59 protein-coding genes and 1 tRNA gene (2 of these 60 running past the window's edge) are annotated in these 57,347 nt (G+C 51.1%); 18 read left to right on the top strand and 42 right to left on the bottom strand.

What is annotated here, in order from left to right:
• From gyrA to leuC, 19 genes are all read right to left on the bottom strand, one after another.
• A protein-coding gene (gene gyrA, locus AACH41_RS06890; RefSeq protein WP_194746829.1) for a DNA gyrase subunit A crosses the window boundary here: on the bottom strand, positions 1-2,223 show its 5' portion. Its footprint begins 351 nt before the window's first position; only the first 2,223 of its 2,574 coding nucleotides appear in the window; it begins with the start codon at positions 2,221-2,223; the stop codon falls past the left edge of the window.
• A gap of 210 nt (positions 2,224-2,433) precedes the next feature.
• Positions 2,434-3,621, bottom strand: a complete 1,188-nt coding sequence (locus tag AACH41_RS06885; protein WP_338657553.1) for an O-succinylhomoserine sulfhydrylase — start codon at positions 3,619-3,621, stop codon at positions 2,434-2,436.
• Positions 3,622-3,814: 193 nt separating this feature from the next.
• Positions 3,815-5,350, bottom strand: a complete 1,536-nt coding sequence (gene purF, locus AACH41_RS06880) for an amidophosphoribosyltransferase (protein ID WP_338657552.1) — start codon at positions 5,348-5,350, stop codon at positions 3,815-3,817.
• A gap of 33 nt (positions 5,351-5,383) precedes the next feature.
• The gene (locus AACH41_RS06875; protein WP_338657551.1) at positions 5,384-5,902 is read right to left on the bottom strand and encodes a CvpA family protein; all 519 of its coding nucleotides are present in this window, start codon (positions 5,900-5,902) and stop codon (positions 5,384-5,386) included.
• A 6-nt stretch (positions 5,903-5,908) separates the two neighbouring features.
• A complete protein-coding gene (locus AACH41_RS06870; RefSeq protein WP_338657550.1) occupies positions 5,909-6,736 on the bottom strand; it encodes an SPOR domain-containing protein in 828 nt (275 codons plus the stop codon).
• A 47-nt stretch (positions 6,737-6,783) separates the two neighbouring features.
• Positions 6,784-8,079, bottom strand: a complete 1,296-nt coding sequence (gene folC, locus AACH41_RS06865) for a bifunctional tetrahydrofolate synthase/dihydrofolate synthase (protein WP_338657549.1) — start codon at positions 8,077-8,079, stop codon at positions 6,784-6,786.
• Positions 8,079-8,945, bottom strand: a complete 867-nt coding sequence (gene accD, locus AACH41_RS06860) for an acetyl-CoA carboxylase, carboxyltransferase subunit beta (protein ID WP_194746835.1) — start codon at positions 8,943-8,945, stop codon at positions 8,079-8,081. Before accD ends, folC begins: the two co-directional genes overlap by 1 nt.
• Positions 8,946-8,995: 50 nt before the next feature.
• Entirely contained in the window at positions 8,996-9,796 is an 801-nt protein-coding gene (trpA, locus tag AACH41_RS06855) for a tryptophan synthase subunit alpha (RefSeq protein WP_313989032.1), read from the bottom strand.
• Positions 9,797-9,875: 79 nt separating this feature from the next.
• Positions 9,876-11,078 (bottom strand): tryptophan synthase subunit beta, encoded by a 1,203-nt coding sequence (gene trpB / locus AACH41_RS06850; RefSeq protein WP_338657548.1) that lies wholly within the window; start codon positions 11,076-11,078, stop codon positions 9,876-9,878.
• Between the two features lie 22 nt (positions 11,079-11,100).
• Entirely contained in the window at positions 11,101-11,748 is a 648-nt protein-coding gene (locus AACH41_RS06845; protein WP_275355062.1) for a phosphoribosylanthranilate isomerase, read from the bottom strand.
• Positions 11,749-11,764: 16 nt separating this feature from the next.
• The gene (truA, locus tag AACH41_RS06840) at positions 11,765-12,553 is read right to left on the bottom strand and encodes a tRNA pseudouridine(38-40) synthase TruA (RefSeq protein ID WP_338657547.1); all 789 of its coding nucleotides are present in this window, start codon (positions 12,551-12,553) and stop codon (positions 11,765-11,767) included.
• Positions 12,554-12,630: 77 nt separating this feature from the next.
• Positions 12,631-15,603: a FimV/HubP family polar landmark protein gene (locus AACH41_RS06835; RefSeq protein ID WP_338657546.1), complete on the bottom strand. Its 2,973-nt coding sequence runs from the start codon at positions 15,601-15,603 to the stop codon at positions 12,631-12,633.
• Between the two features lie 209 nt (positions 15,604-15,812).
• The gene (gene asd, locus AACH41_RS06830; protein ID WP_338657545.1) at positions 15,813-16,925 is read right to left on the bottom strand and encodes an aspartate-semialdehyde dehydrogenase; all 1,113 of its coding nucleotides are present in this window, start codon (positions 16,923-16,925) and stop codon (positions 15,813-15,815) included.
• Positions 16,926-16,988: 63 nt separating this feature from the next.
• Positions 16,989-17,111 carry an entericidin A/B family lipoprotein gene (locus AACH41_RS06825; protein ID WP_313989020.1) on the bottom strand — a complete coding sequence of 41 codons (123 nt, stop codon included), beginning with the start codon at positions 17,109-17,111 and terminating at the stop codon, positions 16,989-16,991.
• A gap of 34 nt (positions 17,112-17,145) precedes the next feature.
• Positions 17,146-17,640, bottom strand: a complete 495-nt coding sequence (locus tag AACH41_RS06820; RefSeq protein WP_194746843.1) for a YajQ family cyclic di-GMP-binding protein — start codon at positions 17,638-17,640, stop codon at positions 17,146-17,148.
• A gap of 102 nt (positions 17,641-17,742) precedes the next feature.
• Complete coding sequence (locus AACH41_RS06815) at positions 17,743-18,054, bottom strand: pyrimidine/purine nucleoside phosphorylase (RefSeq protein WP_194746844.1); 312 nt, start codon at positions 18,052-18,054, stop codon at positions 17,743-17,745.
• Positions 18,055-18,161: 107 nt separating this feature from the next.
• On the bottom strand, positions 18,162-19,226 hold the full coding sequence (leuB, locus tag AACH41_RS06810; RefSeq protein WP_275356369.1) for a 3-isopropylmalate dehydrogenase: 1,065 nt from the start codon (positions 19,224-19,226) through the stop codon (positions 18,162-18,164).
• Between the two features lie 177 nt (positions 19,227-19,403).
• Positions 19,404-20,042 carry a 3-isopropylmalate dehydratase small subunit gene (gene leuD, locus AACH41_RS06805; protein WP_194746846.1) on the bottom strand — a complete coding sequence of 213 codons (639 nt, stop codon included), beginning with the start codon at positions 20,040-20,042 and terminating at the stop codon, positions 19,404-19,406.
• Between the two features lie 12 nt (positions 20,043-20,054).
• The gene (gene leuC, locus AACH41_RS06800; RefSeq protein WP_275355054.1) at positions 20,055-21,461 is read right to left on the bottom strand and encodes a 3-isopropylmalate dehydratase large subunit; all 1,407 of its coding nucleotides are present in this window, start codon (positions 21,459-21,461) and stop codon (positions 20,055-20,057) included.
• Between the two features lie 150 nt (positions 21,462-21,611).
• On the opposite strand from leuC, the gene AACH41_RS06795 reads away from it, so the two are divergent.
• Positions 21,612-22,400, top strand: coding sequence for a helix-turn-helix transcriptional regulator (locus tag AACH41_RS06795; RefSeq protein WP_338657544.1), 789 nt, complete (start codon positions 21,612-21,614; stop codon positions 22,398-22,400).
• Positions 22,401-22,422: 22 nt separating this feature from the next.
• Here the strand turns inward: AACH41_RS06795 and cimA are convergent, their stop codons facing one another.
• The 5 genes from cimA to AACH41_RS06770 all read right to left on the bottom strand — a co-directional run bounded on the left by cimA (position 22,423) and on the right by AACH41_RS06770 (position 28,178).
• On the bottom strand, positions 22,423-24,003 hold the full coding sequence (gene cimA, locus AACH41_RS06790) for a citramalate synthase (RefSeq protein WP_338657543.1): 1,581 nt from the start codon (positions 24,001-24,003) through the stop codon (positions 22,423-22,425).
• Positions 24,004-24,008: 5 nt separating this feature from the next.
• A complete protein-coding gene (locus tag AACH41_RS06785; protein WP_275355048.1) occupies positions 24,009-25,232 on the bottom strand; it encodes an argininosuccinate synthase in 1,224 nt (407 codons plus the stop codon).
• A 265-nt stretch (positions 25,233-25,497) separates the two neighbouring features.
• The gene (gene argF / locus AACH41_RS06780) at positions 25,498-26,412 is read right to left on the bottom strand and encodes an ornithine carbamoyltransferase (RefSeq protein ID WP_275355046.1); all 915 of its coding nucleotides are present in this window, start codon (positions 26,410-26,412) and stop codon (positions 25,498-25,500) included.
• Positions 26,413-26,433: 21 nt separating this feature from the next.
• Positions 26,434-27,624 (bottom strand): aspartate aminotransferase family protein, encoded by a 1,191-nt coding sequence (locus AACH41_RS06775; protein ID WP_338657542.1) that lies wholly within the window; start codon positions 27,622-27,624, stop codon positions 26,434-26,436.
• 62 nt (positions 27,625-27,686) lie between these two features.
• A complete protein-coding gene (locus AACH41_RS06770) occupies positions 27,687-28,178 on the bottom strand; it encodes a urate hydroxylase PuuD (RefSeq protein ID WP_275355042.1) in 492 nt (163 codons plus the stop codon).
• A gap of 535 nt (positions 28,179-28,713) precedes the next feature.
• Between AACH41_RS06770 and mqo the strand changes: the two genes are divergently transcribed.
• Positions 28,714-30,201, top strand: coding sequence for a malate dehydrogenase (quinone) (gene mqo, locus AACH41_RS06765; RefSeq protein ID WP_338657541.1), 1,488 nt, complete (start codon positions 28,714-28,716; stop codon positions 30,199-30,201).
• 99 nt (positions 30,202-30,300) lie between these two features.
• Positions 30,301-32,091: an adenylyl cyclase gene (locus AACH41_RS06760; protein ID WP_338657540.1), complete on the top strand. Its 1,791-nt coding sequence runs from the start codon at positions 30,301-30,303 to the stop codon at positions 32,089-32,091.
• Positions 32,092-32,138: 47 nt separating this feature from the next.
• Here AACH41_RS06760 and AACH41_RS06755 read toward each other — a convergent pair whose 3' ends face one another.
• From AACH41_RS06755 to rnr, 3 genes are all read right to left on the bottom strand, one after another.
• Positions 32,139-33,917, bottom strand: a complete 1,779-nt coding sequence (locus AACH41_RS06755; protein ID WP_338657539.1) for an ABC transporter ATP-binding protein — start codon at positions 33,915-33,917, stop codon at positions 32,139-32,141.
• 18 nt (positions 33,918-33,935) lie between these two features.
• Positions 33,936-34,688 carry a 23S rRNA (guanosine(2251)-2'-O)-methyltransferase RlmB gene (gene rlmB, locus AACH41_RS06750; protein ID WP_194746855.1) on the bottom strand — a complete coding sequence of 251 codons (753 nt, stop codon included), beginning with the start codon at positions 34,686-34,688 and terminating at the stop codon, positions 33,936-33,938.
• Between the two features lie 188 nt (positions 34,689-34,876).
• The gene (rnr, locus tag AACH41_RS06745) at positions 34,877-37,354 is read right to left on the bottom strand and encodes a ribonuclease R (protein WP_338657538.1); all 2,478 of its coding nucleotides are present in this window, start codon (positions 37,352-37,354) and stop codon (positions 34,877-34,879) included.
• Positions 37,355-37,389: 35 nt separating this feature from the next.
• Between rnr and AACH41_RS06740 the strand changes: the two genes are divergently transcribed.
• Positions 37,390-37,474 (top strand) — tRNA-Leu (locus AACH41_RS06740).
• A 128-nt stretch (positions 37,475-37,602) separates the two neighbouring features.
• On the opposite strand, the gene AACH41_RS06735 is transcribed toward AACH41_RS06740, so the two are convergent.
• On the bottom strand, positions 37,603-38,526 hold the full coding sequence (locus AACH41_RS06735) for a hypothetical protein (protein WP_338657537.1): 924 nt from the start codon (positions 38,524-38,526) through the stop codon (positions 37,603-37,605).
• Between the two features lie 180 nt (positions 38,527-38,706).
• Between AACH41_RS06735 and AACH41_RS06730 the strand changes: the two genes are divergently transcribed.
• A complete protein-coding gene (locus tag AACH41_RS06730; protein ID WP_338657536.1) occupies positions 38,707-39,336 on the top strand; it encodes a hypothetical protein in 630 nt (209 codons plus the stop codon).
• A 200-nt stretch (positions 39,337-39,536) separates the two neighbouring features.
• Here AACH41_RS06730 and AACH41_RS06725 read toward each other — a convergent pair whose 3' ends face one another.
• Positions 39,537-40,052 (bottom strand): phage virion morphogenesis protein, encoded by a 516-nt coding sequence (locus tag AACH41_RS06725; RefSeq protein ID WP_338657535.1) that lies wholly within the window; start codon positions 40,050-40,052, stop codon positions 39,537-39,539.
• A gap of 82 nt (positions 40,053-40,134) precedes the next feature.
• Positions 40,135-41,406 (bottom strand): PBECR2 nuclease fold domain-containing protein, encoded by a 1,272-nt coding sequence (locus tag AACH41_RS06720; protein ID WP_338657534.1) that lies wholly within the window; start codon positions 41,404-41,406, stop codon positions 40,135-40,137.
• Here AACH41_RS06720 and AACH41_RS06715 point away from each other — a divergent pair.
• Entirely contained in the window at positions 41,405-41,728 is a 324-nt protein-coding gene (locus AACH41_RS06715; RefSeq protein WP_338655739.1) for a hypothetical protein, read from the top strand. The genes AACH41_RS06720 and AACH41_RS06715 overlap by 2 nt on opposite strands.
• Positions 41,729-41,739: 11 nt before the next feature.
• Here AACH41_RS06715 and AACH41_RS06710 read toward each other — a convergent pair whose 3' ends face one another.
• The 12 genes from AACH41_RS06710 to AACH41_RS06655 form a co-directional block, all read right to left on the bottom strand.
• Positions 41,740-42,009: a DUF6527 family protein gene (locus tag AACH41_RS06710; RefSeq protein ID WP_338655738.1), complete on the bottom strand. Its 270-nt coding sequence runs from the start codon at positions 42,007-42,009 to the stop codon at positions 41,740-41,742.
• A complete protein-coding gene (locus AACH41_RS06705; RefSeq protein ID WP_338655737.1) occupies positions 42,006-42,509 on the bottom strand; it encodes an SAM-dependent methyltransferase in 504 nt (167 codons plus the stop codon). Before AACH41_RS06705 ends, AACH41_RS06710 begins: the two co-directional genes overlap by 4 nt.
• Positions 42,499-44,100, bottom strand: a complete 1,602-nt coding sequence (locus AACH41_RS06700) for a DUF935 family protein (RefSeq protein WP_338655735.1) — start codon at positions 44,098-44,100, stop codon at positions 42,499-42,501. The genes AACH41_RS06705 and AACH41_RS06700 overlap by 11 nt, the downstream gene beginning before the upstream one ends.
• A 2-nt stretch (positions 44,101-44,102) precedes the next feature.
• Positions 44,103-45,830 (bottom strand): phage terminase large subunit, encoded by a 1,728-nt coding sequence (gene terL / locus AACH41_RS06695; RefSeq protein ID WP_338655733.1) that lies wholly within the window; start codon positions 45,828-45,830, stop codon positions 44,103-44,105.
• Between the two features lie 3 nt (positions 45,831-45,833).
• A complete protein-coding gene (locus AACH41_RS06690) occupies positions 45,834-46,151 on the bottom strand; it encodes a Gp49 family protein (RefSeq protein ID WP_338655731.1) in 318 nt (105 codons plus the stop codon).
• A gap of 23 nt (positions 46,152-46,174) precedes the next feature.
• Positions 46,175-46,675 carry a DUF1804 family protein gene (locus AACH41_RS06685; RefSeq protein WP_338655730.1) on the bottom strand — a complete coding sequence of 167 codons (501 nt, stop codon included), beginning with the start codon at positions 46,673-46,675 and terminating at the stop codon, positions 46,175-46,177.
• Positions 46,675-47,007 (bottom strand): hypothetical protein, encoded by a 333-nt coding sequence (locus tag AACH41_RS06680; protein ID WP_338655729.1) that lies wholly within the window; start codon positions 47,005-47,007, stop codon positions 46,675-46,677. Before AACH41_RS06680 ends, AACH41_RS06685 begins: the two co-directional genes overlap by 1 nt.
• Before the next feature lie 2 nt (positions 47,008-47,009).
• Entirely contained in the window at positions 47,010-47,549 is a 540-nt protein-coding gene (locus tag AACH41_RS06675; protein ID WP_338657533.1) for a hypothetical protein, read from the bottom strand.
• Entirely contained in the window at positions 47,546-48,241 is a 696-nt protein-coding gene (locus tag AACH41_RS06670) for a lytic transglycosylase domain-containing protein (RefSeq protein WP_338657532.1), read from the bottom strand. The genes AACH41_RS06675 and AACH41_RS06670 overlap by 4 nt, the downstream gene beginning before the upstream one ends.
• Position 48,242: 1 nt before the next feature.
• Positions 48,243-48,545, bottom strand: coding sequence for a putative holin (locus AACH41_RS06665; protein WP_338657531.1), 303 nt, complete (start codon positions 48,543-48,545; stop codon positions 48,243-48,245).
• Between the two features lie 472 nt (positions 48,546-49,017).
• On the bottom strand, positions 49,018-49,365 hold the full coding sequence (locus AACH41_RS06660) for a hypothetical protein (RefSeq protein ID WP_338657530.1): 348 nt from the start codon (positions 49,363-49,365) through the stop codon (positions 49,018-49,020).
• On the bottom strand, positions 49,343-49,756 hold the full coding sequence (locus AACH41_RS06655; RefSeq protein ID WP_338657529.1) for a hypothetical protein: 414 nt from the start codon (positions 49,754-49,756) through the stop codon (positions 49,343-49,345). Before AACH41_RS06655 ends, AACH41_RS06660 begins: the two co-directional genes overlap by 23 nt.
• A 110-nt stretch (positions 49,757-49,866) precedes the next feature.
• Here AACH41_RS06655 and AACH41_RS06650 point away from each other — a divergent pair, with 110 nt between their 5' ends.
• The 12 genes from AACH41_RS06650 to AACH41_RS06595 form a co-directional block, all read left to right on the top strand.
• Positions 49,867-50,061 carry a hypothetical protein gene (locus AACH41_RS06650; RefSeq protein WP_338657528.1) on the top strand — a complete coding sequence of 65 codons (195 nt, stop codon included), beginning with the start codon at positions 49,867-49,869 and terminating at the stop codon, positions 50,059-50,061.
• Between the two features lie 3 nt (positions 50,062-50,064).
• Positions 50,065-51,237: a hypothetical protein gene (locus tag AACH41_RS06645; protein ID WP_338657527.1), complete on the top strand. Its 1,173-nt coding sequence runs from the start codon at positions 50,065-50,067 to the stop codon at positions 51,235-51,237.
• 2 nt (positions 51,238-51,239) lie between these two features.
• The gene (locus tag AACH41_RS06640) at positions 51,240-52,763 is read left to right on the top strand and encodes a transposase domain-containing protein (protein ID WP_338657526.1); all 1,524 of its coding nucleotides are present in this window, start codon (positions 51,240-51,242) and stop codon (positions 52,761-52,763) included.
• A 72-nt stretch (positions 52,764-52,835) separates the two neighbouring features.
• On the top strand, positions 52,836-53,816 hold the full coding sequence (locus AACH41_RS06635; RefSeq protein ID WP_338655712.1) for an AAA family ATPase: 981 nt from the start codon (positions 52,836-52,838) through the stop codon (positions 53,814-53,816).
• Positions 53,817-53,827: 11 nt separating this feature from the next.
• On the top strand, positions 53,828-53,998 hold the full coding sequence (locus tag AACH41_RS06630) for a hypothetical protein (RefSeq protein ID WP_338657525.1): 171 nt from the start codon (positions 53,828-53,830) through the stop codon (positions 53,996-53,998).
• Entirely contained in the window at positions 53,995-54,282 is a 288-nt protein-coding gene (locus AACH41_RS06625; RefSeq protein WP_338657524.1) for a hypothetical protein, read from the top strand. Before AACH41_RS06630 ends, AACH41_RS06625 begins: the two co-directional genes overlap by 4 nt.
• A gap of 2 nt (positions 54,283-54,284) precedes the next feature.
• Positions 54,285-54,593 carry a hypothetical protein gene (locus tag AACH41_RS06620; protein ID WP_338657523.1) on the top strand — a complete coding sequence of 103 codons (309 nt, stop codon included), beginning with the start codon at positions 54,285-54,287 and terminating at the stop codon, positions 54,591-54,593.
• Complete coding sequence (locus tag AACH41_RS06615) at positions 54,577-55,188, top strand: DUF3164 family protein (protein ID WP_338657522.1); 612 nt, start codon at positions 54,577-54,579, stop codon at positions 55,186-55,188. Before AACH41_RS06620 ends, AACH41_RS06615 begins: the two co-directional genes overlap by 17 nt.
• Before the next feature lie 193 nt (positions 55,189-55,381).
• Positions 55,382-55,915, top strand: coding sequence for a metal-dependent phosphohydrolase (locus AACH41_RS06610; RefSeq protein ID WP_338657521.1), 534 nt, complete (start codon positions 55,382-55,384; stop codon positions 55,913-55,915).
• Positions 55,916-56,069: 154 nt separating this feature from the next.
• Entirely contained in the window at positions 56,070-56,390 is a 321-nt protein-coding gene (locus AACH41_RS06605; protein ID WP_338657520.1) for a hypothetical protein, read from the top strand.
• Between the two features lie 176 nt (positions 56,391-56,566).
• Complete coding sequence (locus tag AACH41_RS06600) at positions 56,567-56,842, top strand: HU family DNA-binding protein (RefSeq protein WP_338657519.1); 276 nt, start codon at positions 56,567-56,569, stop codon at positions 56,840-56,842.
• Positions 56,843-56,912: 70 nt separating this feature from the next.
• Positions 56,913-57,347, top strand: the 5' portion of a protein-coding gene (locus tag AACH41_RS06595) for a hypothetical protein (protein ID WP_338657518.1). 153 nt of this gene lie beyond the right edge of the window; only the first 435 of its 588 coding nucleotides appear in the window; its start codon is at positions 56,913-56,915; its stop codon lies beyond the right edge, outside the window.

The following is a 57,347-nucleotide window of genomic DNA, read 5'->3' as shown; positions in this document are numbered from 1 at the left end:
AATCAGCAAGGACAGAACCTGTTGTTTCGCAGCCAACTTCATGCCGCGTACACCGCGCGTCGCGCGTCCCATCGGACGCACATCATCTTCGGTAAACCAGACCGCTTTACCACCATTGGAGACCAACACAATATCGTTCTGGCCGTTGGTTACTTCAGCACCAATCAGGTAGTCACCATCATCCAGATTAATGGCAATAATGCCGGACTTACGTGGATTTGCAAACTCGGTCAGCGCTGTTTTCTTCACGGTCCCCATTGCGGTCGCCATAAAGACGAAGTGATTTTCGTCAAACTCTTTCACCGGCAGGATCGCATTGATCTTCTCGCCTTCCTCCAGCGGGAACAGGTTCACAATCGGCTTGCCACGGCTGACACGGCTACCTTGCGGTACTTCATACACTTTTAACCAGTAAACACGACCACGGCTACTGAAGCACAGGATGTAGTCGTGCGTGTTGGCGACAAACATCTTGTCGATAAAGTCATCTTCTTTGGTAGCGGCCGCCTGCTTGCCACGACCACCGCGTTTTTGGGCACGGTATTCGTCTAGCGGCTGCGATTTGACATAGCCAGTATGTGATAAGGTCACCACAACATCCTGCGGTGTAATCAGATCTTCCAGCGATAAATCTTGCGTATTCTGCTCGATCTCTGAACGGCGCTTGTCACCAAACTGCTTCTGGATTTCATTCAACTCGTCCACGATAATGGCCGTGACACGTTCAGGTTTGGCCAAAATATCCAGCAAGTCAGCAATGATATCCATCACTTCTTTGTATTCGCTGACAATCTTGTCTTGTTCCAGACCAGTCAACCGTTGCAAACGCATTTGCAGAATTTCTTGCGCCTGTACATCTGACAGTTTGTAACCTTGCGGTGTCAGACCAAAATCGACCGACAGTCCTTCTGGACGCGAGGCCTCCATGGCGGCGCGCTTGAGCATTTCCTCGACCACTGGTGAATGCCAGCTGCGGGCCATCAACTCTTTTTTCGCTTCAGGCGGGGTTGGCGCGGCCTTGATGATGGCAATCATCTCGTCCACGTTGGCCAACGCCACTGCCAAGCCTTCCAGTACATGCCCACGGTCACGCGCTTTACGTAACTCAAACACAGTCCGGCGTGTCACCACTTCACGGCGATGACGCAGGAACGCTTCCAACATCTGTTTGAGGTTGAGCAGCCGTGGCTGACCATCCATCAGGGCCACCATGTTCATGCCGAACGTGTCTTGCAGTTGTGTCTGCTTGTAGAGGTTATTTAAAATCACCTCTGGCACTTCGCCACGCTTGAGCTCAATCACCACGCGCATGCCGGACTTATCGGACTCGTCGCGCAGGTCAGAAATACCTTCTATTTTCTTCTCGTTGACCAGCTCGGCAATTTTTTCAATCAGGGTTTTTTTATTCACCTGATATGGCAGCTCATCAATGATGATGGACTGACGACCGCCTTTGTCCAGGTCTTCAAAGTGGGTGCGACCACGCATTACCACACGGCCACGGCCAGTGCGGTAGCCCTCTTTCACGCCTGCCGTGCCATAAATAATCCCGGCTGTCGGGAAATCAGGGGCTGGGATCAATTCAATCAGCTCATCCACACTGATTTCTGGCTGCTTGAGCAGGGCAAAACACGCATTCAATACTTCGTTGAGGTTGTGAGGCGGGATATTGGTTGCCATGCCCACGGCAATGCCTGAGCTACCGTTAATCAGCAGGTTAGGAATACGGGTCGGCATAATGAGCGGCTCTTGCTCGCTGCCGTCGTAGTTAGGGCCAAAATCTACGGTTTCTTTCTCGATATCCGCCAATAGCTCATGTGCGATCTTGGACATGCGGATTTCGGTATACCGCATCGCGGCAGCATTGTCGCCATCGACCGAACCGAAGTTACCCTGTCCGTCTACCAGCATGTAGCGCAATGAAAAGTCCTGCGCCATACGGACGATGGTGTCGTACACAGCCGTATCACCATGCGGGTGATACTTACCGATCACATCGCCGACGATACGCGCAGATTTTTTGTAGGGTTTGTTGTAATCGTTAGACAGCTCGTGCATCGCGTACAATACACGTCTGTGCACAGGCTTGAGACCATCACGAACATCCGGGAGCGCCCGTCCTACAATCACGCTCATGGCGTAATCGAGATAGCTGCGGCGCATCTCGTCTTCTAAACTGATAGGCAGGGTTTCTTTAGCAAATTGATCTGGAGACTGACTCATTCTTGACCCAATTTATAGTTAAAAGTTATCACGCGATTTTAGCATAAATAGCGCACTTCCGCTTGCTAAATCACCACCGATAGACCCCGGGCCTTACGTACCTCAACGTAAGCAGGGACAACCTATGTAAAATGCAAAAGGGAGCCTAAATGCTCCCTTTGCAGACCATGCTACTCGCAGTCAAATCGACTCACGGACCATGCACACAAATTAATAGGTTGTCAGCAATTGCAAATCAGCTTTCAAGTCCTCAACATGCTCAAGCCCAACAGCGATTCTAACCAGGTTATCCTTGAGACCCGCCTCAGCCCGCGCCTCAGCACTCACCCGGCTATGCGTGGTCGTGGCTGGATGGGTGATGGTGGATTTGGCATCCCCCAGGTTCGCGGTAATCGAAATCAAGCGTGTGGCATCAATCAATGCCCAGGCGGCTTCCTGACCGGTTTGACCGGCGCGTGGTTTCACTTCAAAGCTGACGATGCCGCCGCCCAGTCGCTGTTGCTGCTGCGCCAGAGCATATTGCGGGTGGGAGCTTAACCCAGGATAAAATACACGTTCAACGCCAGGCTGTTGCTCCAGCCATTGCGCCAAAGCCGATGCACGCGCCGCATGGGCCTCCATGCGCACTTGCAATGTTTCCAGCCCCTTCACAAACACCCAGGCATTGAATGCACTCATGGTCACCCCGGCCGTACGCAAGAAGCCATACACAGGCTCCATCAAGGCCTTACTACCCAACACCGCCCCGCCCAGCACCCTACCCTGTCCATCAATATATTTGGTGGCGGAATGAATCACAATATCCGCACCCAATTTAAGCGGTTGCTGCAAGGCTGGTGTACAAAAACAATTGTCTACCGCCAGATAAGCACCTGCGGCATGCGCAATCGCTGCCAGTTTGGCAATATCCCCAATCTCGGTTAGCGGGTTAGATGGCGTTTCAGCAAAAAACAGTTTGGTATTCGGCTTGATGGCCGCTTGCCAGGCATCAAGATCCGTTAAGGAAACCAGCGTCACCTCCAAGCCCCAGCGCTTGAGGATATTTGAGAACAACTGCACGCTAGTGCCAAAAATACTGCGTGACGCCACCACATGATCACCTGCACTGCACATCCCCATGATGCAAGCCAGAATGGCAGACATGCCACTGGCAGTCGCCACGCATTGTTCGGCGCCTTCAAGTGCGGCCAGTTTATCCTGAAACATGGTGACGGTCGGGTTTGTAAAACGGGAATAAATATTACCTGGCTCGGTGCCGCCAAAACGTGCTGCCGCTTGCGCTGCATTTTTAAAGCGAAAACTCGAGTTTAAAAACAGCGCCTCTGAGTTTTCGCCAAACTCGGTGGTTAAGGTGCCAGCACGCACCGCCAGCGTTTCCAAATGGTATTGATCGTTCATACTTCCTCAAACTTCTGTCCGCAAACGGACGGCAATAAAAAACCCGTTTCAGCATTGCGCTAAAACGGGTCTTTGGGCTCTCGCTTTAGCAGTATTTATAATGCGCCCGCAAGCTGAGTTTGGCTTCGTTTAAAGTTCGCCACTCAAATCAGCGCAATTTCATTAAACGCCTTTTAAAGTAGGCTGTCAAGTCTTACTCGACACCCACCAAATCCGTTGATAACAAGTTCAGATCCAGCTGGGTGGTAGAGTTTGGCGGCAACTGTTTTTTACTCATGTCACTGCGGGCAGACTCAATACGATTCAAATAAGCGGCGTCAATGTCGCCGGTCACGTATTTGCCATCAAAGCAACTGCAATCAAATTCAGTCATGTGCGGATTGGATTTGGTAATGCTTTCACGCAAGGCGTCCAGATCCTGGTAAATCAAGGCATCTGCACCGATTTCAGCGCAAATCTCTTCATCGGTACGGTTGGTTGCCAGCAATTCATGGCGGCTGGGCATATCAATGCCATACACGTTAGGATAACGCACCGGTGGCGCAGCTGAGGCAAAGTAAACCTTGTTTGCGCCCGCATCGCGCGCCATTTGCACGATTTGCTTTGAGGTGGTGCCACGTACAATCGAGTCGTCTACCAGCAAGACGTTTTTGCCTTTGAATTCAATCCCGATTGGATTCAACTTCTGGCGCACGGATTTCTTGCGCAAGGCCTGACCTGGCATGATGAAGGTACGGCCAATATAGCGGTTTTTAATAAAGCCCTCGCGATAATCCAGACCCAAGGCAATACCTAGTTGCAACGCACTTGGACGACTGGTATCAGGAATCGGAATCACGACATCAATCTGTTTATCGGCCCATTCGCGTTTAATTTTTTCTGCCAGCAAGGTCCCCATGTCCAGACGGGTCTGGTAGACAGACACGCCATCAATCACAGAGTCCGGGCGAGCCAGATAGACATATTCAAAAATGCAGGAAGTCAGCTTGGCATTTTCGGCACATTGGCGGCTGCACAGGTTGCCATCCATATCAATAAACACTGCCTCACCAGGCTCAACATCACGCAGTAGCGTAAAGCCCAGTACATCCAGTGCCACGCTCTCGGAAGCCACAATATACTCGGTGCCTTTTTCTGTTTCCTGCTTGCCGATAACCAGCGGACGGATGCCATGCGGATCGCGGAACGCCAGCAGCCCGAAATTAGCAATCATGGCAACCACAGCGTAGGCACCTTTACAACGTCTGTGCACGCCTGCCACTGCATCAAACACCATATCACTGTTTAACAGGGCATTTTTTGAGGTGCTTTCAATTTCGTGTGCCAAGACATTCAACAACACTTCAGAGTCTGAATTGGTATTGATATGACGCAGATCTTGGCGGAACATTTCTGACTTCAACTGCTCGGAGTTAGTCAGGTTACCGTTGTGGCCCAACACGATGCCAAATGGTGAGTTGACATAAAAAGGCTGGGCTTCTGCCGCACTGGAGGAACCCGCAGTTGGATAACGGACATGCGCGATACCCACATTACCAACCAGATTACGCATGTGGCGCGTATGAAAGACGTCTTTCACCAGGCCATTATTTTTATGCATATGGAAGGTATTGCCATCACAGGTCACGATGCCAGCGGCATCTTGACCACGGTGCTGTAAGACCAGCAATCCGTCATACAACAACTGATTCACCGGGTTCTTGCCTACAATACCGATAATTCCACACATAGTGACATCCTATCAAACACTTGAGATTACAAATTAAATCACTGACTCGTCGAGCTGTTGCTGGTCCAAATGCACATGCTTGGCAATACTAGATGGCATCCAAGGTAGCAATTTCAAGACCAGCACTTCAATTGGCGCGCTGAACATGGCATTTGACCAGCGCGGATCCTTTGGAAGTTCCGTCATGGCAGCCAACATCACCAGAATACAGACAATCAGCAGCCCCTTCAGCGCCCCAGCCGCACCGCCCAAAATACGGTTCATACCACCTAATCCGACCGCTTTAATCAACGTGGTCAACAACAGCGCCAGCAAGGTACAAACAAACAATACCAGTAAAAATACCAGTAAAAATGCGGCCATGGCCTTGATCGCCTCACCAGGAATCTGTTCTGGCATATAAGCGATCACCTGACTATTGAAGCGGTTGGCTAAATAAAAAGCCAATACCCATCCAAGCACAGAAAACAGCTCATGAATGGCACCACGCATGAGACCGACCAAAATCGAAAAACCAAGAATGCCTAATACTACATAATCAAATACTGTCATAAGTACTTATGACTTACTGGCGACGATACCGCTAAAACCTGCCGCTTCCAATTTTTTGAGGGTGGCTGCCGCTTCGTTACGTGTGGCATAAGTCCGTGTCCGCAGACGCAGCTTCTGTCCAGCAGCATCGACTTTCTCAATGGCCGTTTCAAACCCTGCGTGCTTCAGCTTGAGCTGGAGATTTTCAAGATTTTTTGGATCAGAAAAAACCCCAAACTGGACAAAAAACTTGCCTGTTTTTTTATCGGATTCCACAGCGGCTTCTTTAACCGCAGGTTTCACTGGCGCAACTTTGGGTTCAACTTTGGGTTCAACTTTGGGTTCAACTTTGGGTTCAACTTTGGGTTCAACTTTGGGTTCAACTTTGGGTTCAACTTTGGGTTCAACTTTGGGTTCAACTTTGGGTTCAACTTTGGGTTCAACTTTGGGTTCAACTTTGGGTTCAACTTTGGCAACGACAGGCTCGGCAGTCACAACAGGCGCCGCTTCGACTTTCGCAGGCTTTGGCGTTTCTGCTGCAACTGTGGCAGACGCTGCGGACTCGGTCGCGACGGGTTTTACACCTTGAGTGGGAGGGGGTTCATTGCCTGCAGGCGCGGCTTCATTATCAAGCACAACTTCATCTTCTGGCAGCTCTAAAATCGGTTCCCGGGTCGCCTGGCGGTTTACCACGGTGATTTCGACATTTTCCTGGCTGGTATCCACGACTCTATCCTTGAGCACGAACGGCAGGATAATCAGCATCAGAATTACCAGGGTGACCGCACCCACTAACCGCCTGCGGGCAGTTTTCTTGAGCAACAGCTCATTTTCAGTCAAAGCATCTCTCGCCATAATGTGTTGAAGTTCTCACTCAGCAGATTTCAAGTGCAGGACGCTCTCTAGCAGCCCCACTGATCAGGCGTTAATTCAAGGATTGCGGCCACGGTAAAAAAGGAACCGAATACGATAATTTTATCATTTTTCGCTACTTTCTTATAGGCGCTTCGCAAGGCATCTGGCAACGTGGCATATGTATGCAGCCGATCAGGCGCAACCTGATGGGCCAGATATGTGTTTAACTCTTGAATGTCTGCCGCGCGCGGATGCGCAATCGGGGCAATATGCCATTCGTCAAAGACATCGTGCAGGATATCGACAACACTGGCGATGTCTTTGTCAGACAACATGGAAAACACCGCGATGACGCGTCCACCACTGGTACTAAGCTGCTGGAGATTATCACGCAAGGCACGCGCAGCATGTGGATTATGGGCGACATCCAGAATAATGTCGGGGGAGCGTTGCCAATACTGAAAACGCCCGGTCACTTCGGTGTCTATTAGCGCCTGTAACATGACCGAAGAAGTTACTGGCAACTGTGATTGCAATGCACGTACGGCAAAAATTACATTGGCGGCATTATTCCATTGGTAGCGGCCATACAAACGCAAACTGGCAATATCCAACACGCCGAACGCATCTTCATAATGCGCGACGTGTGACTCGCGGATGTCTATCTGGTAGTCACTACCGTAGCGGTATAGCTTAACGCCCAATTGTTCTGCATAGGCAAGCAAGGACAGCGGCGGTTCGGCGTCGCCGCAGATGGCGATCTGCTGAGCCCGGTAGATGCCAGCCTTCTCGCGGCCAATCAATTCACGCGTATCCCCTAGATACTCCATATGGTCCAGGTCTACATTGGTGACAATGGCACAGGCGGCATCGACGATATTCACGGCATCCAGGCGTCCGCCCAAGCCGACTTCCAGCACCACGACATCCAGCGCCTGTTGCTCAAACGCCCATAAGGCCGCCAGCGTCCCCATTTCAAAATAGGTGAGCGTGATATCGCCCCGCGCCTGCTCGACGGCGGAAAAGGCCTGGCATAAGCGATCATCGGCAATGACCTGCCCGTTGAAGCGCACGCGCTCCTGATAATGCACTAGGTGTGGAGAAGTATAGCAGCCGACCTGATAACCGGCCGCAGTATAAATGTGCTCCAGCATGGCACAAGTCGAGCCTTTGCCGTTGGTGCCACCCACGGTAATGACGGTGAATGGAAAAGTGAGCTGTAATCGCTGCGCAACGGCTTGCACCCTGCCCAAGCCCATCTCAATGGACTTGGGATGCAATGACTCAATATAACCGAGCCAATCCTCAACCGTTTGCGGATGCTCGGGTATCACAGTGGACATCAGGCAGCTTTGGCAATGTTCAACAAGCTGGATAACACCTGGCTTAATTTGCCACGCATTTCACGACGGTCGACGATCATGTCAATCGCACCATGCGTCAGCAAAAATTCTGCACGCTGAAAGCCCTCTGGCAAGGTTTCACGTACTGTTTGTTCGATCACACGAGGGCCTGCAAAGCCGATCAAGGCATTCGGTTCGGCGATAATCACATCCCCGAGCATGGCAAAACTGGCAGAAACCCCCCCCATGGTCGGGTCAGTCAACACCGATACGTAAGGCAAGCCTGCTTCGGACAACTTGGTCAATGCCGCACTGGTTTTGGCCATTTGCATCAATGAGAGCAAGCCCTCTTGCATGCGCGCACCGCCACTGGCAGAGATACAGATAAAGGCACATTTCTGCTCGATCGCTGCTTGTACCCCACGCACAAAACGCTCACCAACGACGGAGCCCATAGAGCCGCCCATGAATTTAAATTCAAACACGGCAGCAACGACAGGCACGCCTTCAATCGTTCCGCGCATCACAATCAGTGCATCTTTTTCTTTGACATCACGCTGGGCAGCCTTCATCCGCTCGGCGTAGGTTTTACTATCCTTAAACTTGAGTGCGTCCACGGGGGTGACATCGGCACCAATTTCAACGCGTCCCGCTTCATCCAGCAAGACGTTCAAACGATCACGCGCGCCCAGACGATGATGATGTCCACATTGCGGACAGACTTCCAAGTTCGCGTCCAGATCGGTCCGGTATAACACGGTCTGGCAGGCATCACATTTATGCCACAAGCCCTCGGGCACGTTACGCTTTTGTACCGAGCCTACTGCACGTTTAATCTTTTGGGGAATCTTGTCTAACCAACTCATAACTTCTCCTACTGATAGATGACGATCTCTGAATACCTGTTCATCACAGCTTAAACAGAGTCAATCGCAGTACGTAATTCTTTTACCAAGGCTTGTACATTTGCCTGCAAGTTTGCCGCATCGGATTGTTCAATCGCCAACACCATCCGGCTACCGACAACCACCGCATCGGCAATCGCGGCCACTTCACGCGCGGTGGCCGCATCTTTCACACCAAAGCCAACGCCTATGGGCAAACTTGTCTGTTGACGGATTTCAGCCACGCGTTTTTTCACTTCAGTGATATCCAGGTTGGCCGCACCAGTTACGCCCTTCAGCGAAACGTAGTAAAGAAATCCAGTCGCCTGTTTCACAATCAGCTCGGTACGTGAAGGCTCTGTCGTCGGAGACAACAGGAAAATGCTGTCTATCTCTGCAGCTGCGAGCGTTTGATTGAACGTATCACACTCTTCAGGCGGATAATCCACAGTCAACACGCCATCGACACCTGAGGCTTGCGCCAATGCAACAAATTCTGCAGCGCCCATGGCTTCAATGGGGTTAGCGTAACCCATCAGGATAATCGGCGTCTGCTGATTGGTTTCCCTGAAGGTCTTCACCATGCCCAGCACTTTACGCAAGCCCATTTTGTGCACCAACGCGCGCTCACTGGCACGCTGAATGACGGGGCCATCCGCCATCGGATCAGAAAAAGGGACGCCAAGCTCGATCATGTCTGCGCCAGCAGCAACCATCGCATGCATTAAAGGCACGGTCTGATCGGGGTGCGGGTCACCTGCTGTGATATAGGGGATCAATGCTTTTTTGTTTTGCGCCTTGAGCGAGGCAAAAACCGATTGAATACGGGACATAAGAATCTGTGTTTTTAAGGGTTCAGAAAATGAAAGATGCACATGCGCCAGAGAGGCCTTTCTCCCTGGCGGCTGCGCATCACAATGTAATATTGGCCAAGCTTGCGACGGTGTTGATATCTTTGTCGCCGCGTCCGGACAAGTTCACTAACACAACCTGATCTGGTGACATGGTTTTGGCTAACTTTTCAGCATAAGCCAAGGCATGACTGGACTCCAGCGCGGGGATAATGCCTTCGGTACGGCACAAGTTATGGAAGGCAGCCATGGCTTCATCATCCGTAATGGCCACATACTCGGCGCGCTTGATGTCTTTCAACCAGGCATGCTCAGGACCCACACCGGGATAATCCAGGCCGGCAGAAATCGAATGCGTTTCTATGATGTTGCCGTCTTCATCCTGCATCAGATAGGTACGGTTGCCATGTAAGACACCGATTGGGCTGTTTGCAGTCAAAGGTGCGGCATGCTGGCCAGTGGTCAAGCCATGACCACCCGCCTCTACGCCAATCAGGCGTACGCCTTCTACATCAATATAGGGATAGAAGATCCCCATCGCGTTGGAACCACCACCAACACAGGCCACCACAGCATCGGGCTGGCGACCCAGCATTTCCTGCATCTGCTGTTTGGCTTCCATGCCGATCACAGCCTGAAAGTCCCTGACCATCATCGGGTAAGGATGCGGGCCGGCAACGGTACCAATGATGTAAAACGTATCCGAGATATTGGTCACCCAGTCACGCATGGCTTCGTTTAAGGCATCTTTGAGCGTTTTTGAGCCACTTTCAACAGGCACAACGGTCGCTCCCAGCAGCTTCATGCGGAACACGTTAGGCGCCTGGCGCTTCACATCTTCCGAGCCCATGTAGACCACACATTCCAGACCCAAACGGGCCGCAATCGTAGCTGTAGCCACGCCGTGTTGACCGGCCCCGGTTTCGGCAATCACGCGTGGCTTACCCATGCGTTTAGCCAACAAGGCTTGACCTATTGTGTTATTGATTTTGTGCGCACCCGTGTGATTCAAGTCTTCGCGCTTGAGGTAAATTTGAGCGCCACCGACTTTGTCGGACAAACGCTTGGCATGGTAAATCGGGCTGGGGCGACCGACGAAATGCTTGAGATCATAAGCAAACTCAGCCAGAAATTCAGGGTCGTGACGGTATTTTTCATACATCAGGCGCAGTTCTTCCAACGCCTCGACCAAGGTTTCAGCTACAAAAACCCCACCAAAAGGACCAAAATGGCCACGCGCATCTGGCATATCATAGACTTGCATGTATTACTCCGTATCTATCTCGTTACTCAAACCGCCCATTATGTACAGCATCTGCCTGCACGACCTGCCGCATGAATGCAGCTATTTTTTGTGGGGACTTTATCCCTTTTTGTACTTCCACCCCGCCGCTAATATCCACGGCATAGGGTTGAATCTGCTCAACGGCTTGCGCCACATTCTCCACTTGCAATCCGCCAGCGAGAATCAAGGGCTTTTGCATCTGCAACGGGATCAGTGACCAGTCGAAGGCTTCGCCGGTTCCGCCCACGGCCTTTTCAGAATAGGTATCCAGTAGCAAAGCGGTCGCAGAAGCAAAATCAGACTCGCATTGTATCAAATTTACCCCTGGTTTGACGCGGATTGCCTTGTAATATGGCAGATTAAATTGTGCGCAATCCTGCGCAGACTCATCGCCATGAAACTGCAAACAATCCAGACCGGTCGTGGCAATCACCTGGCGCACCTCGTCGGCTGGCGCATTGACAAACAATCCCACTTTGCTGACAAATGGAGGCAACGCAGCCACAATTGCCCTTGCCTGCTCAGCGCTCACCGCACGCGGACTGGGCGCGTAAAATACAAACCCCAACGCATCTGCGCCAGCAGCGATCGCCGCCAGCGCATCTTCTAACCGGGTAATCCCGCAAATCTTAACTCTGGTTCTTCTCATGTTGTTCAGTCAGGTTTCAATCCGTGTTGAATGCATCCCAATCGGCACTGCATGGCGGCAATTGCCAGGCGGCCTCATATTGAACGCCGGTAAAATACAGACCATCGGGCATGAAGGTGGGCGGAGCAAGCCGTCTATCCCGATGTTGCAGCAGCTCGGCAAACGCTGAGACATCCAGCTTCCCTTGTCCAACATAGACCAAGGCGCCGACCATATTGCGGATTTGATGCTGCAAAAAGGCATTGGCCTGAAAGTGAAAAATCAGGTAACGCCCCTGCGCCTTAAGCGCTGCCTGAGAGAGGGTGCGCACCGGGCTACTGGCCTGACACTCACTGGCCCTAAACGCACTGAAATCATGCTCGCCAAGCAGGGTTTGCATGGCCTGCTGCATGGCGGCAACCGCCAGTGGCCGATGATACCAGCCTACTCTTCCATGCTGACTCGCAGGTGCAACCGGGTGGTTGTATAGCACATACTGATAACTGCGTGCCCGTGCACTAAACCTGGCATGAAAATCATTAGCGACTTCGCTTGCCCACAATACACGTACCCAAGGCGGCAAATGTGCATTACTGCCACGCACCCAGGCATTCAAGGGCCTGGCCACAGCAGTCTCAAAGTGGGCCACTTGCATCAATGCATGCACCCCGCTATCCGTCCGTCCCGCCGCATGCAAACGCACCTGTTCGCCTGCAACCAGCGCAATTGCGCGCTCTAATGCATCCTGTACCCCGGCACCATTGGGCTGACTTTGCCAGCCCTGAAAGTGAGCGCCATGATATTCTATGCCAATCGCAATTTTCATGGCGCCTAGTATAAGGGCTGAGTGCGATAACGCCTAATCAAGGCACACAAAAACAAGGCCGGAAACCCGGCCTTTGATTATGCAATTTTCTCGAGTAACTCACTGGCGCGTTGCCGCTGGCGTTCACCACCTTCTGCCATCACCTCTTCGATCAGTTCTCTGGCACCAATGACATCTTCCATATCAATATAGGCCTGAATCAAATCCAGCTTGGTATTGACCTCTTCAGGCTCGTCGACCGGATCTTCGGCTGGCGCAGGCACTGCTTCGCTCACATCCAGGGAAATCTCAGGAAACTCAGCTTCAGGAGCAGCAGCCTCTGGCGCAACGGGCTCATTCAATGAGGCCACCGGAGCTTCCATATCCAGATCGTCCAATGACAAGTCCTCAGGATCATTTCCGGCTGCATCGTTAGGCCCACCCAATTCCAGAGAGAGCTCCGGCAGCGACTCGAATACAGCGTCTTCATTGGACAATGCAGGCTCGCCACTGACTGAATTAGCAGGCGCGGCAAATGGCGCCGCAGTCTGTTCAGCATCATCCAGATTGAGTGATGGCAAATCCAGTGATTTTGGGGTCAACTCAGCCTCGGCACTGGCGACCTGCAGCGCAGGGTCGGTAGCGGCTGCCTCATTTACAGAATCTGCCACATCTTCAAGCCCAGTGCTGTTGAGAGTTGACACTTCCGGTTCAGCTGCAACACGCTCGGGCGCGGTGAATGACAACGGCTCATCCTCGAGCGTTAATGCTGTTGCGCCAGGCTGTGCAAGGGTTTCTTTTGCAACATCAGTTTCAGCCAACGCAGCTGGCTCAAAAACCAATGGCTCGTCCTCCGCTTGTTGGCTCATACCAATGGCAGCCTCAGCCTCATTTTTCTCAGTTTCGGCGACCTCATTATTCTGAGACGTTTCAACAGGCTCGCCTGAAGCCGAGACCGCTGCATTTGCAGACTCAAACTCTAAAGCGGGAGCCTCAAAATTGAAATGGTAGCCTTCTTCATTTTCGGCGGGAGCAGAGGGTTCAATTGCACTGGCAGCATTGGCATTGCTATCCTCCGGTGCACTGACGGGCTCTGCACTGACCTGATATAGGCTGTTTTCAGGGTCCAGCTTCTGTCCCATGGCCGTCACTTTTGCCCAGGTACTGTCAGCCGGCCCCAGCTTGGCATAAAGATCACTGGCCAACGACTCAAATGCGCCTTTATTCGCGCTTGCCTGATAAATTTCCAGCAGTTTAAGTTTGAGCTCATGGCGGTCAGGATCTTTTTGAATGGCATCTTTGAGGATTTCTTCGGCCTGCGCATCGCGGCCATAGGCCATATACACCTCAGCCTCGGCAATCGGATCAACATCATGAGAGTCAATCATGCCGCCAACCCCACTCTGCGAGAAGTCGGTCAGAAATGAAGTGTCGCCCGAAGCAGCCGCTTGTGTATCCCCGAACACTGTATTGTTTTGCATTTCAGTGGCCGGCGAGGTCACAATCACGTCTTCAAAGTTATCAATCTGCTTTTTACGGCGAATACGGATCACAGCCCAAATGCAAAGCAGGATAGGCAATCCAATCAAGGCAAATGGCAAGACCGGGTTGATTGACTTCAGACGCTCAAGCAACACGTGCATAAATGAGGGTTGGGTGGCCGCAACTTCAGGCGCAGGCTCAACCGGTGGTGCCGCTGGCTTGTTTTCTGCAGCATTGCTGGGTGACTCGGTTTTAGCCGGCTCTGTTTTCTCACCAGCGGCCTTATCTGCTTCTGCTTTCGCCGGAGCAGAGGTTGTAGATTCTGACTTGGCTGGTTCAGGCTTAACTGGCTCGGTAGCCGTTTTATTCTGTTCAGCGTTGGATGCAGACGCTGCCTGCGCAGCATTTTTTTCAGCCTGTGCCATGGCATTGCTTTTCATTTCCACGAGCTTTTTCATGTCGGCCACTTGCTTCTCGAGCGCTGCAGCACGTGCCTGCTCTTCTTTGATCGCATTCGCTTTGGCGGTCGCGTCCTCTTGTGCAGCAGTCGCGGAGGCCTTACTGTTGGCCTTGTCAGTCAACGAAGTCGATTTTTCGTCACCTGCCGAAAGCTTTAACACATCCTTGGCTGGCTTGGACTGTGGCAATGGTTTGTCACCCGCACTGCCAATCTTGCCTGCGGATTGTTGAGTGTTGCCGCCGGTCTGGGCAGGCGCACTTTCCTTAACCACTTTGCCCAGCGTATTTTTATAAGCTAGCCAGTTGGCCGTATGCTCAGCCACCACTTGCTGCGCTTGCTTGCGACTCAGTCGCTCCAGGCTTGCCTGGTCAGGCAGGCGAATGATTTTACCTACCTTGAGACGGTTCATGTTTTTACCGTCAAAAGCGTCCTGATTGGATTGATAAAGCGCAGCCAGCATTTGATCCATGCTGACATTGTCTGGCTTCATCTGGCGCGCGATAGCATATAGCGTATCACCACGCTCTGTCGTCAACGCTTGCGCCTCAGAGGCAATGTCTTGAGCCGGTGGTTTAGGCTCCACCTTTTTGACCGCTGGCTTGGCTGCAGTCGGCGCCTTCGCACTCCTGTTTTCTGCAGGACGGCTCTCAGCGGCCACGGCTGGCGCAGGTTGAGCTTCTGGCTGTTTCACCGTGGGCGTCGCCGCAGCTTCGGCAGCATAATTAGAGTTAAAACCGGGCGGGTCTAACAGTAAGGTGTACTCTTTTACCAGGCGACCGGTCGGCCAGTCTACCTGGATCAGCATGTCCAGGAAGGCTTCTGTAATCGGTTGTGTACTGCTCAACTTGAGGATAGGCAGGCCTTTTGTATTATTGCCAACCTCAATTTTGATGAATGGATAAGCCGCAGGCTTTTCCAGCATTTGATCCTGATACACCTGCTCACTGGCAAGCGCAGCTTGAATGCTGCTCAACTCTGCAGGCGTGACGGCCAACAGCTCGATTTCAGCATTGAGTGGTTCCCCCAGTTTTGAGCTGGACGTGATGGTACCCAATCCGGCAGCATGCGCTGACATGGCAGCACCCAGACTCAAGGCAAAGGCTATTTTTTTTAATTGAATTTTACGCACCGATTCACCCTTTTTTCATTCATGGCTTTTGTCAAAATAGCATCATTCAGACAGCCACGCAAGCGCGTGCAGACGGCTTGCAGGCAATAAATACACTGTTTTTAGTGTCTCGCATCCATTAAACACTAGCCCCAAAAAAGCAAAAGCCCGAAAAGACTATGATTTCATTGATAAATCATAGCTTTACGGGCTGCTACTTCACAAACTACTTAAGCTTCTACCAAAATTCTTAACATGCGTCGCAATGGCTCGGCTGCCCCCCACAATAACTGGTCGCCCACTGTAAACGCGGACAGATATTCGCCACCCATTGCCAGTTTGCGCAAACGCCCCACCGGCGTGGTCAACGTGCCAGTAATCGCCGCTGGCGTTAACTCACGCATACTCACTTCGCGTTCGTTGGGAATCACCTTTGCCCAGGGGTTGGCTTCCGCCAGCATCTGGTTGATCTCATCGAGCGGCACGTCTTTGCGCAGTTTGAGCGTCAAAGCCTGTGAATGGCAACGCATGGCGCCAATGCGCACACACAAACCATCAATCACAATCGGATTTGCCGAGCGCCCCAGAATCTTGTTGGTCTCAACGCCCCCCTTCCACTCTTCCTTGCTTTGACCATTGCCCAAATCCTTGTCTATCCAGGGGATCAGGCTACCGGCAAGCGGCACGCCAAAGTTGGATTGCGGTAGCGCATCACTGCGGATGGTATCGGCCACCTGTTTGTCGATATCCAAAATCGCAGAAGCCGGATCGGCCAGCAAGTCAGCCACAGAGGCATTGACCACGCCCATTTGCGTAATCAACTCACGCATATTTTGTGCACCGGCACCAGACGCGGCCTGGTAGGTCATGGACGTTGCCCACTCAACCAGATCGGCCTTGAACAAGCCATTGAGCGCCATCAACATCAACGAAACCGTGCAATTGCCGCCTATCCAGTTGTTTCCGCCACTCGCGAGCGCATCTTTAATGACATGCATATTGACCGGATCAAGAATAATCACGGCATCATCTTCCATACGCAAGGTCGAGGCAGCATCAATCCAGTGACCGTTCCAGCCCGCAGCGCGCAATTGCGGGAACACTTCACTGGTGTAATCGCCGCCCTGGCAGGTGACAATCACCTCCATCTGCTTCAATGCGTCTATATTTTTCGCATCTTTAAGCGCGGGAGATGCTTTACCCACATTGGGTGCTGCACCGCCTGCTTGCGAGGTGGTGAAAAACTGCGGTTCGATATCCGCAAAATCATTTTCCTGACGCATGCGTTGCATCAGCACAGAACCCACCATGCCACGCCAACCTACAAACCCTACCTTCAACATATTCAACCTTTATTGTTAACCGCACAGCTGTGCGGATAAACGCAGATAATTTTGATTCAACCCTTATTTGGTTGACTTTTGCACGGCTTCGCCAGCCTTTTCCAGATCCTTGCCCATGCCGTCAATGGTATTGCAGGCCGCCAAGGTCAATGCAGTGATTACACCCAAAATTAACGTTTTAAACATCATCCTCTCCTCAAATGACTGATGCTTATCGTCATCAGTCTCTAAAGTTACCAAATTTCAACGGAAAATCAGTAATACTCTTTTTCACAAATGCAATCGCCTCTTGCAGGACGTCTCGCTTCGCCCCATTCACGCGCACGGTGTCGCCCTGAATGGTGGCCTGGACTTTCATGCCACTGTCTTTAATCAGCTTGGTGATTTTTTTGGCCAGGTCGCTATCAATGCCATCACGCACAATCAACTCCTGCTTGACCTTGTTACCAGACACCTTTTGCACATCCTTGTGCTCCAGTCGCTTGGAAGACTCTGGCTCTTTTTTTTCCATGGCTGGCAGTAAAATATCCTTCACCTGATCCAGCTGAAAATCATTATCTCCAAACAAAGTGATCACTTTGTCTTTCTCGTTAAACTCGATGTTGGCCGAAGTGCCTTTAAAGTCATAGCGATTGGTAATCTGCTTGCTGGCAGCATCAATCGAATTCTTCAAATTAACCATATCGACTTCGGATGTAATATCAAAGCTAGGCATTTTTTAAAACCTCACAAGCGATGGCAGGACAAGGCGGAAGCGTGCAGGCAGTACATCTAGTACGACCAGCGCGACCAACGCAGTCATGCCGAGCAATCGCAATTATTCGAAGTGGCAGACGTAGTCTACGGTCTCTACTGTTTCAATCTCAAAACTGGAATTACCCGGTACCGTGAATTTCTCACCGCCCTTGTAGGTGGTCCAGTTTTCCTCGCCTTTCAGGCGTACCTTGCAAACACCATCGTTGATTTCCATCAACTCCGGGGAGCCTGTATTAAAGGTCAATGTACTCGGAAAAATTACGCCTACGGTACACCGCGTGCCATTCGGGAACAGCACGGTGTGACTCACACATTTGCCATCAAAATAGACGTTGGCTTTCTTTTTTACACTGACATTATCAAATTGCGCCATTTTTAAATTCCTGTTTAATTTCAATACGCTGCAAAACAAGCAAAGGACTATATCACAGCTAAATCTGCGCGAGCGCGATGAAGTTGCATCCGCCCGCGCAACCAGTGTTACATGGCCGCTACGATTTGGTCGCCCATCTCCGAGCATGACACGCGTTTGGTGCCTTCTTCGTAGATGTCACCGGTGCGGTAGCCCGCTGCCAGAACCTTTTTCACAGCGTTTTCAATGCGGGTGGCAGCAGCTTCATTATCAAAGCTGTAGCGCAACATCATGGCCGCAGACAAAATGGTCGCAATCGGGTTAGCCAGGTTCTTGCCGGCGATATCCGGTGCAGAACCGTGTGATGGTTCATACAGGCCTTTTTTGCTCTCGTTCAAGGATGCAGAAGCCAGCATACCAATTGAGCCAGTCAGCATGGAGGCTTCATCAGACAGGATGTCACCAAAAATGTTACCAGTCACCATCACGTCAAACTGTTTAGGGTTGCGAATCAGCTGCATGGCGGCATTGTCCACATACATATGGCTCAACTCGACTTCCGGATATTCTTTCGCTACATCGATCACGATTTCTTTCCAGAACTCGGTGGTTTCCAGCACATTGGCCTTGTCTACTGAACACAGTTTTTTCTGGCGTTTCATCGCGATCTGGAAAGCGACGTGCGCAATACGGCGGACTTCTGGCTCACTGTAAATCATGGTATTAAAACCTTCGCGCACGCCCTGCTCGTTGGTGCGCATGCCGCGTGGCTGACCAAAATAGACGTCACCGGTCAGTTCACGCACAATCATGATATCCAGACCAGCCACCACTTCAGGTTTTAGCGTAGAAGCGTTGGCCAACTCTGGGAACAGCACCGCTGGGCGCAAGTTGGCAAACAGACCCAAGTCTTTACGAATCGCCAGCAAACCGCGCTCTGGACGCAATGGACGGTCCAGGGTGTCATACTGTGGGCCGCCTACCGCGCCCAACAAAACAGCATCCGCTTCACGGCAAACTTTTTGCGTAAACTCTGGATAGGGATGACCGAACTGGTCATACGCCTGACCACCCAACGGTGCCTCGGTGAAGGTCATTTCCAGACCTTCTTTGTGCAACACATCCAGTACGCGCAAGGCTTGTTTAATAATTTCCGGGCCGATGCCATCGCCTGGCAACACTGCAATATTCAATGCCATTATTTTTTCCTAACTATATATACAATCTCAATAAAAACGATGAAAAACCGTCGCGAGCGATGGCGTGGCTAGGCGCTCGGAGCGCAGAAACCGGAATGTACACTGAATACATAAGGATTTCGAGCACCGAGCAACAACGCCAATTCATTTTGTCGCAGATGAATTACGTTTTTATGCGAACAACCAGGGTTGTGCAGCCTTATGTTTCTCTTCAAACGTTTTGATTTCATCTGCATGCTGCAAGGTCAGGCCGATCTCATCCAGGCCATTGAGCAAATTGTGCTTGCGTGTCGGTGTAATCTCAAAGCTGAATGACTGGCCAGAAGGCGTGGTCACTGTTTGCGCTACCAGATCGACATTCAGTGTATACCCTTCATTGGCAAAGCATTCTTTGAACAACTGATCCACCTGCTCGGCAGCAGCCACGATGGGCAAAATACCGTTTTTATAGCAGTTATTAAAGAAAATATCGGCAAAGCTGGGCGCAATAATGACACGGAAGCCTTGGTCTTCAATCGCCCATGGCGCATGCTCACGTGAAGAGCCGCAGCCAAAGTTGTCACGCGCGAGCAGGACTTGTGCACCTTGGTAACGCGGCTGGTTCAAGACAAAGTCCGGATTTAATGGACGCGTACTGCAATCCATACCAGGCTCGCCATAGTTGGTATAGCGCCACTCATCAAACAAATACGGGCCGAAACCAGAACGTTTGATTGATTTCAAGAACTGCTTGGGAATAATCGCGTCAGTGTCCACGTTGGCTCGATCCAGCGGACAAACCAGCCCATTCAAGGTAGTAAATGCTTTCATAATGTTCTCCTCTTATGCGCTGCGCACGTCAACAAAATGACCGGCAATCGCAGCAGCTGCCGCCATTTCAGGGCTGACCAAATGCGTACGTCCACCTGGACCCTGACGGCCTTCAAAGTTACGGTTGGAGGTTGAAGCGCAACGCTCACCAGGGCTCAAGCGGTCTGAGTTCATGGCCAGACACATGGAGCAGCCAGGCTCACGCCACTCAAAACCAGCCTCAATAAAAATCTTGTCCAAGCCTTCAGCTTCGGCCTGGCGCTTCACCTGGCCAGAGCCCGGCACCACCATCGCCAGCTTGATATTGCTGGCCACTTTTTTACCTTTGGCGACGCTGGCAGCGGCACGCAAGTCCTCAATACGCGAGTTGGTGCAGGAACCAATAAAGATTTTATCGAGCTGAATTTGCTCAATCGGGGTATTGGCAGTCAAGCCCATATATTTGAGCGCGTTTTCAATACTGGTGCGTTTGGTTGCATCGGCTTCCTGGGCAGGATCCGGCACAGTGGAGCCGATGGGCAGCACTTGCTCAGGCGAGGTCCCCCAAGTCACTTGTGGAGCAATCTCTGCACCGTTCAATGTCACGATGGTATCAAACTCGGCATCAGCATCGGATTTGAGGGTGCTCCAGTAAGCGACAGCTTGCGCCCAATGCTCGCCCTTAGGCGCATGCAGACGGCCTTCAAGGTAAGCTGATGTTTTCTCATCCGGGGCCACCAGGCCCGCACGAGCGCCGGCTTCAATCGCCATGTTACACAGCGTCATGCGGCCTTCCATGGACAAGCCACGGATCACTTCGCCGCCAAACTCAATCGCGTACCCCGTACCGCCAGCGGTACCGATTTTGCCGATAATCGCCAGCGCCACGTCTTTGGCCGTCACGCCTTTGCCCAATTGGCCATCGACCTTCACCAGCATGCGCTTGGATTTTTTCGCGACCAGGGTTTGTGTAGCCAAGACATGCTCAACCTCTGAGGTACCGATGCCGTGCGCCAACGCGCCAAAGGCACCATGAGTTGAGGTATGGCTATCGCCACAGACCACGGTCATACCAGGCAAGGTCGTGCCATTTTCAGGCCCAATCACATGAATAATGCCTTGGTCTTTGTTTTTAAAAGGAAAATACACCAAGGCACCAAACTCTTTGATGTTGTTATCCAGCGTTTCCACCTGCAAACGGGACACTGGATCTTCAATGCCTTTGTCCCAGTCTTTGGTCGGTGTATTGTGGTCAGGGTTAGCCACAATGCTGGAATTACGCCATGGTTTACGCCCGGCCAAACGCAAGCCTTCAAAAGCCTGTGGGCTGGTCACTTCATGCACCAGATGGCGGTCAATGTAAATCAGACAGGTGCCGTCTGCTTCTTCACGCACCACATGCGAATCCCATAATTTGTCGTACAGCGTTTTACCTGCCATGACAGTTCCTTTCAAACCACACAAAATAAATAACCTGCGCAGAATACCTAAGTTTCAATACCCTTACAAGAATATGATTTATACTAGTATTGAAACTACCACTTTAAACAGCCGCTGCACACGCAAGCAATTGATGCTCAACAGGAAAAGATGGATTCAAGACGCCAGGAACTCGCAGAATTTTTACAAGCCATGCGTCAGCGTGGCATCCCGGAAGCCTTTGGTTTTCCGTCAGGCGTTCGCCGTCGCACCCAAGGGCTACGCCGCGAAGAAGTGGCTCAATTGGCAGGGATCAGCGCTACCTGGTACACCTGGATAGAGCAAGCGCGCGAAGTCAATGTGTCGGCCGAAGCCCTGGACCGCCTGGCCAATGCACTCAAACTGAGCAAGTCTGAACGTAGCTATCTGTTTGACATGGCTGACCGCCGTGACCCGCATGCACACCAGAACCAAGTTGATACGGCGCCGGAAACCTTGGTGACCATGCTGAAACACATCCAGATTCCGGCGTACATCATGGGCCGCACCTGGGACATGTTGGCCTGGAATACCGCAGCAAGTGATTTGTTTAGCGGACTGCTGGATATTGAGTGGCCTGCTGGTGAACACCCCAATCTGCTACGCTTTGTGTTTGCACATCCGGCGGCAAAACAGTTTGTAGTGAACTGGGACATGCGCGCGCGTAGACTGGTGGCAGAATTCAGAGCGGACAGCCGCACACGGCTGGAAGAGCCTGAAATCAAGAAACTCATCGACGAACTGAGTAATGCCAGTGCAGAGTTTGCAGCGTTCTGGAAACAGCATGATGTGCTGGAAAGACAAGGCGGACAGCGCGCCTTTCAACATCCGACGCAAGGCTTGATTCAATATCAGCAGGTGACGCTACGTCCGGTAGAACAGGAACACCTTAAACTGGTGTTGCTGCAACCTGCTGACTAATCAGCGTTCGGGTTTGCTGCGCTTATGGGCTTGTCCGCGATTGCGACAACTTATATTCAATCGCATCCTTCAAGGCCAGCCAGGATGCCTGAATGATGTCAGAAGAAACACCGATGGTCGTCCAGTTGCTTTGCTGATCGGTAGACTCTATCAACACACGCACCTTCGCTGCCGTGGCCAGATTGGAGTCCAGCACCCGCACTTTGTAATCCACCAGCTTGATTTCATTGATGGCCGGATAAAACGGCTGCAGCGCCTTACGCATGGCCTTGTCCAGGGCATTCACGGGACCATCACCCTGAGCGGTTGCGCTGGTTTCCTGGCCATTCACGCTGACGTGTATCGTCACCGAGGAATTCAACCCATCCGCGGACGGTTCGTAAATATTGACATGGTATTGCTTGAGGCTGAAAAACGGCTTGAACTTGCCCAGTAACTTCTGCATCAGCAAGTCAAACGAGCTCTCGGCATTTTCAAACTGATACCCTTCATGCTCCAGTGCTTTCAGCTGCTCCAGGATATTCACCGCCGCTTGAGACTCTTTGGTCAGGCTAGGATCAATTTGTTGCAACTTGCGCAGAATCGCTCCGCGCCCCGCGACTTCAGAGACCAGAATATGTCTCTCATTGCCAACCATGCCAGGGTTGATGTGCTCATAAGATTTAGGATTCTTATTCACTGCATCAATATGCATGCCGCCCTTGTGTGCAAAGGCATCCTGCCCGACATAAGGCGCCTTGTCGTTAAACGCAACATTGGCGACTTCACTGACAAAGCGTGCGGCGGCCGTCAACTCGGATAATTGCGCCTCTGAAATACAGGCCAAACCCAGTTTTAGCTGCACATTGGGGATAATCGACACCAGGTTGGCGTTGCCGCAGCGTTCACCGATACCGTTGATGGTGCCTTGCACCTGGATGGCGCCGGCCTGTACAGCGGCCACCGAGTTGGCCACCGCCATTTCACAGTCGTTATGGCAATGAATGCCGATCTGCACTGCAGGGAAACGGCTCACCACTGTTTGCGTGATGCTGAATACCTCGTTCGGGAAAGTGCCGCCATTGGTATCACATAAGGCCAACACATCCGCCCCAGCGTCTACCGCGGCTTGCAATGTCTGCATGGCATAGTCGGCATTGGCTTGATAGCCATCGTAAAAATGCTCGGCGTCAAACACCACCTCTTTGCCTTGCGCCTTGAGGTAGGCAATGGTATCGGCAATCATGGCCAGGTTTTCATCTAGCGTCGTGCGCAGAATGTCAGTGACCTGGTAATCCCAACTCTTGCCAAAAATAGCCACCGCCGTTGTGTTGGCTGATAACAGTGACTGCAAATTCTTGTCTTCTGCTGCGGTAATGCCAATCCGGCGTGTACTGCCAAACGCAATAATTTTGGCATGCTGCAGATGGAGCTCGCCGACGCGGGCAAAAAACTCGAGGTCTTTCGGGTTAGAGCCAGGATTACCGGCCTCAATGTAGCCAATGCCCAATTGGTCCAAACGCTGAACCACCTTGAGTTTATCCTCAACCGAAAAAGACACTCCCTGCGCTTGCGCGCCATCGCGCAAGGTAGAGTCGTAGGCAATGACGCGTCGATGAGCCATAAGAATTATTTTTTACGGCTGTGCAAGTTGGCTGCAATACGCATGCGCAAAGCATTCAACTTGATAAACCCGCCGGCATCTTTCTGGTCGTAAGCGCCTTTGTCATCCTCAAACGTCGCAATGGTCGAGTCAAACAACGAATCAGTTTTGCTGTCACGGCCAACCACAATCACGTTGCCTTTGTACAACTTCACGCGCACCCAGCCATTCACCGTCGCCTGGGTATGGTCGATCAAAGTTTGCAAGGCAACACGCTCTGGGCTCCACCAGTAGCCGTTATAGATCAGGCTGGCGTAACGTGGCATCAAATCATCCTTCAAGTGCGCCACTTCGCGGTCCAGCGTAATGCTTTCAATCGCACGGTGCGCTTTCAGAATAATGGTGCCGCCCGGAGTTTCGTAGCAACCACGGGACTTCATGCCTACATAGCGGTTTTCCACCAGGTCCAGACGACCCACACCATGTTTGCCACCCAAGCGGTTCAGCTCAGCCAGAATCTCGTGTGCTTTCATGGATTTGCCATTAAGCGCAACGATGTCACCCTGTTTGAACTCAAGGTCCAGATACTCGGCCGCGTCAGGCGCTTTTTCAGGGGATACGGTCCAGCGCCACATGTCTTCCTCGGCTTCCGCTGCCGGGTCTTCCAGGTGGCGGCCTTCGTAGGAAATATGCAACAGGTTAGCATCCATTGAATAAGGGCTGCCGCCTTGTTTGTGCTTCATCTCGACCGGGATGCCATGTTTTTCGGCATAGGCCAGCAGTTTTTCACGGGACAACAGATCCCATTCACGCCATGGGGCGATAATTTTGATGTTGGGATTCAAGGCATAGGCACCCAGCTCAAAACGCACCTGGTCGTTACCCTTGCCGGTGGCACCATGCGAAATAGCATCCGCTTTGGTTTCGTTGGCAATTTCAATCAGGCGCTTGGCAATCAGCGGACGCGCAATCGAGGTCCCAAGCAAATATTCACCTTCGTAAACAGTGTTGGCACGGAACATCGGGAACACAAAGTCACGCACAAACTCTTCACGCAAGTCATCAATATAGATTTCGTTCACGCCAAATTTTTTGGCTTTTTCACGCGCGGGCTCCAGCTCTTCGCCCTGTCCAAGGTCGGCAGTAAAGGTGACCACCTCACATTGATAAGTGTCCTGCAACCATTTCAGAATCACGGAAGTGTCCAGGCCGCCAGAATAGGCCAATACGGCTTTTTTAATATCGCTCATTGAAGTTGTATTTCCATAAAAAATATTTTTACCTCACAGCAAACAAGATAAAGAGAAAATCTGTAAAAGCACTTTTTCTCTGTGACCTCTGTGTTCTCTGTGGCTAACACATGTTTTTGGCGTCACATTTGTTGTCACGCCAGTCTGGCACGTTTAATTTCAACGTCGTGTCAGAGTGAACCTATAAAAAAAAATTTTGCCACAGAGATCACAGAGGGTAAGGAGAAAACCACCTTGAAACACTCTGGGTCTCAGTGGTGAAAAATCAAACCTTGCCTAATAACAAATATTCCATCAGCGCTTTTTGCGTGTGCAGTCTGTTCTCGGCTTCGTCCCAGACCACGCTTTGCGCGCCATCAATGACCTCGGCCGAAACTTCTTCACCACGGTGCGCAGGCAAGCAGTGCATAAACAAGGCATCGGCTTTTGCGACCTTCATCATGTCAGCGTCGACTTGCCAATCGGCGAAGTCTTTGCGGCGCTCTTCGTTTTCGGCCTCAAAGCCCATGCTGGTCCAGACATCGGTCGTGACCAGATCGGCGCCGAGAGCTGCCTCCATCGGGTCAGCAAATGACTCGAAATGATCCGTGCCGTACAAGTTAGCGCGCTCTGGTTCGACTTCATAGCCAGGCGGGGTCGACACATGTACATTAAAGTCTAGCACTTCTGCCGCCTGCAACCAGGTGTTACAGACGTTATTGCTGTCGCCAATCCAGGCCACGGTTTTACCCTGGATTGAGCCTCTGTGCTCGATAAAGGTAAAAATATCCGCCAGGATCTGGCATGGGTGATATTCGTTGGTCAGACCATTGATGACCGGCACGCGCGAGTTTTGCGCAAAACGCTCAATGATGCTTTGCTCAAACGTGCGGATCATAACGATGTCACTCATGCGCGAAATCACCTGTGCCGCATCTTCTACCGGCTCGCCACGCCCCAGTTGCGAGTCACGGGTGTTGAGATAGATGGCTGAGCCGCCCAGTTGCTGCATGCCAGCTTCAAAAGACAAGCGGGTACGCGTACTGGCTTTTTCAAAAATCATGACCAGCGTGCGATCGACCAGCGGCCAGTATTGTTTGTAATCTTTAAATTGCGATTTAATCCATTTGGCACGGGTAAAGATGTGCTCTATCTCGTCGCGTGTCAGGTCATTAAATTGCAAAAAATGTTTAATACTCATGATGTGTAGACGCTTGCGTAATCAAGCATTTGCCTTTAAGAAATTTAAAATCAGGGGCGTTAACCTGCTTACCAACTCATCTGCTTCCTGCTTATTCATGATCAGCGGTGGTAACAAACGAATCACTTTTTCTGAGGTGACGTTAATCAATAGTCTTGCTGCCAACGCCTGCTTGACCAGCTCGGCACATGGTTTGTCCAGCTCAATCCCGATCATCATGCCGGCATTGCGTACATTGACGACTCCGGCTTCGCCTTTGAGCGCAAGCGTAAACTGTTCGCGAATATAGTCGCCAACCGTCTGTGCGTTTTCACGTAATTGTTCTTCGGCAATGATATTTAATGTGGCCAGACCAGCAGCCGTGGCCAGCGGGTTCCCGCCAAAGGTTGACCCATGCTTACCAGGCGTAAAGGTTTCTGCGGCCACGCCACGCGCGACACAAGCCCCAATCGGCACGCCTGAACCCAGGCCTTTGGCCAATGTCATCACGTCCGGCAGGATGCCACTATGCTGAAAAGCAAACCAGGTGCCGGTTCTGGCAATGCCTGACTGGACTTCATCCAGCATCAGCAACCAGCCATTGGCATCGCACAGCGCACGCAAGCCTTGCAAATAGGCTTTCAAACTGGCTGGAATATGAATCCCGCCCTCGCCTTGCACTGGCTCAACCAGAATAGCCACCACATTGTTTTTATGGGCTGCAATTGCTTTGACGGCTTCGATGTCATCAAAAGGCACGCGGACAAACCCACTTACCAAGGGCTCAAAACCGGCTTGCACCTTACGGTTACCGGTCGCTGACAAAGTAGCCATGGTCCTGCCATGAAAGCTTTGATCCATGACGATGATTTCAGGATGGTCTATGCCTTTGTTGTGTCCGTACAAACGCGCCAATTTAATCGCGGCCTCATTGGCTTCACAACCTGAGTTACAGAAAAATACGCGATCCATGCCAGACAACTCGGCCACTTTGTCGGCCAACGCAGCTTGTTCTGCAATCTGGTAAATGTTGGAGACATGGATCAGTTTGGCGATTTGTGCATTGAGCGCCGCTACAAATTTGGGATGGGTATGACCCAAGCCATTCACCGCCACGCCAGACAGCGCATCCAGATAGCGATCACCGGCAGTGTCTGTGAGCCAGACGCCCTCACCTTTAACAAAGGTCACTGGCTGTCTGCCATAGGTGTTCATTAAATGTTCCGAATGCATTTCAAACCCTTTTTCAAAAAACAAAAACGGCGGCTTAAGCCGCCGTAAACGTCTTAAACCCGCTAAAACCCTAATACGGCTCGATGACTCAACCCATTGGCCATAAAAAACAGCATGGGCAAGGAAAGCATCAAGTTCGTGCGTGAGGCCAACATGGCGACACGCCTTGCATTGTTTTTAGCCTGTTCATCCGCAGCCACCATGCCTAGTATTTTTTTCTGATTGGGCCAAATCAGCACCCAAACATTAAACAGCATAATGGTCCCCAGCCAGGCACCCACACCAATCAATTCAAACCCGCCTCGCAAGGCGAACGCATCGGTAAAATGTGGGCCCAACAATGCCGCACCTGCCAGCCAGGTCACCACAGCAGACCAACGAAACCATAGCAAGGCACGTGGCGCGATATGTTTATTAATGCCCGCAGCCGTACCGTCTGCTGCGGCCGCCTTCAAGCCTGCCATTTGCACCAGATTAAAATAATAAAGCAGGCCCACCCAGGTAATGCCTGCCAATACATGAAACCATCTTGCGAGTGCCGGAACCAGCTCCATCGTATCAGCTTCCTGCAACCACAAAATTTTTGAGGAAAAAAACCAGCGCCAGCGTGAGCAACACACCAGAGAGAACGGATCCTGCAACAGATTCCAACGGATTTTTCATATACACCCCAACCCTTTTGTGTTTTTAAGCCTGATCGGACTAGATCCGCATGGTGGCTATGCCGGCTAGCCACTCGCAAACATTTTCATGCGCCTAAATTTAGGTGTCTCAAGAGCATAACGACTGCCATGAGACAACACCAAATCGGAAATTCAGATCAACGACCCAGTAAATCTTGTTCCAGTCAAATCCGGTTGAAGATAAACCTAAGCCAGGCTTGATTTTTTTGTGGTTTTGAACCTTTTTAATTTCATCCTTAAGCTTACCGTAAAAGCAATTTATTGACAAGTTAGCCCCAGGCTTATTGGCATGCGTCACGAAAGCATCAAGTTTAGATGATACGCGTGGTTTTTCGATTTATAATGCGCGGCGTCAATATAATTTGCGCCCAATCTGCAGGCGCGACAATGAGGGGACACTCGCACCATGGCAACAACAGACATCGATGTCGTGCTGGTTGGCGGCGGCATTATGAGCGCAACGCTGGCGTCTCTATTGCATAGACTCGACCCGACCTTAAGCATATGCATGGTGGAGCAACTCGAAGACGTTGCGCTTGAAAGTTCTGATGCACTGAATAATGCAGGCACTGGCCATGCGGGGTATTGTGAGCTCAACTACACCCCCAAAAACCGGCAGGGAGACATTCAGATTCGGCGCGCGCTGGAGATCAACGCCGCCTTTGAGGTCTCTCTGCAATATTGGTCTACCCTGACAAAAGAAGGGGCGCTGCAAGCGGCAGCGTTTATCCAGCGCGTCCCGCACCTGAGTGCGGTTTGGGGTGCTGAAGACGGTGCTTTTTTGCGTCAGCGATTTGAGTTGTTACAAGCACATCCTTTATTTGCAGAGATGCAGTGGAGCAACCAGCCGGAAACCCTGAACGAGTGGATGCCCCTGATGATGCGTGGCCGTGAAAGCGGCGCGCACATGTCTGCCACACGCGTTGCCCATGGCTCGGATGTCAATTTTGGCGCACTGACAAGGCAGTTGGTGACTCACCTCAAGACGCAAGCCAACTTTACCTTGCTTACCCAATCCCGCGTGACCAAGCTCAAGCAAGTGAACAAGCGCGAAAAACATCCCTGGCAAGTTCAAGTGCAGGATCTGGTCACTGGTAAAAAACAAACTCTGGAAGCCCAGTTTGTGTTTTTAGGTGCCGGCGGCGGCGCCTTGCCCTTGTTGCAGCAGTCGGGGATCCCTGAAGCGAATGGCTATGGCGGTTTTCCGGTCAGTGGCCAATGGTTGATTTGTAATGAACCCTCGCTGATCAACACCCATCATGCCAAGGTTTACAGCCAGGCTGCGGTCGGCGCACCACCCATGTCGGTGCCGCATCTGGATACGCGCATGATACAAGGCAAGCCTGCGCTGCTATTTGGGCCCTATGCCGGATTCACCACGCGCTTTCTCAAGCAAGGCTCGCGTTTCGACTTGGCCAAATCCGTTAAAGTCAGAAACATCAAGAGCCTGCTCGGTGCGGGCCGACACAATCTGGACCTGACCAAATACCTGATCAAGGAAGTGTTTCAAACGCATGAGCAGCGTATGTCTGCCTTGCGCGTATTTCTGCCTGCGGCCGATAGCCAACACTGGCAATTGGCGCACGCCGGGCAGCGGGTACAAATCATCAAGCGCTGCCATCAGCATTGGGGCAAACTCGAATTTGGCACTGAGATTGTGGCCAGCGCCGATGGCAGCCTGGCGGCCTTGCTCGGCGCTTCGCCTGGCGCATCGGTGAGCGTCCAGGCCATGCTGGATGTATTACAACGCTGCTTTGCCAAACGCATGCAAAGCGAGGGCTGGCAAGAGACGCTCAAGTCCATGATTCCCTCCTATGGAGAATCATTGATTGACGATGCGCAACTGCTGGCACGTGTGCGTAGCGAAACCTTGAGTACCTTGCAACTGGGTTAGTTTGCTGAACTAGCTCAGCAGGTCTGGCAACCCGGGATCGCACCACCCATTGCTGACGGCCATGCAAGCCAACAAAATTTGAATTTTCTGGACAATAGCGTGGTCCTGACTAGAGGACTTGTAAGAGAAAGCGAACTGTTTATGTATTCCGGGATTGCCGACAAAACACTGTTTACCCTATTTGGCGCGGGCCTCACCGCTTTGTTTTTAGCCGGATGCCAGGCGGATGCCCATAAAGTGCAAGCCAGTGCCCCCGACTTTGGCGAGAACGTGTTTGTACTCGACCCACAAATGCCGGCGGAAGAAGTACAGACCAGGCTGGATGCCCTGTTCAAACAACAAGAAAGTAACCAGTTTGGGCCTGAACGCTATGCGGTATTGTTCAAACCGGGCGTCTACCATAACAAGATCAAGCTGGGCTTTTATACCCAGCTCATGGGTCTGGGCCGCTACCCTGATGAGGTCATGTTGCAGGGCGGGATTGAGGTCAAGGCCACCTGGCACGAAGAAGATGCCACACAAAATTTCTGGCGTAGCGTAGAGAACCTGTCGGTGACGCCGGATAATGGCACCATGCAATGGGCGGTGTCGCAAGCTTCACCGCTACGTCGTCTGCATGTGCGTGGCAATATGTTGCTGGATGATAATGGCGGCTGGTCCAGTGGTGGCTTTATCGCCGACAGCCTGATTGACCAGCAAGTCAATTCGGGCACCCAGCAGCAATGGTTAACCAGAAACAGCAACATTGGCAGCTGGACCAATGCCAACTGGAATATGGTCTTTGTTGGCGTCAAGCATGCCCCGGATGCGTCGCATTGGCCTAACCCACCCTATACCGACGTCCCGCAAACGCCTATCGTACGCGAGAAGCCGTTTTTGACAGTGACCGCGGCTGGTGAATACCAGGTTTACGTCCCTCCGTTGCGTCAGCAGACGCAAGGCATCAGTTGGCAAGACGCTCACCTGAACGGCACGACCATTCCCTTGAGCCGTTTTTATATTGCCAAAGCGGCAACAGATAACGCTGACAGCCTGAATGCGGCGCTTGCCAAAGGCCTGCATCTGTTGCTGACGCCGGGCATTTACCCGCTAGACAAAGTCCTCAACATTTCGCGCGCCAATACCGTGGTGCTCGGCTTGGGCATCGCCACCCTGCTGCCTACCCATGGCAACCCCGCCATGCAAGTGCAAGATGTCGATGGCGTGATCCTTGGCGGCCTGCTGTTTGATGCAGGTGAGAAAAACAGTGAGGTGTTATTGCAAGTTGGCCTAAGCAAAACCGCCACCTCGCATGCCCAAAACCCGATCAGCCTGCATGATGTGTTTTTCCGGGTAGGCGGCGCCAGCGTGGGCAATGCCACGCATAGCGTCATCATCAATAGCAATCACGTGATTGGCGATAACTTGTGGGTATGGCGCGGCGACCATGGCAACGGCATCGGCTGGTCTATGAACAAAACCAAGCATGGCATCGTGGTGAACGGGGATGATGTCACCATGTATGGCTTGTTTGTCGAGCACTTCCACGACTACCAAACCGTGTGGAATGGCGAAAATGGCGCCGTGTACTTTTACCAGAGTGAAGCGCCCTATGATGTCCCCAACCAGGCCAGCTGGATGAATGGCAGCAGCAACGGCTTTGCCTCTTACAAGGTGGCTGATCACGTCACACAGCACAGGGCCATCGGCATGGGCGTGTACTGCTTTTTTAATGACAATCCGGAAGTCAAACTGAGTAGCGCGATTGAGGCACCGCTGGGCGATCATATCCAGTTTGAGCGCATGACCAGCGTTTCGCTGGGCGGGACAGGCGAAATCACACATGTGCTCAATACCAGTGGCGACGCTGCCAAACCAGGCAGTGAAGTGTCTCGTCTGTTGAAGCCTTAACGTATTACCTTGCGAGCGCCTGCATTTAGCTGCAGCCGGCTCAAATATTAGCTGGCCTGCTGGCCATACAAGCGTTGATAGACACTGCCGGCCTGCTGTACCAGCGTGTCATGCTGCCCCTCCTCAATGATGCGGCCACCATCAAACACCAGCACGCGGTCAGCCTCTTTCACGGCAGATAATCTGTGAGCAATGATGATGGTCGTACGCCCACGCAAAAAAGTGCGCATTGCCTGATGCAGCAAAGCTTCTGTATGCGTATCCAGCATGGAGGTCGCCTCATCCAAGATGACGATTTGCGGCTGTTTCAGCATCATGCGGGCAATCGCCAGCCGTTGACGTTGGCCACCGGACAAGCGCACCCCACTGCGTCCAAGCTGAGACGCCAGCCCTTGTGGCAAATCGCGCACAAATTGCGCCAGCTGCGCAATTTCAAGCGCCTGCCATAAGGCATCATCCGAATAAGCGGTCTCCAGACTCAGGTTTTGGCGCACGCTGTCATTAAACAACATGGGTTGTTGCAACACCACGCCCAAGTGTTCGCGCACTTGTGCATAGCCCAACTGCTCAATCGGCTGGCCGTTGAACAAGATCTGGCCCTGAGTGGGGGCATATAAGCCTAGCAACAGTTGCACCAGGGTGGACTTGCCCGCGCCTGAGACGCCAACCAGCGCCACTTGCTCACCCGGTGCTATATCCAGCGTCACGTCGGCCAGAATAGGATCTCCTTCGCCATAAGCAAAGGTCACGTTTTGCAGGCGGATTGCTGCGGGCGAATGTGCATCCAGGGCTTGTACGGTGGCAGGATAATGGGGTTCTTCATCCGCCGCCAATACCTGGTTGATCCGACCCAGCGCCGCCTTGGCCGCGTAATAAGACACTTGTACCGACAACAGCTCTTGCACCGGGCCCATCATGAACCACAGGTAGCCAAACACGGCGATCATCTGGCCGACAGACAAGTTGGAAAACACCACCATCAACATGGCGACGGCACGAAAAATCTCAAAGCCAAATATAAACACGCCGAATGACAAACGCGCCAGCGCGTCAGACTTCCAGCCGGAAGCCGTTGCGGCGGCTCTGACTGCTTCAGCCGCCTGCTTGGCTTTATCCAGAAAGCGGCGGTCACTATTGCTGGCCCGCAGTTGCTGCATCACTTCCAGCGTCTCATTCACCGATTGCGACAAAACTTCAAAGGCGCCATTTTCTCGCTGCTTCCAGGCTTTGACCTTTTTGCCCAAGACCATGGTCAGCGCGATCACAAACGGATTCAAGAACAGGATAATCAACGCCAGTTGCCAATGCATCCAGAGTAAGACACCAGCCACGCCAATCACGCTTAAGACGGCGACCAGCACTTTGGCGATGGTCTCGCCTAAAAACTTGTCCAGCGTCTCAATATCGGTGAGCAACCTGGCAGTGACTTGACCTGCACCCAGGCTTTCATAGACTTGCATGCGTATCCTGCCCAGTTTATCCAGCAGCATTTGCCGCACCCCCAGCGTCACCTGTTTGGATAAGCCGACAAAAATACGGGTGGTCGCCACGCCGAGTAACACACTACTTAAGCGCAAGCTGATCGTGAACACCGTCACCACCACGATAATGGCAATCGGCCCCAGCCATTCGGCGGGGAGCAGCGCCGTCATTAATTTCGTGAGTTTGCCCGGTTGGTGCAGTAATACCTCATCCACCAGCAAGGGCATCAATAGCGGAATCGGCACCGCTACCATCGCCCCGCAAAAAGCCAGGCATTGCCCCAACCACAAACGGCGGTCCTGCTGGCGCAGTTGCTGCCACAAATCCTGCAAGCTTAGGGTCATGGGGATTGAGGTCTTTAGTTAGACGGCCAAGACGCGCTGACGGCGAATCTCGTATAACGCAATGCCACTGGCCACACTCACATTCAGGCTTTGTACCGTGCCAAACATGGGGATGGTAATCAAGGCATCACACGTTTCCTCGGTCAATCGACGCATGCCATCGCCCTCAGCCCCCATCACCAGGGCGATAGGGCCTTGCAGCTTGGTATTGTGCAACGAGCCCGGCGCATCCATGGTGGTGCCAACAATAAACACCCCCGCTTCTTTCAGCTCGCGTAAGGTGCGCGCCAGATTGGTCACGGCAATAAAAGGCACCGTTTCGGCCGCACCACTGGCTACCTTGCGCACCGTGCCATTCAGGCCGACAGAGCGATCTTTGGGTGCAATAATCGCATGCACGCCCATGGCATCGGCCACACGCAAACAAGCCCCGAGGTTATGCGGATCTTGCACACCATCCAGCACCAGGAAGAACGGCGGTTCATCCAGATCAGACTCCAGCACATCGTGGATATCCTTGTAAGGCATGGGCGTTTCTATCACGCGCGCAATCACGCCCTGATGGCGGCCATGCGCACCGATAAAGCCATCCAGGCGCTGGCGATCCGCCTGAATCACGCGGATATTCTGCCCTTTAGCCATCTCAAGCAAATCACGCATCCGCGCGTCTACCCGATCCTGGTCAATAATAATTTCCTGAATGCTGCTACCATGCTGACGCATGCGACTCAACACCGCATGAAAACCAAACAAAATGCGGGCTTCCGACATAATCACTCCTAAATTTTTGATCTCTTTTGCTTATGCTTTGGCAAAAGTGAAAATACGAATCGCGCAGAGGCAGCTACATTCACTGCCCCGTGCGCGACGAGATGCCCCAAGCAGGGCAATATTGCATTAACCGCTATTATCCCAGATTTTTCATAAAGCGATTTTTCAATCTGATTGAACGGCTGGGATTATCGGGCTTTCGCCTTGGGTTTGCCTTTATTTTTTTGCGCAGAATGGCGGCCCTTGTCTTTGGCTGAGCGACTTCTGGCCGGAGCAGGTTTGCTCGCAGCGGGCTTGTCTGCGGCGCTGCGAGGCGTGCTGGTGCCGGATCTGGTTGATTTTTTGGCTGGTTGTTTAGCCGTTTTGGGTGCTTCCCACACTGCGGGCACCACCTTTTCAACCGGCTTGGTAGACCGTGTCTTTTTCACGCTGGACACGGCCAACGATTCAGCGACAGTACCATCTGCCGGATCAACCACGCCCTCTGACTTGCCGACCAGTGTAAAGTCAATACGCGTGGTTTCAAGATCCACACGCACCACCTTCACGGTTAAGCGGTCGCCTAAACGATAGCGCACGCCGGTGCGCTCGCCCACCATCTCATGACGGGCTTTGTCATGGATGAAGTAGTCATTGCCCAGGTCGGTGACATGCAGCAAGCCTTCCACATAAACCTCATCCAGCGCCACAAACAAACCAAAGCTGGTGACGCCTGCCACCGTGCCACTGAACACCTCGCCCACCTTATCCTGCATGTAAAAGCATTTGAGCCAGTTCGTCACATCGCGGGTTGCGTCGTCGGCACGGCGCTCGGTCATGGAACAGTGCACGCCAAGGTGATGCCAGTCTTTGGCCTGATAACGTTTACCCTCAACCACTGCCTTGATCGCTCTATGCACCAGCAGGTCAGGATAGCGGCGGATCGGCGAAGTGAAATGCGTATACGCCTCATACGCCAGACCAAAGTGGCCGACGTTATCCGGGCTGTACACCGCCTGCTGCATCGAGCGTAACAAGACCGTCTGTAATAACTGCGCATCCGGACGTTCTTTGATACGCTGCATGAGTTTGGCGTAGTCTTTGGCGTGCGGGCTCTCGCCCCCACCCACACCAAAACCAAATTCGCCCATAAACAGGCGCAAGGCCTCCAGTTTTTCTGGCGTCGGCCCTTCATGGATACGGAACAGGCAGGTCTGCTCGTTTTTGAGCAAAAAGTCAGCGGCACAGACGTTGGCCGCCAGCATGCACTCTTCAATCAGTTTATGCGCATCATTGCGCACCACCGGCACAATCTTGTCGATTTTGCCATTATCGTTAAACACCATCATGGTTTCAGTGGATTCAAACTCCACCGCACCGCGTTTTTCGCGTTGTGTCAGCATGAGTCTGAATACGCTATTCAAGTTCTGCAAATGCGGTAACAGCCAGGTATATTCCTCACTCAACGCAGCATCTTCGCCCTGCAATAAGGCAGCGACTTTGGTATACGTCATGCGCGCTTTAGACCGCATCACCGACGGGTAAAACTGGTATTGCTTGACCACGCCCTGCCCGTCCACCTGCATATCGCATACCATGCACAATCGCTCAACATCCGGGTTCAACGAACACAGCCCGTTAGACAAAGCCTCCGGCAACATCGGGATCACACGGCGCGGAAAATACACCGAGTTACCGCGGTCAAACGCCTCTTTATCCAGCGCGTCCCCAGGCTGCACATAAAAACTCACGTCCGCAATCGCCACCACCAGGCGCCAACCTTTGCCTTGCGGCTCGGCAAACACAGCATCGTCAAAGTCGCGTGCAGTTTCGCCATCAATCGTAATCAAAGCCAAATCACGTAAATCCTTGCGGCCTTTATAATCTTTGGCTTGTACGGTTTTAGGAAAGTCTTCTGCCTGCTTGAGCGCCGCAGGATTGAACTGGTGCGGCAAATGATGCTTGCGCAAGGCAATCTCAATCTCCATGCCGCTATCCGCATAATTGCCCAAAATCTCGACAATCTTGCCCATGGGGTTAGAGTGCGAAGAAGGATATTCGGTTAACTCAACCGTCACCACCTGCCCCACTTGCGCGTCCATATCCAGATGGTAAGGAATCAGGATATCCTGGCTGATACGCTTGTCTTCAGCCGCAACGATGGTCACGCCCTGGGCGCGAATCACGCGCCCCACCAGGGTCTTATTCGCCCGCTCAAGCACCTCAACCAGCTTGCCCTCAGGCCGACCTCTGCGATCCACCCCGGCCAACCGCACCATGGCGCGGTCGCCATGCATGACCAAGGTCATTTCCTTGGGGCCTAAAAAGATATCTTCAGGATTTTTGGTTTTATCATCGGGGACCAGGAACCCATAACCATCGGTATGTCCGAACACGGTCCCCGCGATCAAATGGATTTTATCCGGTAAACAAAACGCGCCCTTGCGGTTACGCATCAACTGGCCATCGCGCTCCATCGCGCCCAACCGGCGGTTAAAAATGTCACGCTCATCATGGCTGATATCGAGCATCACATAAATCTGCTCAGCACTCAGGGGAATTCCCTGGTCTGACAACAACTGCAACACCAACTCGCGACTAGGCAGCGGTGTTTGGTATAACTCAGCTTCTCGCTGGGCCTGCGGGTCATTTGCACGCAGGGATTTTTTAGTTTTTCTGGTTGACAATATTTATTCTTCCTTTAAAATGCACAGCTTCTTTAGCCCAGATGGCGAAATTGGTAGACGCGCTAGTTTCAGGTACTAGTGTTTAACGACGTGGAGGTTCGAGTCCTCTTCTGGGCACCAGCAAGATCAAATAAATCCTTTGTTAGCAATAACCTAGGATTTTTTTCTTTTAAGTTACCCGAAAACCTACCCGCATAAATTTCAATCTGGTTGAATTGATACAACATTAGGCCAGTTTAACATCGTTTCTAGTAGCTCGCTCCAGAAGCAGGCTTAAATTCTATAATACCGCTGCCAACCTCTCCATTTGGTAATTTACTGATCTCGATTGTTATCTTTGATAAAAATCTCCCTTGATTGGTGATCCACTTCAAGATCAGCTCTTTTTCATCCCCCCCTGGCATAGTGTCACTACCTGATTTGTGCCATTTCATAATATCTTGAACTATCCCTGCCCCGAAATCAGCGATACTTAGTAAATCATCAAGATAGGTTTTGTTTTTAAATGACTTAGCAAATCCAATTAATTCATATTCATGCTGCGCATACATACCTAATATCCGCGCAAAAAGTTTTTGAGTGTCCGAAAACTTCCTCTCATTACCATCATCATTAATTGCATCTGAGTCACAGTACCAAAGAAAGCGTTGATTTTTTCTGGAGGTAAGCGCAGTAAATAGAGCTACTGAATGACAAATACGTAATGCCTTCTCACCTATTGCCCCTTGCCAGTTTCCATACCCCAGGTCTTGAAGATGCTTTTCGATCAGTGGGAAAGTGTCCTGTTTGGATGGACCAAAAACCGTATCTATATCTCGATCTATTGCAATCGTAATAAGCGCCCCATGGATAAAGCTATCTACGAGTTTTAGAAATTCTGGCAATGCCCTGCTTCGTGGTCCATATTTCAAATCTTTGTATTTAAACTCACTGTAAGGATCCAATATCCCATGCTTTGATCTTAGCTTCTGAACCTCCAATTCAAACACTCCTATTTTACTTTGGGCGTATAACAGGAAAGTGTAAGTATTACAGCGTGCGCCTTTATGCTCCGCTCCGAAGTCGGACATTACTGCTATTTTGTCATCATCAAAAAAGTCAGGAAGCTCTTTGATCTGGTTTATTGCAATTGCAAGTAACTGAGAAAAATAAGGATATTCTAGGGTAATCATTGAAAGATCAAAAGGTCCCGATTTACGAATTCGTTGCGACACCATATTCTCTTCACTCTCTTCCAGATAAATATAATTATTTTGTTAGCTGAGTTCGAATATTACCTATGTTCATTTATGCTTGCATACCTAGTGATTGGTAAATAACACATTGGATTGTAAGTAGAGGAGGCTTACGAGATGACGTCTCAAAGAATGAATTGGCTCAACAGCGTAAAGTTGAAACTATGGTTATGGCTTCTCCCTAAATTAACTGATTGCAGTTGTAGCGGATTAATTCCACGCTCCGGCGAAGCTGCAAAAAAAAACGTTAACTGCTACAGCGTTTATCTAAATAATAAAGTAGATGGCTCCTCTTTAATGTTAGTTGATTCGGTTGAGCAATGCAGGATTATTGGTAAGCGCCTGGATATGAATCAATCATTTACGATTCCTGACGACTTTTCAGTTGAAAAAATCGCCCAAGCAGAAATAGAAATTTTGCACCATTATGGGATATATGACTTTGGCTATAACAACATTTATTCATATTTTCTATTGTCCTATTTAGGCTGGGATCGACTCAGAGCTAAATACTGGAGCATCAAAAATACCATCGCACAATGGCTATTTAATCTTAGGCGCATAGATGCCGGAGAACGTTACGACTTACTTAAATTTCTTGTTTTAACTTTAGGAGATAGAAAGTTTCGTGTTACAGATGTGATGCTACATAGACATGGCAGATACATTTTTAACCGTCGCGATTACAGAGATTTGTCACAAAAAACGTCGATACTATTAAATTATTTAGTAGATACGAATGAGTAGGGGGGGTGTGGAATCTGGACAGTCACAACCGGGCGGAATTGGCCGGGTCACCGCATAAAAACTAGATTCACACGTATTCATTAAAATTCTTGATTTCTGGACAGTTGTGATAAAAATTCGGGATAAAAATACGGGGTAATAGCGATTAATTAAAATTTAATTAGGGTATAAATCCCCATTAAATAGCATTTAATTAATTTTCAAACACGATTTAAAACGGCCATTAAATGATCGTTCACGACATCGTCGACCATACGTTGATCATTGTCAGGATATCCGATCAATTCACGCGCAGGGAGTCCTGGATGATTCACCTTTTTTACAATGTGATCCCCAAACTTTAGCGCCTTACCATTCTTTGGTTTAATCTCATAAGGATCAGTCCCTTTATTGTGCCAATAAGCACGCTGCGCATTCCATTGACCATCAAACCCCATCAACAAACTGTTTGCATCGACCTGGTAATTAAAAGACTGCAGCATTTCTCCAGTTTTATTGAGCGGGCCGCCCTTGCGCTTCTCAAGCTTGGAGGATTCTTTAAGTGGTGCCCACTCTGAACCGTCCGGCGCCAGACTTGCCAGGTGCCGCTCTTGGTTTACACGCAGCAATGATTCACCAATACTGCCAAGCAACATCTGAGGATGCATAAACTCATGACTTAGCACCGCTACCAGGTGCTTAACCGAGATATCTTGATAATCGATCACTAATTGCATATACTGTCCTTGTGGTGACGAAGCTGTGGCTGTGCAAAGCCCTCAAATCCGATCCATCAAAGCGGCCCGCACAAGCCGCTTTTTATTTTTTGTAGACCAGGCGACCATCGCGCTGTTTGTCAAAATACCTAAATTTTTCATCATCGGTTTTTTGTGTCTGCATAAAGGTTGTGGCACCAGTCCAGCCGGTGCGGCCCCACTCAAATACAGCCACGCCAAACTCATTACTGCCATCAATTTCAAACGCCCGCAGATATCGGCGTTTTAAACGCCAGCGGCCAGACTCTTTATTGTCCTTTACCCACACCCACCAAATTTCATCTGGATCGGCAACCGTCATCGCCAGCAGGTTGATATATTGAAGCCGGTTGGCCTTATTCTCTTTTGCCAGCCACTTAAAGTCGCCACTGCCATCAGTAAATAAGGCTTTACTGATGACGACAGGTGTCTCGGCAGCATCGGTAAACACGCTGCCGAATTCCATATCCGCACCAAACACGTCCAAAAAGTCAGCCACGGCCTGCTCTGGCGGTGTGTCAGGTGGCAAAATCGCGGCCTTATCAATCACAGTCGGTTTGCGCATACTCGTTTTGATTGATGGTGCATCAATGCCACGAGCTTTGAGCACGGCATCATAGCCCTGCAATGGCGGCACCGTGAGCGGCTCTAACCATGCCTTGCCGGGGTTGTAGCCAAAGCCGGGGTCTATGCCTTCAGGTGTTGAAACAGTGCGCGGCTGACTGCCTGTTTTGCCAACCACTTTGGTGACCATCTTTACAGGTGGTGCTTTGTCTGGGCCATCCTTTCCCGCCGCCTGCCATTGCTTTTCTGCCTCGGTGCGCGTGAGCGAAAACACGCGGCATTTGCAGCCCCAGCCGTTTTGCGGCATATGCGTATCCCACCAGGCATCATCGGCTGGCAGAATCAAGCCATCCCATGCTTTGTGGGTGAGCCGTGGATTTTCTATGGTGGTGTGATCGTATTGCCAGAATGGACGCACATGGCGCAGCGCCCACATTTGCTGATACCGCCCAGCGTTATATGACTGCGTGATGTTGGTGTCGTAAATCACCCGACTGCGCCAGCCTGGGGAGCCTTTATAAGACCAGCCGTGTTTGGCTGCAATCTCGTTAAAACGCTCTTTAAAATCAGCATAGCCACCGCCGTTTTGCTTGGCGTCTTGAATCGCATTGTAAAAATCTTCAAGCAGCGCGTCTGACTGCGCGCCAGCCACCACAAAAGCCTTGCTGTGCTGCTGCTCCCAGATATCTGTCCAGCCAGAGGTGGGCAGCTTGATCTTTTGACGATAGAATTCAATCGCCTGCTTAAACGGTAACTGCGCTGCGCTTTCCATGTACTTAACTAAACCTCAATACGATGCTATATGCAAACTGATCGGGCGAGAGCCTGAGCCTGTGGCACCAGAGATACTGCAATGGCTGCTGGAAACGAAGCTGATAGAGCCTGAAATGTTTGGTTATCGCATGACTGAGTACGGTGAACAATGCATGCGTGAGACCGAAGCCGAGCGGGCACAACTTAAAAGTGACCAAAGCAACACCATAGGCATTTTTAAAAGAGACCGTTATCACTCTGACGATGATATGACGCTGCATAAACGCAAGCCGCTGGACCCGACGCCAACCAAAGCAAAGCCACAGACGAAATATAAGTAGAGCAAGCATGATCAGCACTCGCGCCAGACACCTTTTTCAAGGTAACCATGCCAAGTTTTACCCTGATGTTGAGACTGCGTCAAAATAGAAGGTGACACCGTGATGGTGCCGTCTTCATGTTCTGTCACCTGGTGGCCACTGAGATTGCCCAGCATGCCGTTAGGTGTGGTGCAAAACCAGTCTTTGCCATTGGCCGTGCCATAAGCGCCAGCCGTTTTAAAAATGCGATAAACAAAGTCTTGCTCGCCATCAATTTTGTGTAGTCTGGTGCCTTGCATCATTGCCCCCTTGGTTTCATAAAAACAAGCCAATGAGTCAGGCCTTTTCGGCCTGATAAATGCCCAAATAAAGGCTCAATCGGACACAATTTAAGGACCTCATTAATTTTTACTTGAGTTTCGTTCCATTTAAAAATTAATATTCCATCCTTATCCAGAACCCTTAGGCATTCTTCAAAGCCAGTTTTTAAATCGGTCTGCCAACTTTCTGAGAGCTTGCCGTATTTAGCTGCCAACCAAGATTTTTTACCTGCACGAACTAAATGTGGTGGGTCAAAAACAACCAGCTTAAAACTACCATCAGCAAACGGAATACTTCTAAAATCCATCAGTGTGTCTGGCTCAATGTTTAAAGTACGCTGACCAGACTCATTGCCATGGCTGCGATCAATTAGGCTAATGCATACGTTTCTTATATCGCCAAATACAACATCTGGATGATGCTTGTTTTGATACATCATCTTGCTACCAGAGGCAGGGTCTAAAACTCTTTTAATTTCCATCAATCACCTCACTCCTACCCCCCAAATTAGCCGCTGCCATGCCCAGCGCGATTACCTCAGTCAGTGCCGGTACCTTAAACTCAGTTGCCAGCGCCTCTATGCCTTGAATGGCGGCGTCAAAGTCACCGGCTGCGCCGACGACGTCATAGATTTTTTGCACAAGCGCAGACTCATGCTTGGCACCAAGTGCAGCAAGTTGGGCGGTGTAGGCCTCGGTTAAGTCCGCTTGCGCGCCCTGATTTCTCGCCAGTGCGGCCAGGCGGCTGAGTGCGCCTTGCACCGGGTCTGCAGGCGGCGTGCCTTCTGGATTGTTTTTATTGTCGACATTATTGGCAGGTGTGGCCTGAGCAGGCTTGCCAAGCAGCGCCGCGCCTTTTTTGGCACGCGGGATTTGCATAACTTCATGAGCATATTCGACCTCGATTTCCATACCAAGCCCAACGCCTTTTTCGAGCACGGCGACCATCTTCTGCTGGTCCACGCTCTCTTGCGTCAGGTATTTAAATTTAGGCCTGCGGCCTGGCTCAAACATGCCGTTAAACATGTCAATCGGTGCGATCAGCTGCTGATCTATGGTCGGCTCCATATTGCCCACATCGTGCAGCAGGATCTCGCGGCGCACTTTGTCGTAGACCATAATGCGCGCTTCTGTGGTGGTTTTACCGTCCAGGTCACCGCCCAAAATGGCCTTGGATTGTTTTTCCTCCCAATAACCAATGGCATCTAAAAAGTCGGTAATAGACCCGCGAGAGGTGTCTTTAATAAACTCGATGGTCATGTTGGCAGGCACCACACCGGCACCATCGTTGCCAATGCTGCGCACAGCACGCAGCAGCTCATCACGCTGAGGTTTACCAATGCCCGCTGGGTATTTACCTAAGCGCAGAGGCAAGCCATACAGCTCCAAAAAGCGCTGCATATCTTGCACGTTGTAGGCTTTATAGGCATATGTCCAAGCCAGCACTCTAAACAGCGCCGCGCTTTCAATATAGCCAGATTTTGCCTTGTGGATATGCTTGATCCACCCATAGGGCCGCAGCGCTTCCGGAAGGCCGGTGCCGTTGTATTTGAGTTCGGCAGTGTCCTGGTCGGTGACAAACAGTTGCTGCGGCACATAGTGATAGCACTCTGGCAGCCAGACGTCGCCTTTTTTCCACTCAAGCTCGACCATAGAAAAGCCCTTGCCGGTTGCGTCGGCCAGGTCATACTGCATGCCTTCAAAACCGTTATTTTCGCGCAGCATTTGCTCAAGCTCTTTAATGCGCTTGAGTTCACCCTCGGTGGCATCGTCCGGGGCTTCAAGCTGCCAGCCAAGTGAGGTGATCGCCCGCTTGCGTTTTGCCATCTCAGCAAAAATGTGCGAGTCGTGCTCTTCAATCAGGTTAAACAGCTTGCTTTGCTCAGTGATCTGGCCTTGGTCAGCCATTGCAAAGGCACTGGCTAGGCGTGCCGGTGGCACTGTGATCACCGAGGCATAGTTAAGTGTATGCCCAAGGCTAGAGCGTGGGCCGACTTGTAAGTCAGTATCAGGCGTTGGGCGGCTGGCGGTTTGTTTTGCCATCGCTGCGCGGCGGTGTCTGTTTTTTGCCATGTTTAATCGTCCTGGTAATCGTCGTTGCGTCTGCTGCGGCGGTCAGATGCGGCAGAGACATATTCAAAGGCTTGGCTATAGGCGGTTGCTACCTTCCACAGCATTTCGAGCGCATCGGGGCCGTCGTCGTGGTCGGCTTCTGGGTAGTATTTAAGCTGTTCATTCAGCGTGTGCTGATTGTGATGCAGCCTTATCTGGCCTCTATTGATCAATGGCTGAAGCGATAAAATTGCCATTTCTTTATCACGGCCTTTTTCCACCCCACCATCCGGTGCTGTTGGAAAAATCACACCTTCTTTAATTGAGCGTTTAAGAAGCTCGGTATATAGAAACTCCTGAAAAGCCACCGTCTCTACCGCCCACATCAGGCAGTTATATTGTTTTTGATAGTCGATTGCATGCTCAATAATCAAGTCCGGCACGCGTCTGCGAATATCAGCCTCAATGACGTCTAGCGTCATGGTTTGCATGTTGTATCCACCGACCAGAATTGCAGAGGGATCACGCCTTTTATCTTTCTTGCCCATAGACGGGTCAATCGAACCAAAGAACAACCAATTTGAAAGTTTGTTGACCCAAAATTGAATTGTCTTAAACGGTGCGTTCTCATCATTGCCAGCCTCGTTTTGCTGCTCATGATTAAACGCTTCATGGTCAATCGCCCGCATGCACATCAGGCGGTAAAGTGGGCGCACTTCCGGCCAGCTCACAATGGCACCGGCCTCCATTTCGGCCTTGTTAGCCTCATAAAATGCCAGCGCCTCTGTCTCGGCCTCTTCTTTTTCATCAGCGGTACCGGGGCGGCTATATATTGCCTCCCAAGTGTCCCATAGGTGCATATTGTCCGGCCAACGCACGATAGACTTGAACGTGCGCATTTTCCAGCCAGGTGCATTGCCAATACGATTAATCGCTGCATCGTGGTGCAGCTCAGTACCCACCACAAAGACATCCATGCCACCCGCGGGTCCAGCCAAGCCGAGCACAGCCTTTAAAATAAAGTCTTCGGTCTTTTTACGCTGCTCCGGTGACTTTACGTTGTCATCATTCTCGGCATCGTCAATATGCACTTGATCAGGCCGGTGCGGGCCGTGTTTCATACCGCGCAGTTTTTTGCCGGTACCACCAATGCGGATTTTGATATTGTTGGCTGTGATAGCCGTAGTAGCCTGCCAGACACGGCCTTGACCAAAAGCGTCAGGAAAGTCCATTGCCAGGCGTGGGTTGGTGTCTAGCTCAGCCTTAACGCTGGCAAGCATTTCGGCTGCTTGCTCTTCGGTGTTCATAATGATGACAATCATGTGCTTGCGTGCTTTTTTTGGCAGCTTTCCAGATTTGATAAAGCGCTCAATATAAGTAGCACGGCACACAGACCACAGTGAGCCAAGTTGTGTCTCATATGTTGATTTTGCCTCGCCACGTGGGGCTTTTTCTACGTCACGTGCATCACGCGGACTATCAATACAAGCGGGTAAATGCTTGAAGATAAACTTTTGAAACAGGCTGAAATGCTCAGTCGGCACATAGTGTGGAAAGTAGGTGCGGCAGAAAAACTCATAATCAAACAAAGCCCGTTCGCGGCGCTCTAAACTTGCCGCCGGGTCAACATCAAACGCCTCGCATTCCAGCTCAATCTGCTCGCGCAGGTCTTCACCGAGCTGGGCGAGTTCGGCCTCGAACTCTTTCCAGCTCTTGATGGTTTTAATGTTTAGATCGTCGATGTCGGACATGGCTTAAACAACAGCTTCAGCCAGATATAAACGCTGTTTCAGCAGGTAGCCTTCCAGCTGCCAGATTTTTTCGCGGGCGTTTTGACGAGCAATGTTGCGGCCAATTTGCTCATCAAAGTTGGCAGGGCTTACGCATGCACTATCGCCAGTGACGGTTGCACCGTTTTTCAATTGCAGGCAGCACACTGTGAGAGTGGTGCCAGGAAACACGTGATACTGCTCACCCACAATGGTTGCATCAATATCAGCAGGTGTCAGACGTGGTGCGTTTAAGCCTTTGGCTTGAATGTCTTGCTCGGTTTGTTGCTCAGTTGCATTCATGACTTACCTTTCAAAAAATGCCGTTAACCGTAACGGCTTTGTAAAACAGCGCCGATGCCTTCCAGGTGATCCTGGAATTGAGCCAGCGCCACGCGATCATGCTTTTGAAAATACTCTGCAATGGTTTTAAGCGTATCCAGCGCCACACTCATTGCACCCAGCTTGGGATCAATGCGTGAGAGTGACTTGGTAAACTTAGCCATTGCATCGCTGATGCTGGCTAATAGCTCGACTTTATCTTGGGCGGGGATGCTTGCGTCTTCCAGCTTTTGAGCCACTACCACGGCTTGCCGCACCATAATGTCTACCAGTTGCTTAATGACATCATCAGTTGACTGGTTAGTGATGCGGTGCGCAGCGCGGGCGGTGTCCCAATCATCGCCGGTGACTTCCTTGGCTATCCGCTTCCACTCGCGGGCGGTGTCGTAGCTCACGCCGTGCATGCTGGCAGCGACGGTCAGCGGTACGCCATCCACCACAAAAGCTTTGCGCACGTTAGCGCGCGTTTCTTGACTGTGCGCCATTAGTGGGGAATCCGTTTAATGATTTCAATGGCTGCATAAGTCAGCGCAGCTGTGATGCCACTTACAGCGACACCTTGCTTGGCAGCAGCGACCTTTGCATCCTCACTTTTTTGCTCTAGCGTTCTGACGCGGCCACCAAGGCTGTCGATCTTGCCGTTTAGTCGCTCTTCCATGCTTTGCATGGCTTGTTTTTGGCTATCTTCCATGCGTTGCATGTCGTCACGGATATTGTCAAAAGCACGCATAGTGGCCTGATGCTGGCTGCGCAGCTCGCCCTTTAACTCGCCGAACCCCTCGGCAATGCGTCTCAAATCGTCTTCAACTGGCGGCATGGTTACTCCTTTAAAATAAATTGTTGTTGTTCAAGCGCCGCCCGGCATGCCGCCAGATGGTCTTTTACTTCGTTGGCGTGGATGACTTCGGCGTCGCACTCGGCTCCGATGCCGACAAGAAATTGAGCAGCCGAGTCAGATAGTTCGGCTCGTGTTTCTCCAGCAGCTTGGGGTTGATTGCTGGTGCTGACACTGCCTGCACCTTGGCAGGTGGCTGCGGGGCCGGACACGGGGACTGACAAGCGCAGAGTGCGGTTGTTAAGGCGAGCAATAATGCTGTCTTTACGTTTAAGATTTTCATCCATCACTCCCTGATAAAAAGTTGAGATTTCTACCGCCTGCGAGGCGATGCGGTTTTCAAGCACACGCAAGGCGCGGTCTTTCTTTGCCTGTGCCACCTGGTTGCTAACGGTTTGCAAGGCAGTTTTAAGCAGCCACTTGCTGCGCTCTGTCTCGGCCCCGGCTTGATAGGTTTTGTGCAATATCAGGCCGATTAAGGCACCGATTACAAGGGCTTTAAACCATGTTGGAATAACGCTCATACACTGCCACCGATGACCATTTTTGCCCCCCAGCCGTAGTAGCGTGGCTGGTACACATTGAGGATGCGGCGGGGATAGTTGAGGTTTTCTCGGCAATTCAGCTGGGCGCGTTTATGTTTGCCACACATGGCGTCTATCTCGGCACGTGTTGCCAGCCTGCGGGCAGGCACTAGCAATGCCTCGCGCTGCCACCAACCAAGGCCGCCGTTATAAGCCCGCAGGGTTGCCCACATGCGGTCATAATCATTTAAGCCCCATACGCGCGCATATAACCATTGGTCATATTGCACCATGGCACGCATGGCCCATTGCGGGTTGGAAGGCAAGCATTGATCTTTAGGGGTGCCGGTTAACTCGCACAGCCAGGTGGCGGTGGCGGGCATAAACTGCGATAAGCCCTGCGCACCTACATGCGAGACGGCATCAGGCCGCCAGCCAGACTCTTGATGGATTTGTGCAGCAAATACCGGGATAGGCGCATCCAGCCCCCACACCGCATGTGCAATGCGAGTAAGCTCAGCGCGATGCTTGAGGGCGTTAGGTGGGATAATCTCAGCCGCGTGGATGTTGGATTCAAAAGCGGCCATGACGGCCATGATGATCCAGCCCACATAAACCACTTTAAAAACCACCAGAAGAGTGGCGCCAAGTGAATCTTCAAGCAGATCAATAAATGATGTGCGCTGCTGCATGTTAAGCCCCTAAACCCATTGCCAACATGGCACAGCCGACAATAATGGCGCGCCGGATCAGGCAGGCAGAAAAGACAGTTTCTCGGTTATCAACGCAGCGCCAACTATTTGACGGAACTCGACCCATGACCTGATCAGGCCGTGCATAAGGGAAAAGCAGACGGTCAAGCCAAAATCCAACCAGTGCGGCCAGCGTGACCAAGCTGAGTTTATAAAGGGTGACGGGGACTTGCTGAGGCGCAAAAAATAACACGGCCCCGAGCAAAATCAGGTTAAAGGAAATAAGTAAAAGGTGGCGCTGCATGCAGTCTCTCCCATCAGTTGATGGTGAGAGATTACGCGCGCGCGGGGGAAGTTAAGAGGCGGGAAATGTTTCGCTGGGATGCAGATTCTGATATTCGGTGTGCGTGTAAGAAAACACTTGGCAATCAAAACATGCTTGCAGGCATGGGCAAGGGATCGCGCCAGCATTTGTGTAAGTTGTCTGGTTGCTATTGCATGGCCCACGATATGACCAATGCGGCCTAAAGTAAGCCAATTGCTGCATCTGTACAATGCGCTTTGTGATTTTTTCTAGCGCTTTTTCATGCTCGGTCACTTAGCTGCAACTGCGTTTTGACTGGCTAACAGATCCATCATTGCAGATAAACAACTTGCCCTGACAGTGGGAAACGCCCCCTTTTTTACCCGAGCATGGTTTGTTTCTAGCCATTGCAGAGCAACTAAAAATGACAAGCAGCACAAAAATAAAAACACGTTTCATTGCTGGTCCTTCTTTATGTATTGGCGTTGCATTCCTTAATAGAAGTCTTTGCGCTTTCAGGGTTAACCCAATTGCCCGTAGCATTCACTTCATCAGCGACGCCTTCTAGAGTAAACACAGCATTAAGGCATGGGATGTTTTTTTCTTTGGAATATTGGTTTTTGAGTTTAGTCAGTTTCTCAAACTGATCAGCAGCCGCAAATTTGTCTTTATTGTTGCTGTCTTGCTCAAGCGCCTGGGCAATATTTGCCAGTTCATTGGGTTGACTATTTTGCTTAATCGCCTTTTGCCAAACCACCACGCTGATAAAAACCAGCGCAGCCACGCTCAAAATCAGTCTAGGGTTCGTCTGTTTTTCCATAATCGCCTCCATTTTGCGCTGCATGCTTGCCATAATCATTTGATGCCTGCATGGTATTCAATTGACTACCATATGAACTAAGCACCCCAACGAGTGCCGCATTGCCTGCCATGCGCGCATCATTATTAGGTAATGCGCGGCATATCCTTAAATAGCTAAGCTCAATCGGTGAGCTGGCCGTGTTCTCGTTTCTTTGTCCTGTGATCAAAAAAAGTACGTCAACGCCAATGCTGGCAACCATTTGCAAGTAACCAGCATCAGGTAAGCGCTGATTGCCTTCATATCTTATTTGCGCGTTTTTCTTCACGCCGCCTGCCTCAGCAAACTGTGTCTGATTAAGTTTCAAGCGCTCTCTTTCGAGGCGCAAACGTTCGCCGAATGTTTGCATCATAAATCCATTATAAAAACACCCAAATGGGTGTTGACTAGTACCCGAATGGGTACTATACTTGCTGAAAGTTTACGAAATATCATAAAAATTCTAGTAAAAGGGTATTCATTATGGCACCTAAAACCAAAACGCCACAAGAGGTTAAGCAGGCCCTGGATGAAAGTGGCAAAACCATCGCCGAGCTGGCAAAAGAAATTGGAGTGGACTATCGCACCACTTATGCGGTGGTGAGCGGGTTATCAAAAGGTCGTCGTGGTGCAGCGCATAAAGCTGCAGTTGCGCTTGGAATTAAAAGAGGGGTTTAAAAAATGGCACAAGATTTTGATATTGACCTGGACGATGTACCAGCACCTAAAAAAGCCAAGGCGGCAAAACCGGTTGAGGTTGATCTCGATGATCATGCACCAGCAGTTGCCTCTGTTGACATAGATATCAACAAGCCGGACATCGTTGACCCTGTGGTTACGCAAGAATCAACACAGGATCAAATGCCGAATGACCGCGACTTGGTTAACCAGCTTTTAGGCCAGATTCAGATGGCAAACGCATTTGCAAAATTTGCCGACGTCGTGAGTTTGCAAAAACTCAAATATATCAAAGACAACAAAATATACCGTTCTGTCGCGGGTTTGAGCATGGTCTCTGGCGTTAGCGGTGAAAAAATTGCCGACGTCGGCACTTGGGCGGGTTTTTGTAAGGCACTTGGTTTAAGCGTGAGCAAGGTAGATGAAGACCTGCTTAACCTGAATACCTTCGGCGAAGAGGCTTTAAAGCAATTATCCAGTGTGGGTGCAGGTGTGCGTGAGCTGCGCCAGTATCGCAAGCTGCCAGAAGACCAGAAAACAGCGTTAATCGAAGCCGCTAAGTCTGGAGATAAAGATCAGCTGCTTGATCTCGCCGAAACCCTGATTGAAAAGCACGTCACCGAAAAGGCTGAACTCAATGAGAAGGTGGCCGCATTAGAGGCTGATCTCACACAGGCGGGTAAGCGTGCCAATAACATGGATGCAGAGATTGAGCGCCTGACGCTGACCAATGAGCGCCTTGTCAACAAACAGCGACTGACCAGTTTTGAACCGCTGACAGAAGATGTGCGGCTGGAGTGCATGCACCTGCAGGCCACCATTGAGGTTAACTTTGCCAGCCTTAACAAGCTGTTTGAATCGGTGTTTTTTGCCGAGCAATCAAGCGATGAACAAAAGCTGCGTGTTGAGCAGGTTTATATCGCCATGCAAGCGGCGCTTGCGGCTGGGGTGTCTTGGTTAAACAGCATTCACGAAATTTACGACGAAGAGCTAGCACCAAAGCGCATCCAAGCTCAGCACGTGCTCACGCCACCCGAAGCCGAACGCTGGTTGCTTGAGTTTGAGAGCCTTAAAAATGCTCACAATGCGGCTGAGGCTGCGCGCCAGATTGCGCGTGATAAAGATAAACCGCGTGGCCGTGGCCGCCCAGCAGGTAGCACGAACAAGGGCGAATAATCATGGGGGCCAAGCAAATGGTAATGCATGTGGTGCCGCCCTCTGGCGGCAAGGTGGTAGTGCCTACCGCCAATGTGCTGGCAATGCGTGCCCGCGACCCATGGCGCGAGGCCACGGCCAAAGCGCGTGAAGTCGCCATGCAACGCGAAATCATCGTCAACACCATACAAAAGATGGTGCTCGATGGCATCAGCCAAAACAATGCAGTTGGATTGCTGCTTGCGCGTCATGAGTCTGGCAGCTTGCAACAGTTTGTTGCTACAGCGATGACCAGCACCGCCAAGGCAGGCCGCAGCGCACCCACACGCTCAACCATTTGCAGCTGGTGTGCAGCCTATAAAGCCGAGGGCTTGACAGGACTGCTGCCAGACCATAAGGGCCGCGTGGTGGAATCCTCAAGTTGGTGGGGGCCTGCGCTTGAATATTACAACAGCCCAAGCAAGCCAGATATTTCTGCGGTGTTCCGCAGGCTGGTTGAGGTGGACAACTTTGCGGTGACATACGACCAGGTACGCGGATACCTCAACAGCGTGCCCGCCATGCTGGGCCGAAACAGCCCTGCACGGATTGGTAAAAACCTGTATCGCCTGACCGAGAAGGCCTACATCCGCCGCTCAACTGAAAACGCGCTGGCAGGCGATGTTTACGTGGCCGACGGTTACCGCGCCGATATCTACCTGGCACACCCTGTCACTGGTGACTTATGGCGGCCTGAGCTGACCGTAAGCATGGACCTACATAGCCGCTACATCGTGGGATGGCGAGCTGATGAACACGAAGGCACGATTGCCGTGCAAAACATGTGGGCTGAGACATTTGCCCGCTGGGGCCATGTGCCACCGTTTTTATACATCGATAACGGCTCCGGCTATAAAAACAAACTCATGAGCGATGAGGCGGTGGGCTTTTACCAGCGTGCTGGTATCCAGCAGATTATCCATTCGATACCAGGCAACCCACACGGCAAGGGTTGGATCGAGCGATTTTTCCGCATCATGAAGGACGACTTTTTAAAGCTGTGGCGGCCTGAGTTTTATTGCGGGCATGACATGGCAAGCGAAGTGGCACAGCTCACTGTGCGCGAGATTAAAGCCAAGCGCCTGCAGCCGCCCACTTTGCAAGAGTTTGCCGAGGCGTTTAATGCATGGCTAGAGCGCTATCACAACCGGCAACACCCTGAAAACAAAGACGTGACCCGCGCCAGCCTGTGGGCTGAGTTGGTGCCGATTCCACCGCATGCCACCGTGCATGAACTCAAGCGCCAGGTGGCTGAGTTGACAGTCCGCCGCGCCACAGTCACCCATGGCCGTCGCAGTTATGGCCATCACAGTCTGGTGGCATTCAACGGCCAAAAAGTGCTGCTTGAGTATGACCTCATGGTCAACGAGATCGGCATTGTCCGCACGCTGGATGGTCGCTGGATATGCGATGCCAACCTGGTCGGCAGACGCGATGCGGTGGACACCAACCGGCTGGGCGTGTCATTGATATGGATGCGATTGTGGATGCGCTCCCTGCCGAATTGATCGACGTTACACCAGAGCCAGCCAATAACACCAGTATTGAAATTGATTTGAATGACATTTAAAGGGGTAGCCATGATTGACCAAAAACTACAAATGGAAAGATACATCAGAGGTAAAACATACACTGATGAAGACGACAAAAACGTGCGCGAGATTCTGATGTTTCTCGAAGAGCGCAAAGCAGGCACTGCGACTGAAAAACGCATCAGCCAGTCTGCGCTGGCACGTATCGCACGAGTTGGCGTGAGCACGCTCAGCCAGATTTTAACCGGTGGTTATCCTGGCAGCCCCACCAAGATGCTAACGCAAGTGATGAGTGCGGTAAGGGCTAACCAGCAAGAATCCAGCAACATTATCCCTATGGTAGAAACCAGCGTGTTTAAGGTGGTGATCACCGCCTGCCGCATGGCGCGCCGTAACCGCAACTTTTCGTTGATCTCTGCTTTTGTGGGTACTGGAAAGACTTCGGCACTCAAGCACTACGCCAAAGAGAACAGCAACGTGTTTTTGATCGAGGCACGCCCGATGATGACGCCGCAGCGGCTGGTAAAAGAGATTGCCAAGAAAGTGTTTGGTGTACATGTAAAAGGCTCAGTTGATGATTTGATTGACAGGATTGTTGATGAGCTTAAAAACACAGACAGCCTGATTATTTTTGATGAGGCAGAGACTGTGACAGATAGTTTGTTACACCTGCTCCGCCGCTTTCGCGACCTTATGAATATCGGCGTAGTGATCTCCGGCACCGAATACCTGAACGACAAAATCAAACCGACAGGGGGGGAGTTTGACCAGATCAGGAGCCGCGTAGGTTTCTGGCCCCCCATCGCGCACGGCATCACTAAAGATGACGCCACAGCCTTATTGGCAGCAGGCTTCCCCGATGAAGACCTGAGCGAAGATTTTATCGAGCGCTGCTACAAATACAGCCAAGGGTCGGCACGTATGTTGGTGGAAAACCTGCTGGTAAACATCCAGACCTACCGTAAAGATCACCCGCTCTCTGTAGAGCTGGTGGACACCGTTGCGACAAAAGTGCTGTTCCTCAAATAAGGGAGATAACCATGCTTTTTACTGTGAAAGTCAAAACCAAACATCCAGACAACGGCTGCAGCAAGACATGCAAGCTCGATGTGATCGCCGACGATTGGGCAACAGCAGGCCAAAAGGCTATCGAGTTAATCAAGCCGCAAGGCCCGCATTGGCTCAGCGTGCAGAAAGCAGGTGCCAAATGAAACTTGCAGCCACTTTAACTACTGTAGGCGTGCTGGGTGTGTATTTTGGGTTGCAGGTTTTTATTAACCACCAGGAAGAGCAAGCCATGCAGGCCAGCCTGAGCAACAACATCAGCGCGGCCATTATGCAGTGCCTGCCAGAAGAGATTGACGAAGTCTGCACGATCAAACTGATTGAGGAGGATCAACGCCTCAAGTTGGTGACAGAGCGACATGCCACAAGGCACTACGGGCAGCCGGTTAAGCAGCCTAGCGTCAAGTATGTCGTGGCGATGAAGGATTAATCATGGCTTTTAAACACTTTGTGATGAAGCAACTGCTTAACCCGCCACTGCGGTTAGACAAAGAGATCATGCGCTTGCTCGATGCAAATAAATCCATGAGCTCAGCTGAAATGCATGCGCAGATTAGCAATGTCACGATCAATGCGGTTTCTGAGGCCATACAAACCAACCTTAAGCCGCGCAAGCTGGTTGAGATTGACCGTAAAGCCTGGGTGCGTGGCATCACTTACATGGTGACTTATTGGCGGTTAACCCCCACTGGAAAACAACTCTTAGAAGACGAAAGGAACGAACATGCAACAAATCCCTGAAGGTTACAAACAAGACGCAAAAGGCAATCTGCGGCCACTAGCAAAAATCCATGACATTGACCTTGCTCGCGATGATTTGGTGAATGAAATCATTCAAGAGGCAATAGAACTCAATCAATTGCTGATTGATTTTAAAAACCATGTATTTGGAAATATTGCAGCATTTGTGCAGTTAAGTGCCGAGCATTATGGCGCAAAGATCGGTGGGCATAAAGGTAACGTCACCCTGACAAGTTATGACGGACGTTACAAAATCCAGCGCGCCTATGCTGAAACTCTGGTCTTTGATGAGCGCCTTCAGGCGGCAAAATCCCTGATTGATGAGTGCATTAAGGGATGGTCGGATGGCATTAATGACAATATTAAAGTGCTAGTCACTGGCGTATTTGAGGTTGATAAAGAGGGCAAGGTCAATACAACCAAGGTTTTAAGCCTGCGGCAATACAAAATTGATGATCCTGCCTGGAAAAAAGCCATGGAAGCGATCAGCGATAGCCTTCGTGTATCAGACACGAAAGCTTACATCCGACTTTATAAGCGGGTTGGCGATACCGACAAGTATGAGCCGATCAGCCTCGATATTGCGGCGGTTTGATCATGGTAACCGAAACGGATCATCAACAGGCTTTATTGATTTTAAAGCAATGGCTCCCAAATAGACGGCGAGAATTGCTTGATCTACTTTGTAAGTACGTGGGCACACCGTTTGAGAATGACCCCGCAATAGTGCGGCTCAGAGAGCAAGTTGATACCGCTGAAAAATTGATTGAGAAAGCAGGAGATCGTTTATGAGACCTGACATCCTCACGCAGTCCGGCATTTACTTTAACTTTCACCAGCCTGAGCCTTGGATGGTGAAGATTGAAGATATCGCCCACGGTTTAAGCCATGTGTGTCGTTTTGCAGGCCAGTGCCGCAAGTTTTACAGCGTGGCTGAGCACTCGGTTTATGTCAGCCTGGTTTTGCCACCACACTTGCAATTGTATGGCCTTTTACATGATGCCTCTGAGGCGTATGTGGGCGATGTGACTGCGCCATTAAAACGGCTGCTCATGAATTACAAGCTCATTGAAGACCGTGCGCAGAAGGCCATTCTTGACCGCTTTGGCTTGCTTGACATTCCACGGCCAGAAGTCAAAGAAGCTGACTTACGCATGTTGGCAACTGAGCAGGCGCAACTGATGCCCGCGCATGATGATGAATGGGCACTCATTGCTGGCATTAAGCCCTACAACAAAACAATCGAATGCATGCCACCTGAGCAGGCGCGCGGGTTCTTTATGCGTCGATTTGAGGAGCTGACAAATGGCGCTTTTAGCTGATCCTCGATTTTTCAATTACGTGTGCATTGCCCTGTATTTGATCAATGCCACTCGCTGGGCCTTTGAGCATAAGTGGGCAGATGTGAGCTATTGGCTATCGGCTTGCGCCATCACGGCCACGGTGACGTTTGGTTATAAGCATTAGGAGATAAGCATGAGTTCAAATAAACGCACAGTCTTGGTGACCATTGAAAAAGAGTTAGAGATCGAGTTCACCCCAACTGTTTTACACGATATGACTGAAGAGGAATACCTGACCGCATTTAGAGAGACCTTGTGGGATGTGGACTCAATGGATGATGTTTTTGAGTTTGCCGCAGAAATGGCAGCCAGATATGGATCAGGTATGCAGCATGATGGTTTGGGTCTAGTTGGTGAGCATTACATGACCTATCCAAGAGTGCCCGATGTGAAGTTTCGAATTTTGAATGAATCAATCGATACGGAAATAACTTCACCAGAACAGCCCAGCTAGGGTGGCACCACATAACCCTAGCAAGCCGCGATATTACGCTCACCTCCGGCAGAACTGGTTGCGAGTTTGCCGCAACACAGGATAGGCGCGGCTGTCCCCCGTGAGGCTGGGACTGAGTACATAACAAGTGTGCTCAGCAGCACCCTTACAAACGACATTTAAAAGGACTTTAAAACATGAATAAACAACAATTAGTAGAAGCGGTTTCATTACTGGCTAACACATCAAAAGCAGATACCACCAAGGTGCTGGACGCGCTGGTCCCTGTGATTACTGACACACTTAAAAATGGCGATGAAGTGAGACTGCATGGCCTGGGCACACTAAAGGTGAAGCTGCGCAAAGGCCGCACTGGCCGTAACCCGCGCACTGGTCAGCCAATTGAAATTGCCGCTAAAAAAGTAGTGGTGATCTCAGTGTTTCCATCACTGGAAGACGCAGTTAACGCTTAAGGCCAAACCCTCATTTAGATCACTTTGCCAGCGGTGGCAAAGTGATCTGCAAGATGGTTAGGAGACATAAATGACTGTGGCGGTACTGTTTGCAAGAGCAGATAGCAATTACAAGCAATTGCCAGATGTTGAGGTTTTCGACATCGAGCGTGATGCACGTACCTATGACGGTCCGTGGCCTGTGGTTGCGCACCCGCCTTGCCGAGGCTGGGGCCGTTTGCGTCGCTTTGCAAAGGTGCGGCCAGACGAACGCAATCTGGCCAGGCTGGGCGTTTCTTTGGTGCGTGCATATGGCGGCGTGCTTGAACACCCTAAAGGCAGCACATTATGGGCTGATCAACAATTGCCAGCGCCAGGTGAAGTTGATCAATACGGTGGCTGGACGCACGCAATATCACAGCACTGGTTTGGTCATCGAGCAGAAAAGTTAACCCTGCTCTATATCGTCGGTGTTCAGCCGGCTGAAGTGCCGCCAGTGCCAATGCTGTTGGGGGGGGCGACACAC

The organism is Methylophilus sp. DW102 (assembly GCF_037076555.1).
GTDB classification, from domain to species: Bacteria; Pseudomonadota; Gammaproteobacteria; order Burkholderiales; family Methylophilaceae; genus Methylophilus; species Methylophilus glucosoxydans.
The sequence above is the reverse complement of the archived record's forward strand: the minus strand, read 5'-3'. Positions and strand labels throughout refer to the sequence as shown.

Coding starts and splice junctions, on each gene's coding strand:
- AACH41_RS06885 (WP_338657553.1), bottom strand. CDS start 3,621: ATGAACGATCAATACCATTTGGAAACGCTGGCGGTGCGTGCTGGCACC.
- purF (WP_338657552.1), bottom strand. CDS start 5,350: ATGTGTGGAATTATCGGTATTGTAGGCAAGAACCCGGTGAATCAGTTG.
- AACH41_RS06875 (WP_338657551.1), bottom strand. CDS start 5,902: ATGACAGTATTTGATTATGTAGTATTAGGCATTCTTGGTTTTTCGATT.
- AACH41_RS06870 (WP_338657550.1), bottom strand. CDS start 6,736: ATGGCGAGAGATGCTTTGACTGAAAATGAGCTGTTGCTCAAGAAAACT.
- folC (WP_338657549.1), bottom strand. CDS start 8,079: ATGTCCACTGTGATACCCGAGCATCCGCAAACGGTTGAGGATTGGCTC.
- accD (WP_194746835.1), bottom strand. CDS start 8,945: ATGAGTTGGTTAGACAAGATTCCCCAAAAGATTAAACGTGCAGTAGGC.
- trpA (WP_313989032.1), bottom strand. CDS start 9,796: ATGTCCCGTATTCAATCGGTTTTTGCCTCGCTCAAGGCGCAAAACAAA.
- trpB (WP_338657548.1), bottom strand. CDS start 11,078: ATGCAAGTCTATGATATGCCAGATGCGCGTGGCCATTTTGGTCCTTTT.
- AACH41_RS06845 (WP_275355062.1), bottom strand. CDS start 11,748: ATGAGAAGAACCAGAGTTAAGATTTGCGGGATTACCCGGTTAGAAGAT.
- truA (WP_338657547.1), bottom strand. CDS start 12,553: ATGAAAATTGCGATTGGCATAGAATATCATGGCGCTCACTTTCAGGGC.
- asd (WP_338657545.1), bottom strand. CDS start 16,925: ATGTTGAAGGTAGGGTTTGTAGGTTGGCGTGGCATGGTGGGTTCTGTG.
- AACH41_RS06825 (WP_313989020.1), bottom strand. CDS start 17,111: ATGTTTAAAACGTTAATTTTGGGTGTAATCACTGCATTGACCTTGGCG.
- AACH41_RS06820 (WP_194746843.1), bottom strand. CDS start 17,640: ATGCCTAGCTTTGATATTACATCCGAAGTCGATATGGTTAATTTGAAG.
- AACH41_RS06815 (WP_194746844.1), bottom strand. CDS start 18,054: ATGGCGCAATTTGATAATGTCAGTGTAAAAAAGAAAGCCAACGTCTAT.
- leuD (WP_194746846.1), bottom strand. CDS start 20,042: ATGAAAGCATTTACTACCTTGAATGGGCTGGTTTGTCCGCTGGATCGA.
- leuC (WP_275355054.1), bottom strand. CDS start 21,461: ATGGCAGGTAAAACGCTGTACGACAAATTATGGGATTCGCATGTGGTG.
- AACH41_RS06795 (WP_338657544.1), top strand. CDS start 21,612: ATGGATTCAAGACGCCAGGAACTCGCAGAATTTTTACAAGCCATGCGT.
- cimA (WP_338657543.1), bottom strand. CDS start 24,003: ATGGCTCATCGACGCGTCATTGCCTACGACTCTACCTTGCGCGATGGC.
- AACH41_RS06785 (WP_275355048.1), bottom strand. CDS start 25,232: ATGAGCGATATTAAAAAAGCCGTATTGGCCTATTCTGGCGGCCTGGAC.
- argF (WP_275355046.1), bottom strand. CDS start 26,412: ATGAGTATTAAACATTTTTTGCAATTTAATGACCTGACACGCGACGAG.
- AACH41_RS06775 (WP_338657542.1), bottom strand. CDS start 27,624: ATGCATTCGGAACATTTAATGAACACCTATGGCAGACAGCCAGTGACC.
- AACH41_RS06770 (WP_275355042.1), bottom strand. CDS start 28,178: ATGGAGCTGGTTCCGGCACTCGCAAGATGGTTTCATGTATTGGCAGGC.
- mqo (WP_338657541.1), top strand. CDS start 28,714: ATGGCAACAACAGACATCGATGTCGTGCTGGTTGGCGGCGGCATTATG.
- AACH41_RS06755 (WP_338657539.1), bottom strand. CDS start 33,917: ATGACCCTAAGCTTGCAGGATTTGTGGCAGCAACTGCGCCAGCAGGAC.
- rlmB (WP_194746855.1), bottom strand. CDS start 34,688: ATGTCGGAAGCCCGCATTTTGTTTGGTTTTCATGCGGTGTTGAGTCGC.
- AACH41_RS06735 (WP_338657537.1), bottom strand. CDS start 38,526: ATGATTACCCTAGAATATCCTTATTTTTCTCAGTTACTTGCAATTGCA.
- AACH41_RS06730 (WP_338657536.1), top strand. CDS start 38,707: ATGACGTCTCAAAGAATGAATTGGCTCAACAGCGTAAAGTTGAAACTA.
- AACH41_RS06725 (WP_338657535.1), bottom strand. CDS start 40,052: ATGCAATTAGTGATCGATTATCAAGATATCTCGGTTAAGCACCTGGTA.
- AACH41_RS06715 (WP_338655739.1), top strand. CDS start 41,405: ATGTACTTAACTAAACCTCAATACGATGCTATATGCAAACTGATCGGG.
- AACH41_RS06720 (WP_338657534.1), bottom strand. CDS start 41,406: ATGGAAAGCGCAGCGCAGTTACCGTTTAAGCAGGCGATTGAATTCTAT.
- AACH41_RS06710 (WP_338655738.1), bottom strand. CDS start 42,009: ATGATGCAAGGCACCAGACTACACAAAATTGATGGCGAGCAAGACTTT.
- AACH41_RS06705 (WP_338655737.1), bottom strand. CDS start 42,509: ATGGAAATTAAAAGAGTTTTAGACCCTGCCTCTGGTAGCAAGATGATG.
- AACH41_RS06700 (WP_338655735.1), bottom strand. CDS start 44,100: ATGGCAAAAAACAGACACCGCCGCGCAGCGATGGCAAAACAAACCGCC.
- terL (WP_338655733.1), bottom strand. CDS start 45,830: ATGTCCGACATCGACGATCTAAACATTAAAACCATCAAGAGCTGGAAA.
- AACH41_RS06690 (WP_338655731.1), bottom strand. CDS start 46,151: ATGAATGCAACTGAGCAACAAACCGAGCAAGACATTCAAGCCAAAGGC.
- AACH41_RS06685 (WP_338655730.1), bottom strand. CDS start 46,675: ATGGCGCACAGTCAAGAAACGCGCGCTAACGTGCGCAAAGCTTTTGTG.
- AACH41_RS06680 (WP_338655729.1), bottom strand. CDS start 47,007: ATGCCGCCAGTTGAAGACGATTTGAGACGCATTGCCGAGGGGTTCGGC.
- AACH41_RS06675 (WP_338657533.1), bottom strand. CDS start 47,549: ATGAGCGTTATTCCAACATGGTTTAAAGCCCTTGTAATCGGTGCCTTA.
- AACH41_RS06670 (WP_338657532.1), bottom strand. CDS start 48,241: ATGCAGCAGCGCACATCATTTATTGATCTGCTTGAAGATTCACTTGGC.
- AACH41_RS06665 (WP_338657531.1), bottom strand. CDS start 48,545: ATGCAGCGCCACCTTTTACTTATTTCCTTTAACCTGATTTTGCTCGGG.
- AACH41_RS06660 (WP_338657530.1), bottom strand. CDS start 49,365: ATGGAAAAACAGACGAACCCTAGACTGATTTTGAGCGTGGCTGCGCTG.
- AACH41_RS06655 (WP_338657529.1), bottom strand. CDS start 49,756: ATGATGCAAACATTCGGCGAACGTTTGCGCCTCGAAAGAGAGCGCTTG.
- AACH41_RS06650 (WP_338657528.1), top strand. CDS start 49,867: ATGGCACCTAAAACCAAAACGCCACAAGAGGTTAAGCAGGCCCTGGAT.
- AACH41_RS06645 (WP_338657527.1), top strand. CDS start 50,065: ATGGCACAAGATTTTGATATTGACCTGGACGATGTACCAGCACCTAAA.
- AACH41_RS06640 (WP_338657526.1), top strand. CDS start 51,240: ATGGGGGCCAAGCAAATGGTAATGCATGTGGTGCCGCCCTCTGGCGGC.
- AACH41_RS06635 (WP_338655712.1), top strand. CDS start 52,836: ATGATTGACCAAAAACTACAAATGGAAAGATACATCAGAGGTAAAACA.
- AACH41_RS06630 (WP_338657525.1), top strand. CDS start 53,828: ATGCTTTTTACTGTGAAAGTCAAAACCAAACATCCAGACAACGGCTGC.
- AACH41_RS06625 (WP_338657524.1), top strand. CDS start 53,995: ATGAAACTTGCAGCCACTTTAACTACTGTAGGCGTGCTGGGTGTGTAT.
- AACH41_RS06620 (WP_338657523.1), top strand. CDS start 54,285: ATGGCTTTTAAACACTTTGTGATGAAGCAACTGCTTAACCCGCCACTG.
- AACH41_RS06615 (WP_338657522.1), top strand. CDS start 54,577: ATGCAACAAATCCCTGAAGGTTACAAACAAGACGCAAAAGGCAATCTG.
- AACH41_RS06610 (WP_338657521.1), top strand. CDS start 55,382: ATGAGACCTGACATCCTCACGCAGTCCGGCATTTACTTTAACTTTCAC.
- AACH41_RS06605 (WP_338657520.1), top strand. CDS start 56,070: ATGAGTTCAAATAAACGCACAGTCTTGGTGACCATTGAAAAAGAGTTA.
- AACH41_RS06600 (WP_338657519.1), top strand. CDS start 56,567: ATGAATAAACAACAATTAGTAGAAGCGGTTTCATTACTGGCTAACACA.